The organism is Occultella kanbiaonis (assembly GCF_009708215.1).
Classification (GTDB): Bacteria; Actinomycetota; Actinomycetes; order Actinomycetales; family Beutenbergiaceae; genus Occultella; species Occultella kanbiaonis.
In genome coordinates, this window is sequence record NZ_CP046175.1 from 3,139,374 (window position 1) to 3,197,044 (window position 57,671).

A 57,671-nucleotide genomic window follows, 5' to 3' on the forward strand; every position below is an offset into this window, starting at 1 on the left:
GTGTCCCGGTCGGAGACCACGGCCACCTCGGGAGCGGGTAGGTCGGCGGCCGTCGCCGGTCCGTTCGCGATGGCACCGCCGCCGAGCCACGGCTGGTCGGCGAGGTCGCTGGACGGGGACGGCAACAGCTGCTCGGACCAGGCGGAGCCGGACGGCGACCACGAGGTCCACATCGCCTCACCGGAGTCGGCGTCCAGGGAGTAGGAGAGCATCTCCTGCCGCGGGTCGGTGCGCCCCTCACCGTTGGCCACGAGCCCGCCGACGGTGGCGACGACCGCCACGGCGAGCAGCGCGGCCGGCACCAGGACACGACGGCGCGACGGCGCCTCCCGCTCAGGCCGCACGAGCCCGGCCGCGTCCACCAGCGGGAGCGCAAGCAGCGCCACCACGGCCACGAACACCGCAGCCAACGGCCCGCCGGTGCCCAGCCCCACGTCGAACATGCCGACCACGGCAGGGAAGAACATGACCGCTGCGGGCAGCAGCCCCACCCCGAGCACGACCGCCCTGGCCCGAGCGGGCAGCCCCGCCCCGATCAGGGCGGCGACGGCCGCCGGGAGCACCGCGACCACCAGCACGAACGCGGCACCGGGCAGAACCAGAGCCAGCCCGAGCCCGGCCAGGGACAGGGTGACGAGCGCGCCCAGCCCGAGTTCGCCGTCGGGCATGACGGGCCGCAGCACCGCCCGCACCCCGAGGATCAGGCCCAGCGCGAGCGCGACCACGCCCACCTGGTAGAACAAGGGCAGGTAGGGCTCGCGCACCACGGCGCTCGCCTGGGCCGGGTCCACGGCCAGCGCGGCCTGCCAGAGCCCGACGGCGGCCGTCGCCACGAGCGGCAGGCTCGCCGCAGCCGTGGCTACTCCGAGCGCGACCCGCGGCAGACCCACCTCCCGGCGACGTCGTGCGCACGCCACCGCCGCGAGCGCGAGCAGCACGGTGAGAGCAGCCAGCGGCAGCTCGAGTCCCTCCGGCACGCGCAGCAGACCCCACGGGAGGGACGTGACCACGTCAGCGCCGCCGTCGGGCAGTCGGGTCAGGTCCGCCCCCGCGGCCGCGCGGGCGAAGGCGAGGGTGCCGGCGCCCATCTCCTGCAGGGAGGCGGCGCTGAGGTGCTCGAGATCGTCCAGCGGCGAGTGGTAGTAGGCGCCCGCACCGGTGATGGCGGTGTCGAATCCGGCGATCCCTCCGGCGGCGAACCGGGTCAGGTCGGTGTCGTTGGGCAGGAGCGCGAACAGTGCGTCGGAGAACGAGTCCACCACCGGCCGGGGTGTGTGCGCGAGCAGGTCGAGCAACATCCCGTTCGGCTCGGTGAGGCGCACCGATGCCGGCGACCCACCGGCGCCCCGGGCCTCCAGGTTCACGAGCACCGCGGGTCCCAGCTGCTCCGCCCGGTCGTGGACGAACGCCTCCGCGCCGAGCAGCCCGGGCTCCTCGGCGTCCGTGAGCAGCACCATCACGTCGTTGCGTGGCGCGTCCCCGGCGGTCAGCGCCCGCGCGGACTCCAGGGCGGCGGCGATCCCGAGGCCGTCGTCGGCAGCCCCGGGCGAGCCGGGCACCGAGTCGTAGTGCGCGGCGAGGATGACGGTGCCGGTCGGGTCGGTGCCGGGCAGGGTGGCGACCACGTTGGACACCGTGGCCATCGACGCTGCCGCCGGGTTCTCGTCAAAGGCGCCGACGGACTCGTGCACCTCTGTCTCCCAACCGAGCGGATCGAGTTCGGCGACCAGCTGCGCGCGGGCGTGCGCGTGCGCCGCCGAGCCCGGCGTGCGGGGGTCGGGCCCGAGCTGCTCGAGCAGCGCCACGCCGCGGGCAGCGCTGAACTGCGTGGCGGGGGCATCCGCCGGCGCCGGACCAGCCGGCATCGCGGCGATCGTCGCCACCGTGCCCGCGGCCGCCACCGCGGCGAGCATGATGGCCGCCGTCCTTGTCCTGCGCACTCTGGGTTGCTTCTCCATACCCTGACTCCCGCCGTCGTGACAGCGCCGAAGCGGCGCCGTCGCCACGCTAGGCGGGGTGGGGAGCCAGCGGATCGGCGCAAAGTGCCGAACCGGACTCGGTCATCAGAGGCAGGTGGTTCGCCGCGGCTCAGTCGAAAGTGGCAGGCCGCGCGAGTTTGGACCACGGTGCGGATGGTGACGACGATCAGCCGTGCGGGACACCATGCACCGAGGCCCCGCGCACGTCCTTGCGGTACTGGCCCGGCGATCTCCCGGTCACGCGCTTGAACGCGACGCCCATGTACTCGCTGTGACTGAACCCCAACCGCTCGGCGACCTGGGGCAGTGTCAGGTCCGTGGTCGACAGCAGTTCGGCCACTCGTTCCATCCGAACCCGCGTGATCTCGGCATGGACCGTGCGCCCGAGGATCCGCACGAATCGTTGGTCGAGGGCACGGCGCGACGAGCCCACGTGCCGCAGGACGTCACCCACGCTCACTTCGCCGTGCGCGCGATCCCGGACGAACCGCAGGGCCGCCACCACCTGTGGGTCATCGACCGAGAGGATCTCCGACGACTGTCGCGCCACGATCCGAACCGGTGGGATGAGCCGTAGGCCCGGCTCCAGCGCCTCGCCCGTCATCATCCGGTCGAGCATCGCCGCCGCGAGGTAGCCGGTCCGCGTGGTGTCCGGCTGGATGCTCGACAGCGACGGCGAGGTCAGCGTCGCGATCAGCTCGTCGTTGTCCACGCCGAGCACGGCCACCGCGTCCGGAACCGGGATGTCGGCCAACCTGCAGGCTTCGAGGATCTCCTGCCCGGCGATGTCGTAGCAGCCCAGCACGCCGACTGGCTTCGGCAGGTCCTGGAGCCAGCCGGCCAGCCATTGCCGGTCCCGCGACCGCATCCCCGACCGTTGCATCGCGAACATGTGTGCCTGCCCACCCCGCTCGGCGACATGGTGCACGAACCGCTCCCCGCGCGTCCGCGACCACCCGAACCGCTCGTCGCCGCAGAACGCGAACTCATGCAGCCCTCGTTCGGCGAAGTGCTCCACCGCGATTCGCGCGATGTCGTCGTCGTCGGTCTCGGCGCCCGGCAGCTCCGGCACCAACCTGGCGGCCGAGAGATCCACGGTCGGCAGCCCCAGTTGCCGCACCAGTTCCGCCGTCTCGGTGTTCTCGACCCGGGCGATCAGCCCGTCCCCCTGCCAGCCCTCCAGCCAGGAGAAGTCGGTCTCGTTGCGGCTGTGCTCAGCCAGGTACAGCGACCAGCCGTGGTGCGCCCGCACGTACGTCTGGATCCCGGCGAGCAGCCCACGCGCGTACGCGTTCGACGTCTCGATGAGCAGCGCGACCTGGCGCACCGGATGAGAGCCGGCACTCATGCCAGAACTCGAAGGAACTCGGCTATATATCGCATCGCACCCGCCCGGCCCGCCTCCCTAACATGGAGGCAGACCACAGCGGCAGTCCGCCCAGCAACGACGCCCCCGCCATCCCATGAACCTCCCGACGACTCCGACCGAGTAATTTTTCTCATGGGAGCACATAATCCCATCGGGTGTGCCTCGGCACCAGCACCCGCACCTGTCAGCAACGACGCGAACGGGAACCACATGACCACCACCACGTTGGAAGGCCAACGCCTCACGGCTCCGTCCGAACCACCACGACGGCGCCCGGCCGGTCGACGCGCGATCGCCCCCTACCTCTTCCTGACGCCTTGGCTCATCGGCCTGCTCGCGTTCGTGGTCGGGCCGATGATCGTCTCGCTCTACCTGTCCATGACGGACTACAACTTCCTGCAGGACCCCACGTTCATCGGGTTCGACAACTACGTCCGGATGTTCACCAGCGACCCCCGCTACCTCGCCTCCGTCGGCGTGACAGCGGTCTACGTGCTGGTCTCGGTGCCACTGCAGCTGGCCTTCGCCCTCGGACTGGCGCTCCTGCTCGACCGTGCGATCGCGGGCATCGCGATCTACCGCGCGGTCTTCTACCTGCCCTCGCTGATCGGTTCGAGCGTCGCGGTGGCGGTGCTGTGGCGGACCGTCTTCGGTGCCGACGGCCTGGTCAACTCGGCGCTCGGCCTGCTCGGGATCGAGTCCAGCCGCAGCTGGGTCGGCAATCCCGACACCGCGCTCATGACGATCATCGCCCTCAACGTGTGGACCTTCGGATCGCCGATGATCATCTTCCTCGCCGGACTGCGGCAGATCCCGCGCTCCTACTACGAGGCAGCCGAGGTCGACGGTGCCGGCCCGATCCGGCGGTTCCTCAACATCACCGTCCCGTTGCTGACGCCGATCGTGTTCTTCAACCTGATCCTGCAGACGATCTACGCCTTCCAGGCGTTCGTGCCCGCCTACATCGTCAGCAACGGCTCCGGTGGCCCGGCCGACTCCACGCTCTTCTACACGCTCTACCTCTACCAGCAGGGCTTCACGAGCTTCCAGATGGGCTACGCCTCGGCGATGGCGTGGGTGCTGCTGGTCGTCATCGCGATCGTCACCGGCCTCAACTTCCTGCTCTCCAAATACTGGGTCTTCTACGGGGACGGTGACCGATGAGCGCCGCCGACCTCGCCGACGCCCCGCGGCGCCAGAGCTCGCTCACCCGACGCGTCGCGATGCACGTGCTGCTGATCCTGCTCGCGCTCGGGATGCTGTACCCGCTCCTGTGGATGATCGTCAGCTCGTTGCGGGACAACTCCGCGATCTTCAGCGACGCCTCGCTCACGCTGCGCAACCTCAGCCTCGACAACTACGCCCGCGGCTGGGACGCCCAGCAGAACTCCTTCGCCACCTACTTCGGCAACAGCTTCCTGATCACCGGGCTCGCGATCGTCGCGAACATCGCCGCCTGCTCCCTCACCGCCTACGCCTTCGCCCGCATGACGTTCCGCCTGAAGGCGCTCTTCATGGCGATCCTGCTCGGCACGATCATGCTGCCCGAGCATGTGACGATCGTGCCCCAGTACGTGCTCTTCTCCGAGCTCGGCTGGCTCAACACCTTCCTGCCGCTGACGGTGCCGAAGTTCTTCGCCACCGAGGCCTTCTTCGTCTTCCTCATCGTGCAGTTCATGCGCGGCATCCCCCGCGACATCGACGAGGCGGCCGCGCTCGACGGCTGCGGCCCGTTCCAGACCTACTCGCGCATCATGCTGCCGCTCATCACGCCGGCGTTGGCGACGACGGCGATCTTCTCCTTCATCTGGACCTGGAACGACTTCTTCCGCCCGCTGATCTTCCTCACCGACAACAGCCTCTTCACGGTCCCGCTGGCGGTGCGGCTGTTCGCCGACATCGGCGGTACCGACTGGGGCGCCCTGTTCGCGATGTCGGTGCTCTCGCTGCTGCCGATCTTCATCTTCTTCGTCTTCGGTCAGCGCTACCTGATCCGCGGTATCGCGACGACGGGGCTGAAGTGATGGCGGCGGAGAAGGTGCGCGTGGCCGTCGTCGGCGCCGGAGCGTTCGGTCAGGCGCACCTACGGGCCTACGCCCAGCTAGACCGGGCCGACGTCGTCTGGGTGTGCGACCCCGACGTCGACGCAGCCCGGCGGGCGGCCACCGAGTTCGGCGTCCCGAACGTTGCCACCGACCTGGAGGCCGTGCTGGCCGATGACGGCGTCCATGTGGTCGACCTCGTCACCCCGGTCGCGCTGCACGCACCGCAGGCGACGGCAGCGCTCGAGGCCGGTCGCTCGGTGGTGTGCGAGAAGCCGATGGCGCTCGACCTGCCGGAGGCGCTCGCGCTCGCCGAGGTGGCCGCGTCCTCGCCCGGTGAGCTGCTGGTCAAGTACCACCAGCGCTTCGACCCCGTACACGAGCGGATGCGGGACCTTCTCGCCGAGGGCACCCACGGCACCGGGCTGGTCGCCCACATCGAGATCCTCGGCGACCACCTCGCCGCCCTGCGCTCGCGCGAACACTGGCGGGGCGACCCGCGCCTGACCGGCGGCGGCTGCCTCTTCGAGTCCGGCTCGCACCTCATCGACCTTGCCCACTTCTGGTTCGGTCCGGCCGCACGCGTGACCGCGACCACCCACCAGCTCGCGGCCGCCAACCCGGACAAGGGCGAGGACACCGCCACCCTCGTCGTCCAGTTCGCGAGCGGGGCCGTCATGACCCTGGTCGGGTTCTGGGGGGCTCCGGGATGGGACTGGCGCAAGGAGGTCTTCACCTCCCACCAGGCCCGGCTGTCGGTCGAGACCGGCGCCAGCAACGCACTGCGGCTGCGCGGCCGGGACGGCACCGACCAGGTACTCGCCGTCGAGGAGGACTGGTTCGCCCGTTCCGTGCGCCGCTCGCTCGCTCACGCGCTCGACTGCGCCGCCGGAGACGCTGCACCGCAGGTCACCGTCGACGACGCGCTCGCCTCGATGCGCACCCTCGACGCGGCCTACCGCTCGGCACGAGAGGGGCGGACCGTTGAACTGGCGTGAGGCCACCGTCGCGGACCTGCTCCGGGGGTCCACGAGCGGGCGGCCGGAGACGGCGGCCGCGCGCCCGCAACGGCGCCCCGCCCGGCCCGCCGTCCCCCGCGCCCCGTTCGCCGAACGGTTGCTCGACGGCACCCGAACCGTGGCGCTGCTCGCCGTGGTCAGCGTGATCGTCCTCGCGCTCGCCGTCGGTGTGGTCACGCTGTTGCCCGGTCTCGCCGCCGGGTCACGCCTGCTCGCACAGGATCGGGCCGGTCACCCGGTCCGCCCGCTCCGCGACCCCCTCACGCTCGTGCGACGGACGGCGGCGACCACGTGGCCGATCAGCGTCGCCGTCGCCCTCGGCCTCGTCGCGGTGACGGCCAACCTCCTCTTCCTCGGACAGCAACCGAGCACCCTCGCCGCCGCGCTCGTGGCCGTGAACCTGGCCGTCGTCGCGCTCTGCGGCTGGTGGACCGCCGCCTGCGCCCGTGAACTCGCGGACGATCCCCTGCTCGCCCGATCGGACCTGATCCGGCGTGCCACCGCCCGGGCCCTGGGCTTCGGCCGCTGGCACGTGGCCCTCGCCCTCGCCGTGGTCGCCGGTGCGGGGCTCGTACTCGTCAGCCCGCTCCTCGCCGCCCTGTTCGCCCCGGCGCTCGCTCTGCTCGCCGGCCGGCTCGCCGACCCCACCCCAACCCCACCCGCCCGAGAGGTGACTTCGTGACCATCCCCCTCCGCCTGGCCTTCCTCGGCGTGACCCACCCGCACGCCGCCGCCTGGGCCGATGCCGCCCGCACCGACCCGCGCACGACCATCGCGACCGTCCACGACGCCGACTCCGACGCCGGCCGCACCTTCGCGGCTCGGTACGACGCCGACGCCGTGGCCTCGGTGACCGACGCGCTGCGTGCGGTCGACGCCGTCGTGGTCGACGGGCGCAACGACGAGGCCGTCGGGTACGCGCACGCCGCGATCGACGCCGGTCTGCCGGTCTTCGTCGAGAAGACCGGCGCACGGACCGCCGCCGACCTGGCCGAGGTCGGGGCGCGTGCCCGCGAGGCCGGCCTCGTCAGCCAGATGGGCTATTTCGCCCGATACTCCGACTCCGTCGAGCGCGCCGCGCGGACGCTGGCCGACGGCACCCTCGGAGAGCTCTACCTGGCCCGGTTCCACTCCGCGATCCCCCACCAAGCATGGCGCACGATGGCGCACTGGTTCGCCGACGGCACGAACGTCGTCACGCCGTTCATGGAGGCCGGCTGTCACATGGTCGACGTCGTCCGGCACCTGCTCGGCGAGCCGAGCGACATCCGCGCGACCCGCGTCCGTCGACCCGGCACCCCCAGCCCGGGTGAGGATGCGCTCGCCGCGACGATGCGCATCGGCGGCGCGGTCGTCACCATCGACTTCACCGCCCACGAGGCCGACCCGTGGAACACGGGCTGGGGCGGCGAACTCTTCGGCGACACCGCCACGCTCCGCTTCCACGTCACCCCCGCCCGCACGGCGCTCGGCACCGGGACACACGTCCCGGAGGTGGTCTCCCCGGTGGCGACCGACGACGCCGACGCCATCGCGGCGTGCATGGCCGCCGAGAACGTCGAACTGATGCGACGCGGGATGGCCGCCTTCATCGACGCCGTGCACGGCACCGCCCCGAGCCCGGTCGACGTCGCCGACGGCGCCCGCACGCTCGCCGTCATCGAGGCGGCCCTGGCCTCCTGCGATCTCCCTGGGACCGACCCAGCAGTCCACCCCACGTCCGCCTCAGCCGCCGCTCGATGACCTGATCGCCGGCGGCACAACACCACCACCCCCCGCATCACCCGACCCGGTCGCGACGACGCGACCTTCCGAGAGGAACGACCATGATCAGCAGAAGACTCCTGCTCCAGTCCACCGGTGTTGCGTTCGGCGCCGCCGCGATCGGCGCCACCGCCGCCTGCGGGCAGGGCGGCGGCAACACCGGCCCCGAGGACGACGACGCGCCCAAGGACATGCGCTTCGCCTGGTGGGGGCATGAGGAGATGAACCGCACCACCACCGAGGCGATCGAGCTCTACAACAGCCGGTCGGAGAACGTCACCATCACCGGCGAGAACGCGTCCTGGGATGACTTCTGGGACCGGATGGCGACCCAGATCGCGGGCGACAACGGCCCGGATGCGATGCAGATGTCGAACCAGATGATCGTCGACTACGCCCAGCGTGGTGCGCTGCTCGATCTCGAGGAGTACATCGGCGACGTCATCGACACCAGCACCTGGAACGAGGACCTGCAGTCGTACGGCGTGATCGACGGCATCCGCGCCGGTGTCCCGATCAGCACCGACGGCTTCACGGTGCTGGCCGATCGCGACCGGGTCGAGGAACTCGGGCTGTCGCTGCCCGATGAGGGGTGGACCTGGGACGACCTGGCCGAGCTCGCCCTGGCGATCCGCGAGGCTGGCGGCGGCGACCTGTACGGCATGTCCGACGGGTCCGGGCGCTACGAGCTGCTCGAGCCCTGGGTACGCGGCCGCGGCAAGCGGTTCTTCAACGCCGAGGACAGCCCGGTCACCCTCGGTTTCGAGAAGGAGGACCTCGCCGAGTTCTGGGAGTGGTGGGCCAGCATGCGGGCCGACGGCGGCTGCGTCACCCCCGACATCGAAGCCGAGAACCTCAGTCACGAGACCAGCCCACTCGTCGGGGGCCGCGCACCGCTGTACTTCACCACGACGAGCGAGCTCACCGGTGTCCGGGCGTTGATGGAGTCGTCGATCCAGGCGTTGCCGATGCCCGACACCGCGGGCGGCTCCAAGCCGGCGAACTTCGTGCGGCCGAACCTCTTCATGAGCGCCTGGGCCGGCACCCCCTACCCGACCGAGTGCGCACGGTTCCTCGACTTCTGGATCAACGACCCGGAGGCCGTGGAGGTCATCGGCAACTCCCGCGGCGTGCCCCCGAGCCCCGAGGCAGCCGCCCTCGTCGAGGACGAGCCCGATGCCTCCGGTCTGCGCACGCCCTCGGAGTACCTCGCGCTCATCACCGAGATCGGCTCGCCGATGGACTACCTGACCCCGCGCTCCGGCCGTGACGTCTACCAGCTCCTCGGCCGTGTCGCCGAGGAGGTCCGCTTCGGCCAGACCGACATCCCGACGGCGGTCGACAGCTTCTTCGACCAGGCCGCCTCGACCCTCGCCTGACCTCAGACCCGTACCACCCATCCAGAAGGAGAACCATGCGTTTCAGCAACAAGGTCGCCGTCGTCACCGGTGGCGGCGCCGGCATCGGCCGACAGACCGTCAACATCCTGGCCGCGGAGGGGGCGATCGTCGTCGTCGCGGACTTCGACGCCGAGCGCGCCGAGAAGGCACGTGCGGCGGCACTGGAGCTCGGCGCGCCGGACGCGGCCGCCATCCAGCTCGACATCGCGTCGGAAGAGGACGCGATCGCGTTGGCGGCGCTGTGCCGGGACCGGTTCGGCGGCGTCGACGTGCTCGTCAACAACGCGGCGGCGCGGGTCTACGGCCCGGTGACCGAGGCCACGCTCGAGTCCTGGAAGTTCATCACCGACGTCAACCTGATCGGCCCGGGTCTCACCTGCAAGCACCTCATCCCGCTGATGGAGGGACGCGGCGCGTCGATCGTCAACATCTCCTCGGCGAACGGCGTCGTCGGGCGACCGGGAATGGCGCAGTACGACGCCACCAAGGCGGGCGTGCTCGGCCTCACTCGCTCGCTCGCCTGCGACCACGCCGACCAGGGCATCCGGGTCAACGCCATCCTGCCGGGGCCGACACTGACCGACTTCCACAAGGACCGCGCAGCCGAGGCCGGCCGCGAGATCGACCCGACCATCACCGAGCCCCACGAGGGCGGCCCGGGCGTGCTGCGCCGTCAGGGCCGGCCGGAGGAGATCGCGCACGCGGTCGCCTTCCTCGCGAGCGACCATGCCTCCTACATCACCGGAGCGTGCCTGTCGGTCGACGGCGGCCTGGCTGCGCTGTCCGGCAGGCTCGGATGAGTCACCTCGGTTCGTCGACGGCGGCGCTCGGGGGCATCCCGTGACGGTTCGGGTGGCCCTGGTCGGGCTCGGGTTCGGCGCCGAGTTCATCCCGATCTACCAGGCGCACCCGGACGCCGAGCTCGTCGCGATCTGCCAGCGTGACCAGGGCAAGCTCGACGCGATCGGGGAGGCCTTCGGCGTCGAGCGGCGGTACACCTCCTACGAGGACCTGCTGCGTGACGACGAGATCGACGCCGTCCACCTGAACACGCCGATCCCCCTGCACGCCGATCAGTCGGTGGCCGCGCTCGAGGCCGGCAAGCACGTCGCCTGCACCGTGCCCATGGCGACGTCGGCGGAGGACTGCGCTCGGGTGGTCGCCGCCGCCGACGCGAGCGGGCGGACGTACATGATGATGGAGACGGTCGTCTACTCGCGTGAGTTCCTGCACGTGCAGCGGCTCTATCGCGAGGGCGAGCTCGGGCGCCTGCAGTTCCTGCGCGGGGCGCACCACCAGGACATGACGGGCTGGCCCGACTACTGGGCGGGCCTACCACCGATGCACTACGCCACGCACGCCGTCGGACCGCTGCTGGCCCTGGCCGGCGCACCCGCGGACACCGTGACGTGCGTCGGGTCCGGGCGGATCCCCGAGGAGCTCGCGGCCCGGTACGGGTCACCGTTCGCGGTGGAGAGCGCGCACATCACGGTTCGGGACAGCGACCTCGCCGCCGAGGCCAGCCGGTCACTGTTCGCGACGGCCCGCGAGTACGTGGAGAGCTTCGACGTGTACGGCTCACTCGCGTCGTTCGAGTGGGCGCAGACCGAGGCGAGCGAGCCGGTGCTGTTCCGCGGGGAGGAGGCCTCCGCGCTGACGGTGCCGGACTACGCCCACCTCCTGCCCGACGAGATCCGGGCGTACACCACGCGCGGTGTATACGATGCGGAGAATGCGCACCTCTCGTTCGCGCAGGGCAGCGGGCACGGAGGCTCGCACCCGCACCTCGCCCACGAGTTCGTGCGGAGCCTTGTCGAGGGTCGGGCACCGTCGATCGACGCTCGGACGGCGGCGAACTGGACGTCGGTCGGCCTGCTGGCCCACGAGTCGGCGATGCAGGGCGGCGCAACCCTCGCGCTGCCTCGGTTCTAGGCGGCGAGCACGCCTGCCGTGAGCGCTCGGGGTGGGTCCGGCACCGAGAGGGCGGTCCACCCCGAGCGGCCCCGGCTCGGCGGCGCCGGCCTGCTGCGGCAGCCGGTGCGGCAACAGAGCCTGCGGCACTCCAACCTCGCTCTCGTCGCGTCGCACATCTTCACCGCCGACGAGCCGGTGTCGCGCGCACAGATCGTCGCCGCGAGCGGGCTGACGCGGGCCACCGTGTCACGCCTGGTCGAGGCGCTGCTCGCCGCTGCCGTGGTCGAGGAGCGGGAGGCGCCGCCGTCGCGGGGCGCGGGACGGCCGGTGCGACCGCTCGCTCCGGCCGCCGGCACGCACGTCGCGCTCGGGCTCGAGGTCAATACGACGAGCCTCGGCGGGTGCCTGGTGGATCTGGCCGGGAACGTGGTGGCCGAGCGCGTCGTCGACGGCGACTTCTTCGCCAGCGACCCGACGGCGGTGCTCGCCGACCTCGTGACGCTCGCCGAAGCGCTGCTGACCGGGCCCACGGCGAGCGGGCGACGCCACGTCGGCTCGCACGTGTCACTGCCCGGGGCGGTCGACAAGGGAACGATCGTCGTGGCCCGCAATCTCGGCTGGCACGACGTCGACATCCTCGGCCGGCTGGGCGAGAACTCCCGGCTTGGTGAGCGACCGCTCCGGCTCGGCTCGGTCGGCCCGATGTCGGCGCTCGCCGAGAGCCGCTACCGGGAGACGTCCAGCGGCGGCGGCTCCTTCGCGTGGGTGTCGGGCGACAACAGCATCGGGTCCTCGATCATCGTCGACGGTCAGCTCATCACCGACGTCAAGGGCTGGGACGGGAACGTCGGCTCGATCCCCGTCGGCGGCACGGTCGTGGGTGGACGGCCACTCGAACGGCACCCCCTCGACGACTACGTCGGTCGCCGTGCGCTGCTCCGGCGCGCCGGCCTCCCGACGACGACCACCATCGACGAGCTCGCGGACCTCGCCCACGCCGGGACCGAACCCGCCCTCAACGCGGCGCTGGCCGATGCCGGCGCGGCCCTCGGGGAGGTGGTCGCGACGATGATGACGCTGGTCAGCACCCCGGTCGTCGTGTTCGGCGACACCCTCGCCGCCATCCTGCCGTTCGTCGCCGAGCAGATCGACGTGGCGCTGCGGCAACGACTCCCGGCCGGCCACGTCGTGCGACCCCTGCTCGAGGCGTCGATCACGTCCTCACACGCCGCCATGCGCGGCGGCGCGCTCAGCATCCTCGAAGAGGCGCTCGCCGACGCGGAACGATGGCTGGTCAAGCCTGACGTCCTGAGCGGCTGATCGGCTCGACTCCGCTCGCGACGCCTCCGACGGCGCGACCTCAGCCCTCCGCGCGGATGTCGCCCACGATGACCACACGTATCGCCACACCGTCGACGGTCGCCGGAATCTGCTCGGCGGCCTGCTCGTCGCGCACGTTCACCCGGACGCCGTACCCGGCCGGCGCGCGCTCCAGGCCCACACCGACGACTCCGTCCCGCTCGCCGGCCTCTGCGGCCAGTCGCTCCTTGGCCGCCCGCGCCTCGGCGAGATCGCTCACCGCGGGCTCACACCAGCGTCGCGTCGAGCGCGGCCAGCACCGTCTCGATGGGGTTGAGGTAGGTCAGCCCGGTCCCGCTCGGGCCACCGGTCTCACTGCCCGCGAAGAGCAGCCCGACGGCGCGCACTCCGTCCACGAGGTACACGAGCGACCCGCTGTCGCCACCCTGGGAGAACGGCCCGTCGCCGGTGGACTCCACCTCGATCTGGTCGTCGAACCGCAACTGGCCCAGGCCCTCCCCATACTCGATGACGAGCCCGTCCAGCTCGATCGCGCTCACCCGTCCGTCGGTGACGCCGGTGGTGCGGCCGACCTTCTGGACCGCCTCCTCACCCTCCACGACCGCCGTGCCGGTCAGCGTCCCGGCCGGGTAGGTGGCGTCGAACTCGACGTCCTGGAGCGAGGCGAGCGCCGCGTCCACGGTCGCCGGCTGCCCGGGTGCCAACGGCACCACGGCCGCGAGCGAGCCGATCCGGTCCTGCGGTGACCGACCGCCGTCGGCGGGGCCGGGCTGAACGATGGCGTCGCCGAGTTCCGCGGACGGTGAGCCCGCCAGAACGTGGAAGTTCGAGAGAACGTACGCGACGCCGTCGGGCAGGGTGACGAACGCACCGAGGGTGCCGGCGGTCACCGCGACGTGAGCGATCGAGATCCCCGGCCGCAGCGGGCGCACCCGGCCCGTCTCCCCCATGGTCAGCGCGGTCGGCACGACCGGCCCGACGGACAGCGCCCGCACCCGCCCGACCGCACGCACGTCGGCGTCGGGCCCGAGCTCGGCCGCGAGCCCCTCCGCCCGAGCGACGATCCGCTCGTCACTCTGGTCGTAGCGCACCGCGACACCGAAGCCGGCCGCGGTGCGGGTCGCGATGCCGACGGCGAACGGCCCGAACCCGGGCGTGGCCATGGCGCCGAGCTCGCTGGAGAGCCACTCGCTCACCGAAGCGATGACCTGTCCCTTGACTTCACGTGCCTCGTCGAGATCCATGCGTCCCAGTCTGCGCGCCGGGTCCGACAACCGCCTCCCACGGACGCCCAATCAGGGGCACCCGGTCCCCGTAGGCTGGCCCGATGCCCCTCCTCGGCACGAAGTTGCACGTGCCGTCGCCACGCCGGGAGCTCGTCGCGCGGTCGCGTCTGACCGACCGCCTCCGAACGCCCGACGGCGCGGCGCCGCGGCTCGTGCTCGTCGCCGCACCCGCGGGCTTCGGCAAGACCACGCTGTTGTCCCAATGGCTGGCCGGCGCCGCGTCCACGAGGGTCGCGTGGCTCTCCCTCGACGCGGCCGATGCGGACCCGCGCCGCTTCCTCACCCACCTCCTCGCCGCCGTGCAGCGAACCAGTCCGGAGACCGGGGCCGAGGCGATGGCACTGCTGGACGCCACCGGCGCTACCGTCCCCACCGAGCAGGTCCTCGTCGGCCTCGTCAACGACCTCGACGCCCTGCCCGGCCACACCGTCATCGCCCTCGACGACTACCACGTCATCGACGACGAGCCCGTGCACGAGGCGATGACGTTCCTGCTCGACAACCTCCCGCCGCAGGTCACCCTCGCGATCACGACCCGTTCGGACCCGCCGCTGCCCCTGCCACGCCTGCGCGCCCGCGGCGAACTGCTCGAGCTCCGCTCCGCCGACCTGCGATTCACCGAGACCGAGGCGACCACCTTCCTCACCGACGTGATGGGACTCGACCTCCAGCCGCACCACATCACCGCGCTCGAGGCACGCACCGAGGGCTGGGCCGCCGGACTGCAACTGGCCGCGCTGTCCGCACGCGCCCGGTCCGACGCCGAGGCCGGTGACCTGGACGGCTTCGTCGACGCGTTCGCCGGCAGCCACCGGTTCGTCCTGGACTACCTGATGGAGGAGGTCGTCGACGCCCAGCCCGATCACGTGCGCGCGTTCCTGTTCGACACCTCCGTCCTGGGCGAGCTCACCGGGCCGCTGTGCGACGCCATCACCGGCCGCACCGACGGGCACGCCACCCTCGCAGCCCTCGAGCGCGCCAACCTGTTCGTGATCCCGCTCGACGACGAGAGGCGCTGGTACCGCTATCACCACCTGTTCGGCACCGCCCTCATGGCCCGGCTCACCGCGCATGACCCGGACCGGGTGGCGCGGCTGCACCGGGCGGCGGCGGCCTGGTATGCGGGTCAGGGCAGGCTGGCCGACGGCGTCCCGCACGCTCTCGCGGGCGGCGACCCCGAGCTGGCGGCCGAGTTGGTCGACCTGGCCGTCCCGGGACTGCGGCGCCGACGCGAGGACCGCGCCCTGCGGGACTGGACCCGCGCGCTGCCCGGGGACGCCGCCCGCCGCCGGCCGTTGCTCGCCGCGTCACTGGCCTGGGCGTACCTGTCCGAGGGGAACCTCGCCGGCGTCGAGACGTGGCTGGACGCCGCCGAAGAAGCGATGCGCTCCGACCGCTCGGCCGGCCCGGACGGCGGCGTGCTTCCGGCAGACCTCCTCCGTGACCGTGAGAACGAACTGCAGGCCCTGCCCTCCCTGCTCGCGGTCTACCGGGCCTCCATCGCCCAGGCCAGCGGTGACATCACCAGCACGGTCGCGCACGCCCGGCGCGCCCTCGAACTGGCCGGCGAGGATCACATGTCGCGGGCCGCCGCGGCGGGCTTCCTCGGCATGGCGGCGTGGGCCGCCGGTGACCTCCCGACCGCCGTCGACATCTTCGCCGAGGCGGTCCGCAGCATGCGTGCCGCCGGGAACGTCGCCGACTCCCTCGGCGCCACCGTCGTCCTGGCCGAGCTGTGGTTGGGTCAGGGCCGGCCCGACGAGGCCGAGCGCCTGTACCGCCGCGCCCTCGAGACCGCCGAGCAGCACCCGGGGCTGTCGACCACCGGTGACCTGCACGTCGGCCTGGCGGGTGTGCTCTGCGAGCGGGGTGACCTCGACGGCGCGGCGCGGCACCTCCACACGGCCAGGGACCTCGGCGAGGCAGCATCCCTGCTGGAGAACCGGCACCGCTGGTTCACCGCGAGCGCCGGCGTACGTCGTGCACGTGGCGACTGCGACGGTGCGGTCGACCTGCTCGACGCTGCCGAACCGCTCTTCATGCCGGGCTTCTTCCCCGATGTCCACCCGATCCCGGCGGCTCGCACGCGCATCCGGATCGCGCAGGGCAGGCTGGACGACGCCCGCGCCTGGGCCCGCACGCACCACCTCACAGCCGACGCCGAACCCGCCTACCTGGACGAGTTCGACCAGCTCACCCTGGCCAGGCTCGAGGTCGCCGACGCCCGGCCCGACGGCGGGGCTGCTTCGTTGCGCGACGTCACCGACCGGTTGGGTCGCCTCGCGTCGGCCGCCGAGTCGGCCGGGCGGACCGGCAGCGTCATCGACGCGCTCGTCGTGCGCGCGCTCGCACGGCACGCGGCCGGCGACCTCAACGCCGCGCTCAGCGACCTCGGACGTGCCCTGACGCTCGGCGTGCCGGCCGGGTACCGGCGACTGTTCCTCGACGAGGGCGAGCCGATGCTCGAACTGCTGCGGGCCGCCGTCGCCCGCCCCGACCGGGCCGCACCGGCGCGCGAACTCCTGGACGCCGTCGGGCAGGACGCTGCAAGCGAAGCGGCGCCGGCCGCCGAACCCCGCGACGACCAGCTCAGCGACCGTGAACTCGAGGTGCTGCGCCTGCTCGCGACCGACCTGACCGGCCCCGAGATCGCCCAGCGGCTGTTCGTCTCCGTCAACACCCTGCGCACCCACACGAAGCACATCTTCACCAAGCTCGGCGTGAACACTCGCCGCGCCGCCGTCCGGCGGGCCACCGAACAGGGTCATCTCTAGCCGCACCTCTGCGGCTCGGACGATCACCACCTCGATCACATCGTCTGGTGATGTGCCCTCACCACCTCGCTCCATAGCGTCTGGAACATCGCCGGACTCCCCCGGCCCGGATCACACGGAGCACACCATGACCATCACCAGCACGGGCCTGACCAAGGCCGCCGGCGTCGCGGCAGCGACCGCTGGAGCCATCTTCGTCGCCGTCCAGATCAACCACCCGCCGATGGTCGCCGCCTCGGTGGAGACCACCGAGTGGGTCGTCCGGTCCACGGCCAAGGCGGTGATGTCGGCGCTCGCACTGGCCGGCATCACCGGCATGTATCTGCACACCCGCCGCCGCGCCGGCTGGCTCGGCCTGGTCGGCTACCTGCTCTTCGCCGCCGGATACCTGGCCATGTTCGCCACCGAGGTCATCGCTGCGACCGTTCTGCCGACGGTGGTCGGCGTCCAGCCCGGGTACGTCAACGACGTGCTCGTCTCGGCCGCCGGCGGCACCCCCGCCGGTGACATCGGCGGCCTGCAGACCCTGCTGAACCTCTCCGGCGTCGGGTACCTGCTCGGCGGGCTCACGTTCGGCATCGCGCTGTTCCGCGCCGGCATCCTGGCCCGCTGGGCGACCATCCTGCTCGCCGTCGGCGCTGTCGGCACCGCCGCCCTCGCCGTGCTGCCCGAGGGCTTCAACCGGCCGCTCGCAGTCCCGGTCGGCATCGCGCTGATCGGCCTCGGCGTCTCGCTCTGGCGCTGCGTGGACCGCTCCCCCGCCCCGACGGCCTCCCTCGCCCCGGTCCGTGAGCCTGCGGTCCCATGAACTCCGCAGCAATGACCAGAGCCCGGCCGGTCGGCTCGCCATCCCGGGCGGCCGGCTGGCCGGTCCCGGTCGCCCTCATCGCGCTGAGCGCGATCCCACTCGCCGCCGGCACCCTCCGACTCGTCCAGCTCGCCGGCGGGCCGGAGTCGATCCCGGCCGACGCACGGTTCGCGGCCTCCACCGCGCCATTGGTCGTCCACATCGTCGGCGCCGCCCTGTACGCCCTGGTGGGTGCCTTCCAGTTCGTGCCGAGGCTGCGGCGGGGCCACCTCAGCTGGCACCGGCGCGCCGGCCGCGTGCTGGCGGTAGCCGGCCTGCTGGTCGCCGGGTCCGCGCTGTGGATGACGCTGCTGTACACGGCCAAGCCCGGCACCGGAGACCTCCTGTACGTGTTGCGGCTCGTCTTCGCCAGCGCGATGGCCGCGTTCCTCGTCCTCGGCTTCGCGGCCGTGCGGCGCCGTGACATCCGCGCCCACCGCGCCTGGATGATCCGTGCCTACGCGATCGGTCTGGCTGCCGGCACCCAGGCCTTCACCGAGGGCATCAGCATCGCCGTTCTCGGCGCCGGGGAACTCACGGGTGACCTGGCCAAGGGTGCCGGCTGGGTGATCAACCTCGCTGTGGCGGAGTGGCTCATCCGCAGGCGCGTCCGTCCCGCGCGTCGGTCGCGCCGCGACGGCCACCGCGGACAGGTCGCTCGGGCAGGGGTTCTGACATGAGCGCCGCCGGACCCAGCACCTACGAACTGCACGTCGAGGGCCACCTCGACGATCACTGGTCCAACGTGCTAGGCGGCCTGGCCATCACGCGCCATGGCGACGGCACCAGCACCCTGGCCGGACCGATCGCCGATCAGACCCAACTGCATGCCGTGCTTGCCACGCTGCGCGACATCGGCGCCACCATCCTCTCGCTCGGCCTCACCGAGGCTCGCCCGGAGAATTCCCGGTGACCACCGTGAACCCTTGGTGTTACGTTCCGGCCCATGGGCAGGAGGAACTATCTGATCGAAGGCCTCTCCGGCACCGGCAAGACCTCCGTGTGCGACGAGTTGCAGCGGCGCGGACACCACGCCATCCATGGCGACCGGGAGCTTGCCTACCGGGGAGACCCGGAGACAGGCGAACCGGTGGCGGGCTTCGGACACGAGCACCACATCTGGGACGTCGACAAGGTGAAGGCACTGGTCGCCGACCGGGACCACGCCGCGACCTTCTTCTGCGGCGGCTCCCGGAACTTCTCGAAGTTCATCGACCTGTTCGACGGCGTCTTCGTCCTGCACGTCGACCTCGCCACCCTGAACCGGCGTCTCGACGAGCGCCCGGACCAGGACTGGGGCGGCGGACAGCCGACGGAACGCGATCGTATCGTTCAGTGGCACCAGACGAACGGGGACGTCCCGGCGAACGGCGTGGCCATCGACGCCACCGCGCCGATCACGCAGGTCGTTGACGACATCCTTCGTCGATGCCGGAGGCGAGCCGCTCGGTGAAGTTCACGCGACGCTCGCCCGCGCCGCCGGCACCGCGGCCGTCGTGCGGAAGTCGCGGTTCCATCGCAGCAGCGGGGTGCTCTCCTGATGGACGCTGCCACGGATGACCTCCCCGACCAGGAGGAACTGGTCGTTCACCGGCACCACCGTATGGCTCCGCGCCCACAGCGTCACGAGTGCATCGGGCAGCCAGAGCGGCCCTTCCGGTGAGGACTGCGCCCCCGTCGCAGCGAGCGCATCGAGGCGTTCGGCGTGCGAGGTGCGGGCGGTGAGCACTCGCACCATCGGCAGGTGCTGCGTGCCGAGCACCGACACGGCCCAGGTCGCCCCGCCGGTGATGACCGGAAGGGCGTCCCGGCTCCCGCCGACGGACAGGGCGATGGTGAACGGGTCCACCGAGGCAGTCAGCACCGACGCGGCGACGAAGAACCTGTCGCGGGCGCCGTCGTGGACGGACACGAACGTCACTCCGCTCCCGTAGAGGGCGAAGCTGTCATAGAGCGAGGGCACGTGCTGCTGGGTCACTCCGGCTGCGCGATGACCACTCACCTGGTGACGGCGGCGAACCGGGTCGCCACGTCGGCCCAGTTCGCGATCTCCCAGAAGGCCTTCACGTAGTCCGCGCGCACGTTCCGGTAGTCCAGGTAGTAGGCGTGTTCCCACACGTCCAGCTGCAGCAGCGGCGTCACGCCGAGCGGGGCGTTGCCCTGCTGGTCGAACAACTGGAACACCACGGGCTTCGCGCCCAGGCGATCCCAGGCGAGCACTGCCCATCCGGACCCTTGCACCCCCAGCGCGGTCGCGCTGAAGTGCGCCTTGAACGCCTCGAACGAACCGAAGTGGTCCTCGATCGCCGCGGCGAGTTCACCTTCGGGAGCTCCGCCACCGTCCGGGGAGAGGTTCTGCCAGAACACGCTGTGGTTGAGGTGCCCGCCCAGGTTGAACGCGAGGTCCTTCTCCAGCTTGTTCACGTTCGCGAAGTTTCCCGTGGCCCGGGCCTCCTCGAGTTGCTCCAGGGTGGTGTTCGCGCCGGTGACGTAGGCCTGGTGGTGCTTGGAGTGGTGCAACTCCATCACCTCCGCCGAGATATGCGGGGCGAGCGCGGAGTAGTCGTAGGGCAGCTCGGGCAGCGAGTACGTGGTCATGGACGATCCTTTCGAGTGGTCGTCCCTCGACGGTAGAACCTCAACCGCAGTTGAGATCAAGTCCGGGGATGGACGACCGCGAACGATGCGAACCCGGGCGCCGCGGGGTGCCGCAAAAAGACGATGCGACGATGCGCCGGGGCGGGGAGACTGCAGGAAGAACTCCGCCGGTCGGATCGTCACCCGCGACGATCTGGCTGCGCGCCCACCCACTCCGTTCCACGCATCGTGACCCACATGAGGAGCCCTCAGCATGACGAACGAGAACGAACGCGGCTACGCGATCGCCCATTTGGAGGACGTCGAGGTCGGACCGGACATCCTTGAGTACATGTCGCGCATCGAGTCCACGTTCGCCCCGTTCGGCGGCGACTGGCTCGTCCACGGAACGCTCCCGCAGGTCCTCGAGGGGCCCGTGCCGGGCAACATCGTCATCATCGAGTTCCCGAGCCCTGACGCGGCACATCGCTGGTACGCCTCACCCGCCTATCAGGAGATCGTCGGGCTGCGGGTCGCGCACTCACGTTCCACGCTCGCGGTGCTGACCGGGGTCAAGCCGGGCTACCGCGCCGAGACAACCGTCGCCGCGCTACGGGCGGCCGCGGCGGAGTCCTCCGGCTGACGCCTTCCGGCACGACGTCGACCTCCATTCCTCGAACCGTGCGCATGGTCCGGCCTCCGCCTGCGGTGCTAGCGTGGTCGGGCGCACTTTGGGTGCCACCCGTCCGCGGGAAGGGCCGAGCCCACCCGATCTCCCCCTCGAGTTGACCAACGGTCTCTCTTGCCGAGCAGCGGACGTCGGCGTCACGGAGGGAACCGTCATGACCGACCACGCAACCATCCCCGAGCACATCGACCTCGACCAGGCCCGCAAGCGAGCCCGGGAACTCCTCACCGAACTGCGCCGTCACGAGCCGGCCACCAGGCTCGCCGAGGCCCAGCACCGGATCGCGCAGGGACTCGGGTTCAGCACCTGGCCGGCGCTGGTCCGCGCCACCGAGCGCTTCGCCCCGGCCACGCCGGACAGCCTCGCGTGGCACCGCATCACCCGGGTGTCGATCGTGTGCTTCCGCACCGACCCGGACGCCGAGTCCGGCGCCGTCGTCGCCCTTTACCGGCACGACGGCGGGTGGCTGCTCCCGAGTGACCGTCGCCTTCCCGGGGAGGACGTCTGGGACGACAGCGTGCTGCGGATCCCCCTGGCGCGGATGGGGTTCCGGCGTCAGGGCACCCACCTGCTCGCCGTCGATGCCAGCCGTCGCCACTGTGTGTTCTGGGTGGACGGGGACCCCTACCAGGGTGAGCGCACCCACCGCGGTGACGTGCAGTGGTGGACCGGCGGCGCCGATGCTGCGGCCGAGCTGCTGGAGGCCCAGGGAGACGGCGCGCTGGCCCGGCTCGTGCTGGCAGCGGACGAGGCTCGCCGCACGATCACCTACGACCAGGTGGTCGCCGACACCCGGCGCACCCTGGTCGGCCCCTACCTGCGTGCGGACACCCCGCAGGGCGGGTCCGGCTTCGGCGGCACCGCCCGCGACTGGCACGACGCCCGTGGCGTGCTCGCCGCCGCCCTCGATACCGGTCGGGCTTCGAGCACCTTCCTCGACCTCGCGTGCGCCAACGGGCACCTCGCGGTCAGCATGGTCGGCTGGGCTGCCGACCGGGGCGTCGAGGTCGTCCCGTACGGCGTCGACATCGCCCCCGAACTCGTCGAACGGGCCCGGGACCTCCATCCCGAGCTCGCCGACCACTTCTGGATCGGCGACGCGCTGACGTGGCGACACCCCGACGGCCAGCAGTTCGACCTGGTCCACATGCTGCTCGACGTGATCCCGGACAACCGGCACGCACAACTGATCGACCACCTGCTGGCAGAGGTGGTCGCTCCGGGCGGCCGACTGCTGCTGAGTCAGTACGGTCCGGTACGGCCGGCGCTGGCCCCGGAGGCCGTCGTCGAGCGTCTCGGTCACCGGGTGGCCGGACGGTGCCGCCCGCCGCAGCGGCGCAGCCGTCCTGACCCGGGCCGGGCGAGCGTGTGGCTCGAGCGGACCTGACAGTGCGTGTCCGGCCAGTTCACGTTCGCGAAGGTCCCCGTGGCCCGGGCCTCCTCGAGTCGCTCCAGGGGTGTTCGCGCCGGTGACGTCGGCCTGATGGTGCGTGGAGCACGCGACGCCCGGCACTCAGGCCAGCCGGATCCGCAGCGTCGCCGGACTGCCCGACTCCCTGGCGTCGATATTGATGTTCACGCCCGGTGCCGACGCCGCCCGCACCTGCTGCAGGCCGAACGCAAGCGCCTCGCCGGTTCCGGCGGCAGCGCGGACATACTCGGTGACGTCCACCGTGTAAGCCGTGACCGCCGTGTCGAGGCTGACGGACCCGAGTTGCTCGGTCATCGGTGGTCGGTTGTTCCACGTCAGGGCTCGCTCGCCCCAGTCTGCGCTCGTCCCGAACACGCCGACCGTGGCGGCGGGGGTGCCGTCGGTGACGCGGCCGCTGATCTGCAGCTCGGCTGAGACGAAGTCAGCGGTCTCGGGGCCGGGAAAGCGCAGGTATGCCTCCCGGTGGTAGTCGGCGCTGTTGTCATTCTTCAGGGCGAGGGCGGCGGTGGTTCCGGTGTTCACGTCCGCGAACGACCCGGAGCGCACGAACGTGTCGGCGTCGGTGGCGATCACCTGGAGCCTGGGATCGTTCACCGTGAGTTCCGCGAGCGCCCACCGCAACTGACGCTCGAACTCCACCACGGTCACCACCCGGGTACTTCCGATACCGACGGCGTTCAGCAGGCCATCGGCGCTGACCGATGCGACCTGCGGGTCCAGGGTGAGCCACTCCCAGGTGGCCGCCGCCGGGTCGATGGTCGCGCCCGTGGAGAGGTAGGCGGTCGCGCTCGCCCGGGCGTCACCACCGACGTTCAACTGCCCCGGAGCCTGCAGTTCCACCCGGTCGAACTGCACGGGTGGGTCGGGCAGGGTCATCGGATGACCCGGCACGCCGAACTCCGCGACGCTGTTCCAGGCGTTGGTCGAGTTGCCGTAGCCGGTGTAGCGGACGTACCGGGCCTGCACGCTCGCGAACGTGAACGTCTCCTGTCCGCCCGAAGTACCCGAGACCTGGTCGGCCAGCACGCTCACCCAACCATCGCCGTCGGACACTTCGATACCGAAGAACGACGCCCGGCGATCGCCCTGATACCAAGCGATCTCGACCGCACTCACGGCGACCACTTCTCCGAGGTCCAGGCGGATCCACTCACCGGTCCCCTGTGACGACCAGCGCGTGTTCAGGTCACCGTCGAGCACGTTGACCGGGAGATTGCCGTCGTGGCCGCTGGCCACCACCGCCTCGCCGGGGCGCAGATCGGAGACCGGCGCCTCCATCCGGACCGTATAGGTTCGCTCCTCCCGGCCCGCACCGACGCGCAACACGGCCGTGCCGGGCACGGCGTCAGGCTGGGTCAGGCGCAGCGGCCCCCGGACCGAGCCGGACACGGCCGGCAGCGGCGCGCCCTCGGGTACCACCACCTTGTAGTCGAACACGTCGGGACGGAACTCCGGCAAGGGTGCATCGTCCACGCTCAGCCCGGTCAACCGCCAACCGGGCTGACCCAGGCGCCACTCGGCCAGCGGACTCGGAGTGAGGGCGTCGGGCGCCTGCTCGCTTGGGTGGAGGGGTGAGATCTGGACCGTGAACCGGCCGCCCGTGACGCCTTCGGCGCGGATCGCCAGCTTCGACGCACCCACGTTGGCGTTCTGCTCGGGCGGTTGAGGTGAGGTCCAGAGCGGCAGAGCGGGCATCTGTACGAACCGCTCCGTTCCGGCGCCCACAAGGCGAAGCAGCAGGCGTGCGTCGCCGGTCGCGAGTTCCGCCGAACGTGCGTCGGCGGCGATCTGGATCGTCGCCGTCGTGTGCAGGAACCACCACACGTCCGTGGCGCCCACGCAGCTGAACTCGTCCTGCACGATCACCTGCCGGCGCTGGTCGAGCACGCGGACACCCCGCTGCCACGAGGTCAGCGCCGGGGTCGCCTGGCTGAGGTCGAGCACTGTGATCGCCTCTTCAGCGATCGCCTCGTGACGAACCACGTGCGCTTCGGCCCGTTCAGCCTGCCCACCCTGGAGCGAGGGGCCGGCGAGCAGGGTGTTCTGGCCCTCGGTGCGCTTGCGGTAGTACTCCCAGCGCTGCCCGCCCACACCGGCGGCGAAGTACCCCGGGAGGTTGTAGTCGTCGGCGCCGAGGTCGAGGGCCCAGCGGGTGCCGAGCGCATCGAGCACGAACGTGCCCAGGTCGAGGTCCGAGTGGTTGGTCGCGTTCGCGCCTCCCTTGACGGCCACGAACGGCGCCGCCGGATCGGACCAGGAAGCACGCGAGGCCACCACCTCGACGCCCTCGTAATAGTGGTCCAATGCCCGGTCGCGCCAGCGCGCGGCGCCGGGCTCGGAGTGCGCCGGATCGAACCAGATCACGTCCGTGACCTCGGCGTTGAGGTCGGCACGCACAGCCGCCCAGTCGCTCAGCGCCGGCTGGTCGAACTGCGCGGCGAGCCAGAAGAACTCCGTGCTGCGCGGCGCGGACGCGGCACTGTCGTAGTAGTTGAACGCCAAGCCCGAGCCACCCGTGAGATCGATCGGGAAGTAGCCGGTCTCGGCGAGCCCGGGCTTGTTCTCCAGGTCTCCCGCAGCCCCGCTCGCGCTGATCAGGCTGGCCAGGTACTTGACCAGGTACCCGGTGCCGTAGGACCAGTACCCCGTGCCCTCCGGGTAGCCACCGTCCGGCGCGTACTCGTCGGCGGCCTTGGGCACGCTGGCCAGCCCCTTGGCGATCAGATCGCCGGCGATCTCGGGGTACTCCTGAGCAACGGCGAGCGAGCCCATGGTCAGGCCGCCGTTGCAGACCGCGTTCCAGTTGTGCGCGGCCTTCGTCCAGAACGCGCCGCTGGCGTACTCCTGTTGCCCCGGTTCCAGGCCCTTCGTCGCGATGGTCGCGGCAAGCAGTTCACGGCGCTCCGGCGTCCAGTAGTCGTGGAGCCAGTCGTAGCCGATGGCGAAGGCATGCGTCATCCCGGCCGTGTCAAGGAAGTGTGACGGGTTCCAGTCGGGCCAGGCAGCAGCGCCCTCCAGTTCGGCCCAGAGCCGCTCGGCATAGGCGTCGTCGCCGGTGAGCTGGTAGGTCAGGGCGAGCACGTACGAGCGCAGGATCACCGGGGCGTGCGTCATACGTTTCCCGTCGGGGATCTCGTAGGCCTGCACCGGCATGCCCAGCAGGACGTCCGCCTGCGCGATGATGCTCTCCGCCCAGGTGGCCACCCGGGGCACGCTGGCGACCTTCTCGGTGATCGCTGCGAAGTCCGTGAGGAGCAGGCGGGGGTGGGTGGTGATGACGTCGTCGATCAGTTCCGCCGGCGTGGCCTGGGCTGCGGCGTCGGGCAACGCGCCCCGCGGGGCGACCAGCCCGAGTGCCACACCGATCCCGACGGCGGCCGACCCCAACAGGAAGCCTCGCCTCGGCACGTGCCGGGACGCGAGTGCGCCGAGTTCGGTGCGGGCGTCGAGGGTGTCTGCGGCGCCACGACCGTGTTCGGCCAGGTGTGAGTTCATGCCGTTGCTCCTTTGCTGACGGACGTGCTGGTGCGATCGAACCACCGCACCGAGCGAGATCGGGAGGGTCAAACATTTCCGAACATTCGCCGGACCGTTAAGGTCTGCGGGATGACCCCGCAGGCACGGCGACGGCGGCCCTGACGTGGTGCGAGCCGCTCGCCACGACCGGTTATTGCGACTGCTGCGCACGGAGGGCGTGATCGCCGTGGCGCGAGCGGCCGCGGCCTTCGACGTCACCGAGATGACGATCCGGCGCGACCTCGCCGAGATGGCAGAGGCCGGGTTGCTGGAGCGGGTCCACGGCGGGGCCGTGCTACCGGCGCCCGCGGGCGGTCGCACGCCACGACCGCGCCCGGCCCTTCGGATCGGGTTCCTCACCCCGAATGTCACCTACTACTACGGCACGGTGATCAAGGGCGCGGAGGCCGCGGCGTCATCGCTGGGTTACCGGTTGATCTACGGAGCGCATTTCTCCCGCACCACGACCGAACTACGGCGCCTGGACCAACTCGGACAGCTCGACGTGGATGGCCTGATCGTGACGCCCGGGCACGAGAGTGAGGCGAAGCTGGCCACCTATCAGCGCTTGGACGAGATCAGCACACCACTGGTGGTGTGTGAGCGTCCGCTCTCCTTCCCCGATCTGCGGGTGGAACGTGACCGGGTCTCCTCCGACCACGCGTACGGCGCGCTGCTCGGCTTCCAGCATCTGGCCGCGCTGGGTCACCACCGGGTCACCTGGGCGTCGGTCCCGACCGCGACGTCGACGGCCCTTGAGCAGGGCGTCGTCCGTGCGCGAGCGACCGTCAGCCTGGACCTCCAGGACCTCGGCTGCGCGCTCCCCTGGGCTCCGGGGAAACGGCAGGGAGCGGCGATCGGCCGCCTTCTGGACGCGATCGAGCAGCACGACAGCACGGCCCTGTTCATCCACTCCGACGTGCAGGCCCTGACCGTGCTCGACGCGCTGCGCGCGCGGGGCTGGCGGGTGCCCGAGGACCTGACGCTGCTCACCTACGACGACGAGCTCGCCGCCGACGCCATCGTCCCGATCAGCGCAATCAGCCCGGCCAAGCACGAACTCGGCGCGCGAGCCGTGGAACTCCTGCACCGCCGCATCGAGGACCGTTCGCACACCGCGCCGATCGAGCAGGCGACGCTGCTTCCGCGGTTGCACGTGCGTGCCACGTCCGGACCCCCGCGAGCCCATCGACGTGGCTGGCTGCACTAGCACCCGCCATCGCACACACACGCTGGGCGGCCCCGCTCAGAAGCTCGTCGGGAGCCACTCCGGGTTGCGCTCGTCCACATGGAACCGGGCGTAGTAGTCGCCCACCTCCTCGAAGTGACGTTCGTACTTGTCCATCTTCTCGGGATCCAGTTCCACGCCGAGGCCGGGCCCGGTGGGGACCGCGATCGCGCCGTCGACGTAGGGCAGTTTGCCTCCGGCGATGATGTCATCGGTGAGGTAGTGGTAGTGCGCATCCCCGGCCGTCGTCATCTCCGGGATGGTCGAAGCCGTGTGCAGCATCGCCGCCAGTTCCACGCCGAACTCGACCCCGGAGTGCATGGCCACCCCGAGCCCGAACGTGCGGCACACGGCGGCAAGGTCCTTCACGCCGCGGGGGCCCTGCCAGTAGTGGATGTCGGTGAGCACGATGTCCACGGCGTCCATCCGGATGGCCGGGCCGAGGTCGTCGAACTTCGCCGGGTACATGTTCGTCGCCACCGGGATACGCACCTGCGCCCGCACCGCGGCGTTGCCCGTCAGCCCCCAGGCCGGGTCCTCGAACCACTCCGGAGCGACCGTCTCCAACCGCCGCCCGATCCGCACCGCGGTGGGCACCGACCACCCGCCGTTGGGATCGATGCGGAGCCGGTAGGAGGGGCCGAACCGGTCCCGGCAGAGCTCGAGCACGCGCGCCTCCTCCGCCGGGTCCAGCACCCCGGCCTTCAGCTTCATCGCGCTCACCCCGAGCGTCTCGGTCAACTCCTCGCACTGATCGGCCATGTCCTCGGCCGTGGTGTCGTCACCGCCTCCGGGCCGGTCGTATCGCCAGAACAGGTACGCGATGAACGGGATCCGCTCGCGCACCCGGCCGCCGAGCAGGTCGGAGAGGGGACGGCCGAGCGCCTTGCCCTGGATGTCCAGGCAGGCCATCTCGATGGCCGCGTAGAGCCGGTCGTTGGAGAGGTAGTAGATGGCCTTCAGGGTCCTCAGCTTCAGCAGCTCGAGCCGGAACGGGTCCGCGCCGATGATCCGAGGTCGCAGCCGCTCGAACGCGCCGCGCTGGTCGCCGCCGCCCACCTCCCCAAGGCCGACGAGGCCCTCGTCGGTGATGAGTTCCAGGATCGTGCGGATGAAGTAGCCGGGGTGCACTCCCGTGTTGTGACGCAACTTCGCGTTGGTGGGGATGGCCACCGTGCGCACCCTCAAGTCCACGATCTTCATCGATCCACACTCCCACGTGTTGCATCATTTGGAACTTACTTGCGTTCCTCACAACGAATGTTACCTTGTGGTGCATCCACCACAACAACGACGACGAGGTCATCACGATGAACCCCTACGAGTACGCCCTGCCCGTTCCCGAGCTGATCGAGCGCTATCGCAGGACGTACTCGGGCGCCGTGTACGACATCCTCGACGAGATGGGCTATCCCCACCAGGCTCTGGCCACCGAGCTGAAGCCGGTGAAGGACCGCTGGGTCATCGCCGGACCGGCGTTCACCCTCAAGGGCATCCCGGACCCCACCGGCGACCCGAGCCTGCGCGAGCGGCGCATCCACATGTTCGAGGCCATGAGGGCCGCCGGGGTGCCGATCGTGGACGTGCGCGACACCAGCTTCGACAACCAGGCCGCCCACTACGGCGAGATGAACGCCACGGTCGGGGCCGCCAACGGCGTGGTGGGCGCCGTGGTCGACGGCGGATCGCGCGACACCCGGTTCCTGGTGGACCGGGACTTCCCGGTGTTCTGCCGCTACCTCACCCCGGTGGAGGCAGTGAAGCGCTGGAGCTACTACGACTGGCAGATCACGGTGGGCCTGCGCGGCGCGCTCACGTCCGTGGTGCCGGTCTCGCCCGGCGACTTCATCCTCGGCGACCTCGACGGTGTGGTGGTGATCCCGAATGCCCTCACGGTGGAGGTGCTCGAGCGCACCGAGGAGCTGGTGCAACGCGAGGACGAGGTGCGGGCCGAGTTCCTGGCGAGCCCCGACCCGGTGGCGGTCTACCGCAAGCACGGCCGGCTCTGAACCCATGCCGACCTCGCTGGCGGGACGCACCGCGCTGGTCACCGGATCCACCAGTGGCATCGGGGCGGCGATCGCGGCCGCCCTGGCCGGGGCCGGCGCCTTGGTCATCGGGCACGGCCTGCAAGGCCCGACGGCGGAGGCCGGCCCGGGCGGGTCCGGCACCGTTGGCCCGGGTGCTGTCGTCGCACCGGCGCCGCTCACCGAGGACCTCGCGGTCGAGGGCGCCGGCGCCTCGCTGGCCGAGCACGCACTGCGTCTGGGGCCGGTGGACATCGTGGTGCACGCGGCCTCGGTCCAGGTCCGCGCCCCCTGGACCAAGATCACCCCGGCGGACGCACGCCGCCAGCTCCAGGTGAACCTGCTCTCCGCTGTCGAGCTCCTGCAGGTGCTCGTGCCGCCGATGGCCGAGCGAGGGTGGGGCCGGATCCTCGCGATCGGGAGCGTGCAGCGGCGTGCACCGCACCCGGAGATGGCGATCTACGCCGCGACCAAAGCAGCCCAGCACAACCTCGTGCTCGGCCTCGCGACCCAGCTGGCGCCGTCGGGCATCACGGTCAACACGCTCTCGCCGGGAGTGATCGAGACACCGCGGAACACCCAGGCGCTGGCGGACCCCGACTACCGCGCGCAGGTCCTCGCGCAGATCCCGGCCGGCCGGATCGGAGCGCCGGCGGACCTGGTCGGTGCCGCGCTGCTGCTGTGCTCCGACGAGGCCGGCTACCTCACCGGCCAGGACCTCGTGGTGGACGGCGGGATGACGTCGTGAGCGGGTCAGGCGACGAGCGCCTCGGACACCTCACCCGCCACCCGGGCCACCGCCGTTCCGAGGTCGTCCACCCGCGGGTCGACCCGGTAGGACGGACCGGAGATCGTGATCGCGGCGATCGGCTCGCCGCGCACGTCGGTGATGGCGGCAGCGAGGCGGGTCACGTCGTCGCGGCGGTCCACGGCCGCCCACCCCCGGATCCCGGCCTGGCGCACGTCCGCGCGCATCTCGTCCAGGTCCAGGGCAGCGTGACTGACGGCCGCGCTCGTGCGCATCTGCTCCAGCAGCCGGTCCCGGTCCCGCTCGCTCATCGTGGCCAGGATGGCGCGACCCATCGCGGTGCGCTGCAGCGGCGTCCGGGTTCCGATGACGGACTGGACCGTCACGGACTGCCCGGAGTCCTCCTGCGCCACGTAGACCACGTGCACGCCCTCGCGCACCGCGAGGTGCACGGTCTCGCCGGTGGCGTCGCGCAGACCCGCCAGGTGCGGGCGAGCCAGGTCGACGAGGTGGTCATGGGTGGCCTGGTAGGCCTGGGCCAGCCACAGGCAGCGGGACCCGAGCACGTAGCGGCGGTCGCGCACCCGCTGCTGCACGTAGCCGAGCTCGCGCATCGTGGCGAGCAACCGGGACGCGGTGCTCTTGTCGGTGCCGGCCTGGGCAGCCACTTCGGTGACGCTGATCCCGTCGCCGGCGGCGGCCACCATCTCCAGGACGGACAGGCCGCGCACCAACGTGCTGGCTGCCCCGGGCGGCGAGGCGCTCGCCTCGTCGGGCTTGGGTGCTGCTGGCATGACACTCCTTGCCTTGGTGCCGCATCGTGCCGGCGCCGTTCCGAGGTGTTCCGGACCCTACCGAATGGCGCTCGGGTTGCCGTAATCACATGTTCGTTGCACTAATCACAACCCTACCGGATAAGGGATTGCGGGAAGCGCTTATCAGGGCGCACCCGACGGGCACCCGTTCCACGGTCGGGAGGACATGGGTCGCCACGACCGACCGCGGTTCTCAACTGCCGACGTCGGACGTCGACTCCGTCCGCGTCGACTGGCGAGTCACGAGGCGGGGCGAGGCCAAGTACTCACGGATCGGTGCGCCGTCGGCTAGCGCCAGCCTCCCTGTGCGACCACGGACCCGGTGACATCGCGGCGGTACCGGCCGGGTGATCGACCGGTGTGCTTCTTGAACGCCGCGCCCATGTACTCGGCGTGTGGGAAGCCCAGGTGCTCGGAGATGCGGGTCATGGTCCAGTCGGTGGAGCCGAGGAGTTCGGCCACCTGGTTCATCCGTACCCGCCGGATCTCGGAGTGCACCGTCCTGCCGAGGTGCTTGAGGAAACGCAGGTCGAGAGCCCGGCGGGACAGGCCCACCTCGCGCAGCACCTCCGTCACCGTGACGTGTTGCCCGGCGTGGTCGCGTATGAACCGCAGGGCATGCGCCACGGTCACGTCGTCCACCGAGAGCAGGTCCGAGGATTGCCGCACCACCACTCGCACCGGGGGGATCAGCCGCAGACCGGGCTCGACGACCTCGCCGGACATCATCCGGTCGAGGAGTTCCGCCGCGAGGTAGCCGGTCCGTCGGGTATTCGGTTCGATGCTGGACAACGCCGGCGAGGAGAGGGTGCCGAGCAGCTCGTCGTTGTCGACGCCGATCACGGCCACCTCGTCCGGCACGGCCAGGTCGGCGATCTTGCAGGCCTCAAGCACCTCCTGACCCGCGATGTCGTATGCGGCGAGCACTCCGACCGGCTTCGGCAGGCCAGTCAGCCATCGGACCAGTCGGTCACGGTCGGTGGCCTTCTTGCCGGTCGGCCGGAGCCGGAACTCCTGCGCCGGCGTTCCGTAGGCTCGGGCGTGCTCGGCGAATCCCACCGCCCGCTTGACGGACCACCCATAGCGAGGGTCACCGCAGAAGGCGAAGTTCCGGATCCCCCGCTCGGCGAAGTGCTCGACCGCCCACCGGGCGATCTGGTCGTCGTCCGTCTCCGCTCCGGGCAGCTCCGGCACCAGTCGCCCGGCACTCAGGTCCACCGCGGGCAGACCCAGGCGTCGGACGAAGGCTGCCGCCTCCGGGCTCTCGATCCTCGCCAGCACGCCGTCCCCGGCCCATCCCTCCAGCCAGGAGAAGTCGGTCTCGAGCCGCGAGTGCTCCACCAGATACAGCGACCAGCCGCGGTGTGCGGCAACGTACTCACGCACCCCGTGCAGAAGGCCGCGCGCGTACCCGTTGGAGGTCTCCACCAGCAGGGCCACGTGCCTCGTCCGCTCCGATCCAAGCACGTAAATATTCTATGGAGTCCTTCTAAATTACGCATGGTTATCGACTGCGCGGATTCCTACGGTTGCAGCAGGAGGTCAACGATGACGACAAGCGTTCGCATAGCCATCGCCGGTCTCGGCTTCGGAGCCGAGTTCATTCCCATCTACCAGGCACACCCGGACACGGAACTCGTAGCCGTCTGCCAGCGCAGCGAGGATGCCCTGCGGCGGACCGCCGACCACTTCGGCATAGCCGGCCGGTACACGAGCTTCGACGCGATGCTCGAGAACCCGGATATCGACGCGGTGCACATCAACACCCCGATCCCCGATCACGCAGCCCAGTCGATCGCCGCACTGCGCGCGGGCAAGCACGTCGCCTGCACCGTGCCAATGGCGACCACCGTGGAGGAGTGCCAGGCCATCGTCCGGGCTGCCCAGGAGAGCGGGCGGAACTACATGATGACGGAGACGGTCGTGTACTCCCGCGAGTTCCTGTACGCCAAGCAGCTCCTCGACGACGGCACGCTCGGCCGGATCCAGTTCCTGCGCGGGGCACACCACCAGGAGATGGCCGGGTGGCCCGGGTACTGGGAGGGACTGCCGCCGATGCACTACGCGACCCACGCCGTCAGCCCGCTGCTCGCGATCGCCGGCACGCTCGCCGAGAGCGTGGTGTGTCAGGGGTCCGGCCGGATCTCGGAAGACCTGACGGCGAAGTACGGCTCGCCGTTCGCGGTCGAGTCGGCGCTGCTGACCTTGCGCGACTCCCCCGTCGCCGCCGAGGTGGCGCGGTCGTTGTTCGAGACCGCCCGAGAGTACGTGGAGAGCTTCACCGTCTTCGGGGAGCACGCCACCTTCGAGTGGGAACAGACCCAAGGAGTGGGTCACGTGCTGCACGTGGGTGAGCGCCCCGAGCGGGTGGAGGTCCCGGACTTCGCCCACCTGTTGCCCGCCGAGATCGCACCGTTCACCACGCGCGGCGTCTACGACGACGACAACCAGCACCTGTCATTCGTCCAGGGCAGCGGGCACGGTGGCTCCCACCCGCACCTGGCCCATGAGTTCGTGCGAAGCATCGTCGAGGGTCGCCCCAGCGCGATCGACGCCCCCACCGCGGCCAACTGGACCTCCGTCGGCATCTGCGCCCACGAGTCCGCCATGACCGGCGGGACGCGGATCCAGATCCCGGACTTCGCGGCGGTGCGGATATGAGCACCGGACCACGGGTGTCCGTCGCCACGATCTGCTTCGACGGATTCGGGGACGAGAACTTCGAGCCCACCTTCGCTCACGTTCCCGCCCTCGGGATCCGCGAGATCGAGTTCAACGCGTGGTACCCGCGCAACCTCACGCCCGCCGGCCTGGACTCGATGCGGCAGCGTTGCGAGCAGAGTGGGCTACGGCCCGCCACGCTGCAGGTGTCACCCTTCGCGCCCGGTCCCGACAGTGCCGACCTGACCAGAGAGGCCTCCCGGTGGCTGTGGCTCCTCGACGCCGCGGAGCGCCTCGGGGTCGGCGTGATCAAGGCCACCGGCTCGGCTCGAGGCACCCGCGGGGGCCTCGGCGCGGTGATCGACCTGCTGCGCGTCATCGCCCCGATAGCGGCCGGGCGCGGGCTGACGATCGCGGTGGAGAACCACGCCAACAACGTCCTCGAACATCCCGAGGACTACGACGAACTGTTCTCCGCGATCGACTCCCCCGCGGTCGGCATGTGCCTCGACACCGGGCACTTCGCCGCCTCGGGGCACGATCCGGTGGCGATCGCCACGCAGTACGCCGGCCGGCTGGCCCACCTCGACCTCAAGGACTGCGCCGGCCCGCGCCACGGCGAACCAGAGTTTGTCCGTTTCGGTCACGGCATCGTCGACTTCGACGCCACCCTCTCGACAGCCGTATCGAACGGATACACGGGGTACCTCGTCATCGAGCTGCCCCTCATCGACCGCTCAACGATGGCGGCCGACCTCCGCGCGGGAGCCGAACTGGCCCTTCGCCACGCCCCCGATTCCCCATCCCCCCTCCCGTTCTAAGGAGTTCCCCCATGTCGCATGTTGGCAACGACGCCATCGGCCGTCTCCACCGACTCTCCCGATCCGCCCGCCTGCCCGTCGCGATCGCCGGTGTCGCCGCACTCTCGCTCATGGCCGCGTGCAGCGGCGGCGACGCCGACCCACCCGCAGCTGAAGATGTGCCCTCCGAAGGTCCCATCGCGATCACCTGGTACGGCTCGGACGCACGCAACGCAGCGGTCCAGCAGGTGGTCGACAACTGGTCCGCGGAGAACCCGGACGTCCAGATCGAGACCCAGCCCACCACCTTCGACTCCTACTGGGACCGTGTCTCGGTTCAGGCCGCCGCGGACAACATCGCGTGCGTCGCAGCCATGCAGTCGCGCTACCAGGCTCGATATGAGGACCGCGGCAACCTCCTGCCGCTGGACGGTCTCATCGAGGACGGCACCATCGACGTCTCCGGCATCCCCGAGGCCGTGCTGGAGAGCCACCGCGCGGCCGATGGTCACATCTACGTGATCCCGTACGGCATCTGGTTCGAAGGAGCCACCCTGAACGCGCCACGACTGGCCGAGTTCGGGCAGACCGCACCGGACCCGTCCGGATCCTGGGCCGACTACGTGGACTGGGCCATCGAGGCACAGCCCAGCATGCCCGAGGGCACCTGGGCGATCGCGGACCGGGGCGACCAGATCACGCAGTTCCAGGCATACGCCCTCGGTGAGGGAGAAACCCTCTTCGGCGACGGCGAGGTGGGATTCTCCGAGGAGACCCTCACCACGTGGTTCGACCTGTGGACCCGGGCCGTCGAGGGGGGCGCAGCGCCGCCGCCGGACGTGAACGCCGAGTACGCCGGGGTACCGACGACGCAGTCCCTCATGGCCGTGGGCAGCGTGCTCGTGAGCAGCACCGGTGACAACAACATCTCCGATGTCCAGATCGCTCTGGACCAGAACGGGCTGGGCACGGTCAGCATCGTGGCCTCACCCACGGATGGAGTACCTCAGGTCGTCGGAGCGAACGGCTGGGCCATCTCCGCGAACTGCCAGAACGTGGCTGCCTCGGCGGACTTCATCTCGTCGTTCATCAACACCCCGGAGAACGCCCTGATCCTGGAGACCCAAACGGGTCTGCCCCCGGTCACGTCCGTGCTCGAGAGCCTGCAGGATGACCCGGATGTCTCGCAGGCGATCAAGGACCGGATCGCGCTCTACTTCGACCTGCTCGACCAGGGCGCCACCGTGGACATCTGGCCGGACGGCGCGCAGGCGCTGGTCACGCAGATCGCTACGAGCTACCAGGAGGTCGCGTTCGGCCAGACCAGCTCGCAGGCGGCCGCGGCTGACTTCATCGCACAGGCGAACGCCGCACTCTCCGGGTTCTGACCCCGACGAAGCAGTACCTCGGGTGGGGCCTCGAACCGAGGCCCCACCCGGACCAGGAAGGATCAACGATGATCGACACCCATGGGCACGCCGCGGCAGAGTCCGCGCGGTCCGAGACCTCGGGCGCGTCCGGTCGGCCACGCCGCCGGGATCGTCCACCCCGCTCCGCGTGGACCGAGTCGCAGCGGACCACGGCAGCCGGCTATGCGTTCCTCACCCCGTGGCTGATCGGCTTCTTCGGCGTCACCCTGTTGCCGATGCTGGCCTCGCTGGTGCTGTCCTTCACCAACTTCTCCGGGTCGTTCCGAACGGTCCAGTGGATCGGCTTCGAGAACTACCGCCTGATGTTCACGGTCGACCCCGCCTACTGGCAGTCCGTGCGGGTGACATTCACCTACGTGCTCGTGTCCGTTCCGATCATGCTGATCTTCGCTCTGACCGTCGCGACGCTGCTCAACAAGGGCATCGCCATGCTGGGGCTCTACCGGACAATCTTCTACGTGCCCTCCCTGCTCGGCACCAGCGTCGCGATCGCCGTCCTCTGGCGCTTCATCTGGGGCGAGACCGGGCTGCTGAACAACGTGCTCGACCTGTTCGGCATCGTCGGTCGCAGCTGGATCGGCCACCCGGACACCGCGCTGCTGACCATCATGGTCCTGAACGTGTGGACGTTCGGCTCCCCGATGATCATCTTCCTCGCCGGGCTGCGTCAGGTGCCCGCGGAACTCTACGAGGCGGCAGCACTCGACGGTGCCGGGCGCCGCAAAAGGTTCTGGCACATCACGCTGCCGTCCATCTCACCGGTGATCCTGTTCAACGGGATCCTCGCGGTGATCGGCGGCTTCCAGGCCTTCACCCAGGTGTATGTGGTGAGTGGCGGAACCGGCGGGCCGGCAGGCTCAACGCTCTTCTACACCCTCCTGCTCTATCAACGAGCGTTCGGTGAGCTGCGCTTCGGCTACGCCTCGGCGATGGCGTGGGTGCTGCTCCTGATCATCGGTGCCGCCACCGCGGCAGTGTTCGCGAGCGGACGCTACTGGGTCTACTACGGAGACGAACGATGACCACCACCGCACTCGTCCGTCGTCGGCACCGGACCGTGCCCTACATCGCGCGACGCACGTTCATCCACGTCGGCCTGGTCTCGGCGGCCTTCGTGATGGTCTATCCCTTGCTCTGGATGACCGCGACCGCGTTCCGCCCCTCCGAACAGGCTCTGATCGAGGACTCCCTCTGGGTCCCACAACCCACCGTGGAGAACTTCGTCCAGGGCTGGAACGCCGTCGGGCAGAGCGGGTTCGGGGTGTTCTTCCTCAACTCCTTCATCGTGGCGGGACTGGCGGTGATCGGGAACGTGCTCTCGTGCGCCCTGGCCGCCTACGCCTTCGCCCGGCTGCCGTTCCGGGGACGCAAGTTCTGGTTCGGACTGATGATCGGCACGATCATGTTGCCGATCCATGTGCTGCTGATCCCCCAGTACCTGCTCTTCAACGCCCTCGGTTGGGTGGACACGTTCCTACCTCTGATCGTGCCGAAGTTCCTGGCGACGGAGGCGTTCTTCGTGTTCCTCCTGGTGCAGTTCTTCCGGCTCATCCCGCGCGAGATCACCGAGGCCGGCCGGATCGACGGCTGCGGACACCCACGGATCTTCATACGGCTGATCCTGCCCCTGTCGGTGCCCGCGCTGACCACCGCGGCGGCGTTCTCGTTCATCTGGTCCTGGAACGACTTCCTCCACCCGCTCATCTATCTGACCAGCCAGTCCAACTACACCGTGCCGATCGCGCTGTCCCTGTTCGTGGACTCCTCGGGCACGTCCAACTACGGGGCACTGTTCGCCATGTCGCTGCTCTCGCTGCTCCCTGTGATCGGCTTCTTCCTCGCCTTCCAGAAACTCCTCCTCGACGGAATCTCAACGACGGGACTCAAATGACCAGCCCAACCCCACAACGATTCGACGGTCGCACCGTGGCGGTGACCGGCGCCGCCTCCGGAATCGGACGGGCCACCGCGATCCGCCTCGCCGCCGAGGGCGCCCAGGTGGTGCTCCTGGACCGCAACCTCGACGGCCTCGGGGCCACCGAGCAGGCCGTCCGGGAGGCCGGCGGGCTGGTGCGGTCGTACGAGTTGGACCTCGCCTCCGAGGCATCGGTGTCCCGCACGACGCAGGCGCTGGCCGCCGAACACCCGCACCTCCATGGCCTCATCGGATGCGCCGGCGTGGTGCACATCGACGGTGTCCAGGAGAACCCGTTCCTCGAACGTGGTCTCGCCGGATGGGACCTGCTGTTCAGCGTGAACGTGCGTGGCATGGCTCAGTTGGTGCACGAGCTGGTAGGCCCACTGGTGGCCGCCCGCGGCGTGGTCGTCACGGTCTCCTCGGAGGCCGCCTACCGCTCCCGGGCCGGCCGCTGGATCTACGACGCGACGAAGGCGGCCCTGGTCTCGGTGACCCGCTCGATGGCGGCAGCACTGGCACCCGAGGGGGTGCGGGTCGTAGGGGTCGCGCCGGGCGGCACGATCACCGAGATGCACCTGCTCGACCACGCCGACCCCGAGGCGATGCGAAGCCGGATGCGCGCGGCCGGCGGCTCCAACCTGCTCGGACGCCTCGCCGAGCCGGAGGAGATCGCGGCCGCGATCTCCTTCCTCGCCAGTGACGACGCTAGTTTCATCACCGGCACCACGATCGCCGTCGACGGCGGAGGGGCGGGTAGCCGATGAGCGCCACGTACGCCCTCATCGGCCTGGGCAACGTGGGCTCGGATCTCACCACGGCCGCCGTTGCGGCCGGCCTCGACCTGCACGTGTATGACATCGACCCCGAAGCACGCGAGCGCGCCGGCCGCGCGGGCGCCGTGGTCCACGAATCGGCGGCGGCCGCGGTCGACGGCGCTGCCACGTTGGTCCTGTCACTGCCCAACGCCGAGGTGGTCGAGGCGGTCCTCGCCGACGGCGCCCTCGACGCGCTCCGCCCCGGCGGGACGCTCATCGACATGTCCACGAACCTGCCGGCGAACGCCGTCGCGCTCGCGGCCACCGGCCGCGAGCGCGGCCTGACGGTACTCGACGCCCCTGTGAGCTACGGACCGGAGGGGCTCGTCGCCTTCGTCGGCGGCCCACCAGCAGACGTGACCGCCCAGCAGGAGTGGCTGGACGCCGTCGTGACCCAATGGACCCATGTTGGCGCGCACGGCCAGGGCCAGTACGCGAAGCTCGTCCAGAACATCCTCAGCGGCGTGCAGATGGGCGTGATCGCGGAGGTGCTCGGGTTCGCCAGCAGGGCGGGTACCGACCTCGACGCGTTGGCAACGGCGCTGCGCCCGACCGGCGCGCACTCCCGCATGCTCGAGCGCACCATGCCGGCGATGCGGGCGCGCACGTACGGGTCGGCGGGGACGATGGCCCTGCACGCCAAGGACATGGGCTACGCCTTGCGAGCGGCCGAGACGATCGATGCTCGGATGCCGTTCACGCAGACACTCCTGACGGTGTTCCGCGAAACGTTGGCCGCCGGGGACCCGCGCTGGGGTCAGACGGCACTGATCGAGTGGTTCCTCGAGCAGGGCCAAGTCGCGACGGACGGAGACCCACGATGAGCGCGGACCCGATCGGTGTCGGCATCGTCGGCATGGGCAACAGCGGCTGGTTCTACCACGCCGAGGGCACCCTGGAGCACAGCCCGGACTACACCATCGCGGCGGTGAGCGCGCGGACCACCGAGCGCACCGACGCGGCCGCACGACGGTTCGCCGCCCGCGGTCACTCCACCTGGCGATCGTTGATCGACGACCCGGCCGTCCAGCTCGTCGTGGTTGCGACACCACACCACCTGCACGAGCCGATCGCGGTGGCGGCTCTGGGGGCCGGCAAGGACGTCGTGGTGGAGAAGCCGATGGCGGTCACGGCCGCCGAGACAAGCCGGATGATCGCCGCCGCCAACCGCGCTGGAAGACTCCTGACGGTCTTCCAGAACCGTCGCTGGGAGCCGACCTTTCAGCTGATCCGCGAACTGGTGGCCGCCGGGGAGATCGGCGAGGTCTGGCGGGTCGAGGAACGCCGGATGCACGCCGGCAAGTACACCGTCTCCGGCGACCGGGCGCATGCCGGAACGGCGCTCGCGCAATGGGCGCACACCACGGCCGGTGGTGGCGGGGTGGGCTACCTGATCGCGCCGCACCTGATCGACCACCAGGTGGTGCTGCACGGCTCGCGGCCGGAGTCCGTCGCGGCCCTCACCCACACCTACCCCGGCGACGAGGTGGAGCACTACCTCGACCTCCGCCTACGGTTCCCGGGAGCGCGTGACGCACGGATCGAGATCTTCCGTGAGAACGCGGTCGACCTTCCGAAGTGGGCCGTGTACGGAACCCGCGGCACGATCATCTGCCCGGACTTCGAGACTCTGCGTCTCGACCGGTCCGACGGGACCACCCGGCGGGAGACCGGGCTGAGACCGTTGCAGGCGTGTGACGAGTTCTACGAAGCGCTCGCCGTCGCGCTGCGGGACGGTGGGCCGCCGCCGGTGGACCCGGTCGAGGCGGCCGTGGTCGTGGACGTGCTCGAGGCAGCACACCGGTCAGCGGCAGCGGGCGGCGCCGTCATGGAACTCGAATAGGCGCGGCCGCCCCGAATCGTGGCACCCACGCGGTATCGGCGTGGCGACGGCCGAGGCGACTGGTTACCGTGAGTCCCATGCGCACACGAACGATCGGGAACGCAGCCGTGGGATCGGACGAGGTCGGAGCGATCGGGCTGGGGCTGATGACCTTCGACCAGACCGGCCCGCAACCGCGCGCTCAGCTGGCCGAGACCGTCAGGGCTGCCCTCGACGCCGGGGTCACCCTCTTCGACACGGCGGACGCCTACGGACCGGGCGAGCTGCTCGGCGCCGACTGCCAGGGCGAGAACGAGAAGTCGATCGCATCGCTGCTCGACGAGCTCGGCGTACGTGACCAGGTCCGGCTGGCCACCAAAGGTGGGTGCGTGCGCACCGAGGGCGGCGGTTGGTCACGGGACAGCTCCCCCGAGCACCTGCACGAGGCCGTCGACGCCAGCCTGCGGCGGCTCGGGGTCGACCAGCTCTGGCTGTGGCAGCACCACCGACCGGACGAGACCCGCGAGTACGAGGAGACGATCGGCGTCCTTCGCGAGATCGCCGATTCGGGCAAGGTCCGCGCGGTGGGTCTCTCGAACGTCAACCCGCAACAGATCAGGGCCGCGCACGCCGTGCTCGGCGATCACCTCGTCAGCGTCCAGAACCAGTTCTCCCCCGCGTTCCGCTCCAGCCAACCCGAGATCGACGTGTGCGACGAGCTCGACCTCGCGTTCCTGCCATGGAGCCCGCTCGGCGGCCTCGGGAGCGCGAAGGACCTCGCGGAGAAGCACCCGGCGTTCGCGCAGGTAGCCGCCGAGCGTGGGGTGAGCCCGCAGCAGGTCGCCCTGGCCTGGGAACTGGCGCAGGCGCCGGGCGTCATTCCGATCCCCGGTGCCAAGCGGCCCACGTCCATCGTTGACTCGGCCGCCGCAGCGGACCTCGACCTCACGCCGGAGGAACTCGCACTGCTCAACGGTGAGTGACCCGAACGCCGTCGCCCCTGCTACTTCTTGGTTTCCGTCGGCCAGCGACGGCGCTTCCGGCCCGGCCTCGGCGGATCACCCGGCGTCCAGGCGGAGCAGGGCACGGCGGTATCTCTCATCCTCCCGGGTCGCGATCCGCCGGACCTCGGATGACGGGAGTGCCACCGCGTCGCGCCCGGCCGCCTGCAGCAGCCGTGCCATCTTCACGACCATGAGCGTGACGTCCAGAGCCGCCTGCGCCGTCAGGGCATGTGCGACCATCCCGTGCCCCGCCAACAGCCAGACGTTCGAACGGCCGGCACCCGCCCGGACCAGACGTAACGCCTGCTTCGCGAGCTCCAGCCCGGGATCGTGGTAATCGAGAAGAACTGATCGCGTCCCGCACATCACCACGTGATCGGGGATCATGCGCTGCCGGGCCAGCTCCTCCCCACGTCCGGCCGCCATCAGGGCGAGCACCGGCGTCGGATGGGTATGCAGGACGACCCCAGCACCGAGCTCCGCGCCGAGAACCGCATGCAGGCCGGCCTCCACGGACGGACGTGCGGCGCCTTGGTTCGCTGGGTCGACCAAGACGTCCTTCCAGTCGGCGTCGCTCGCACACTGCTCGATCCCGGCGACCAGGCGGCTGCGGCTGACCTCGACGAAATCGGATGGCTGGAGTTCGCTCAGGCGTGTGCCGCTCGCCGTGATGTGGAACCGATCGTCAGCCGTCTGCACCGAGATGTTGCCTTCGGCCGCGACGACGAGGTCGCCGGCCGGCGTGGCGGCGGCTCTGGCCGTCTCCGCCGCCAGCGCCAACTCATCGGCGTCGGCGGCCGTCGCATGGGTCACCATCCCGCCGGACTGCCGACGCGGACGTGTTCCCGGGCGAGCGCCGAGCCGGACCGCCGGTACACATCCAGTGGCATGTCGGGCACGCCAAGCCGTTGCCGTGCCTGGAGGACGAGCGGCCGGCCGTCGGTCTGGTAGGCGTCGTCGATGATCTGGTTGCACCCGACCACATCGCCGTCGGCCTGGGCACGTTCCAGCTCGTCGAGATCGACCAGGAGTGCCTTGGCGAAGGCCAGTTGGACCGCATCGATGCTGCGCAACATGGCGCAAATCTTGTCCTCGACCATCGCGCACTGGTCGATCTTGTAGAGGATCTCGCGAGCCGCACCAGAGACAACGGGGTCCGGGTCCTCCTCGGCCTTGATCAGCTCCAGACAGATCAGGAAGAGTTCGTGCGGGTTGACCGCACCGACGAACAGGTCGTCGTCACCGTACTTCTTGCTGTTCAGGTCGAACCCGCCGAGCCGCCCGCGGCTGAGCAGGGTCGCGACGATGTGTTCGATGTTGGTCCCCAGCGGGTGGTGCCCGATGTCCACCAGCACGCGCGCCCGAGGACCGAGCGATTCGCACAGGAGCAGCGACTGTCCCCAGTCGGCGATGTCGGTGTGGTAGAAGGCCGGTTCGAAGAACTTGTACTCAAGCAGCAGGGACATGTCACTCGGCAGCTGCCCGTAGATCTCGGCCAGTCCTTCCTCGAGCCACCGGCGCCGGCGCCGGAAGTCCCCCTGCCCCGGATAGTTGGTGCCGTCGGCCAACCAGAGTGAGATCTCGTGCGATCCCGTGGATTGAGCGATGGCGATGCAGTCGGCGACATGTGCGACCGCCTGGGCGCGCACGGACGCATCGACATGGGTGAGGGAGCCGAGCCTGTAGTTGTCGTCCTGGAACAGGTTCGGACTGATCGAGCCGATTCGCACACCTCGCTCTTGTGCGTACGTGGCGAGCGCGGCGTAGTCGTCAACGGCATCCCATGGGATGTGCAGGGCCACGGTCGGTGTGACACCGGTCAGTCGGTGAACCTCGGCGGCGTCGTCGATCTTCTCCCAGACGTCTCTGGCTGTTCCAGGCGTGTCGAAGACCTTGAAGCGGGTGCCGGTGCTGACGTACCCCCACGACTGCGTCTCAATGGCCAGCCTGACGACTCTGTCGACGACTTCCTGCGGGTCCCGGGTCATGCGGTGTCCTCTCGTTGGTTCGACTGCTGGTCGGGTTCGTATCGGTGAACGGTCTGGGTACGGCTGACAAGTTCCCGGCATGCTCCGGTGTCCCGGACGCTGCCCAGGGCGCGCGCCTGAAGAAGGGCGTTTCCCAGCAGGGATGCCTCTACCGGTCCGGCGAGAACGGTCCGCCCGGCGGCGGTTGCCAGAGCCCGTCCGAGGATCGGCAGGGCAGCACCACCGCCCACGAGCTGGATGACCGCGCCTCGGGGCCCGAGCATGGCCTCGAGGTCCTGGATCGCTCGCACGAACGTCAGAACCAGGCTGTCGATGATGGCCCGCACCATCTCTGCACGATTCGTCGGGATGCGGCCGGAGCGCTCACGGATCAGCTCGGCGATGAGGGTCGGCATGTCGTCGGGTGCGAACAGGCGCGGATCCTCACTGTCGAACACGACCTGGCCCGCCGGCAGGGCGTCGGCAGCTTCGAGCAACGCGTCCGCGGGCGTGTCGGTCCATCCGCGTAGGCACTGGTTCAGCAGCCACAGCCCGGCTGCGTTGCGGTGGATCGTGCTGACTCCGTCAACACCGAGTTCGTTGACGAATTCGGTGCCGAGCGCGCTCTCCGTGGTGAGGCGCTCGGCCGACTCGACCCCGACGAGGGCCCAGGTTCCGCACGAGATATAGATGAAGTCGTCACTCCTGGCTGGAATCGCCACGATGGCGGATGCGGTGTCATGCCCGGCGACCGTCATGAGCGGCGTCCGGCCGGCCACGCCGAGCCCGTCACACACCCGTGGCAGCAGCTCTCCACGGACGGTGCCGCACGGCTGTACCTCCGGCATCGCGCTCCGGCGGACGCCCACGTCGGCCAACAGTTCCGAGGACCAGCTCAGAGTCTGGACATCGAACAGCTGAGTGGTGCTCGCCCACGAACAGTCGGTCGCTGCGTGGCCGGTCAGGCGATACGCAACAAGATCGCCGATGGACAGCAGTTGGGTTGTCCTGCTGAGGGTCCCCTTCGACTCGGTGAGCAACTGGGCCGCGGTGCTGAAGTCATGGGGCATCAGCCCGGTGATTGCCCTCGTCCTGCGCTCGTCGAAGGCACGGCTCACTCCCCTTGTTCGCGTGTCCCGGTAGCGGAACGGGGCGTCGATGAGGGAGCCATCTCGCTCGAGCAGCCCATAGTCGGCCCCCCAAGCGTCGATGCCGACGCTGTCGATCGGCCCGTGGTCAGCGACCTGCCGGGCCGCGTCGAGCGTGAGCGTCATCAGTTTCTCGAAGTCCCACCGCGCACCGCGGCCGTCCGAGGTCGGCGTTGCGAACCTGACCAGGTCCAGCACCCTCAACTCGGACTCATCGACCTGGACACGAGCGACGCGACCGCTCGTTGCGCCCAGGTCGATCGCCATCGCGTGCATTCGCTCCTCCTTGAACCGCTCCAATCGACCTGCCAAGCGAACCTAGGTGCGGGAAAGGGTCGCCGTCAAGAGCCCGTGCGACCGCGAGCCAGCATGGGACGAAACGCTTCGGTCCCCGTCGTGCAGTGCCTTGACAGCGCCTGCGGAACCTGACACCGTCCAAGGGTTGAATCGCTCCAACGCTCGGATTCGAACGTCCCCACAACGGAGAGTGGACAATGCGACACATCAGCACACCGGAGACCCCCGCCCCACCCACACCTGAAAGTCCAGGCGCCGCCGTCGTGACCCGACGCACTGCCCTACGCGCCGGCGCCGCGCTCGGCGCCACGGTCGGCGTCCTTGGTACGGCCCAGGCGGCACATGCCAACGGTCAGGCGGGTGGGCATCGACGTCTGCCGCTCGCCCGGGGCGGGCGAACCTCCTACAGCGTCTACCTCGGAGCCGAGGAGAGTCCCGTCGCGCGTCAGGCGGCGCAGGAACTGGTCGACTACCTCGGCGAGATCACCGGCGCATCGTTCCCGCTCGTCGTGGCGCCCGAACCGCCGCAGTCCGGGCAACTCATCGTCGTCGGTCGCCACAACCCCGTGGCCGTTGCCGCGGACCTGCCCCTCGCGGACCTCTCCGATGACGGCTTCTGCCTGCGCACGGTAGACACGGTCCCCGCGGCGAACGACAGCGCCAGCATCCTCATCGCCGGCGCCAGCGACCGAGGCACGCTCTACGGCGTCTACTGGTTCCTGGATCGCCTGTGCGGCGTGCGATGGTTCAGCCCCGAGTACACGGTCGTTCCGCGCCGGCGCGTGCTGACGCTGCGGCAGTCGGACGTGAACGCCGTCAAGGTGCCGCGGTTCCGGTTCCGAGAGGTTTTCGCCGCGGATGGTGCGGACCAGGCGTTCCGGCACCACAACCTGCTGAACGGCAACAGTCACCACCTGCGCGAGCAGCCCTGTCCGCCAGAGCTCGATACCTGGTCCGACTTCTGGCCGTACGAGGCCCACAACTTCCACCAGATCGTGTCCGACCAGAGCCTGTGGCACGGCGGTCAGCTCCTGGCGATGGAGCAGGCGACCCGTGATCAGGCCAGCGCCGAACTGATCCAGCGGATCGACGCGAAGATCGAGGAGGGCCGCGACCCGTCGTTCGGGTTCAGCCAGATGGACTGGTCCTGGCAGCCGGACGCGGACAGCGCCGCGTTCGCCGAAGCGCATGGCGGGGCCCTGTCCGCACCGATCATCGACATGCTGAACGAGGTCGCGGACGAGGTCGGTCAGGTGGTCCCGGACGCCCGCCTGGCCACCCTCGCGTACCAGTTCACGTTCCGCCCACCGACCGGCCTAGCCGTTAGCGACCGGGTGCTCATCACCGCAGCACCGATCTGGGCCGACTTCGCTCATCCCCTGTTCGGCGACGGGAACCCCGAGACCGCGGCCGACCTGGACGGGTGGACCCGACTCACCGACCAGATCGTCGTCTGGACCTACAACACAAACTTCGAGAACTATCTGCTGCCGTTCCCGAACTGGTGGACGATGTGCGAGTCACTGAAGCAACTGGCCGAGCGATCGGTCCAGGGGTACTTCGGTCAGGCGGCATGGGACAACGGCGGCGGCGCCGAGACCGCGGAACTGCGTGCCTGGGTGCTCGCCCGGCTGCTCTGGGACCCCGAGCTCGAACCCGATGCGCTCATCAGGGAGTTCGTCGACAACTACTACGGCGCCGGCGGCGCGCAGGTGTATGAGTACCTGGAGCTGCTGGCCGACTCGGTCACCTCGACCGGAGCCGAACTGCCCTGCTACATCTCGTCGGTCGCGCCCGCGTACCTGCCCTTCGACACGGTGCGACAGGCAGACCTGCTTCTCGACCGCGCGGAGCGGAACGTCCGCCGTGACGAAACCCTGCTCACCCATGTCCGGATCCTGCGGATGGGCCTCGACATGGTCATCCTCCTACGCCGCAACGAGCTCACCGGCGCCGCAGCGGAGCACAACGTGCCTTGGGACCTGGAGATCGATCGTCGGATCGCCCGGTTCAACGGCGCACTCGACGCCTCGGGAATGACGGCCTTCCGGGAGATCCTCGCCGGCGCCGCGTTGGGCGACGTCGACTGGCTTCGCCGATTGGTCAGCATCACTCCCAGCCCGGCGGAGCCGCCCGCCGAGGTCGCGGACCTGCCCGCGAGCGACTGGGTCGACTATCAGGAGCTGGACTTCACGCTCTATCCCTTGAACGCCGACGTCGTCGAGGACGCTACCGCCTCGAGCGGATACGCGGCCCGGATGACCGGCGGTTCGATCGACTGGGGGATCCAACTCGAACTGAGCCTGCTTCCGCCGGACATCGACTGGACGGTTTATGTTGTGGTCCGTGCCGACACCCAGTCCGAGGATCCGACAGCTCGCGCGATGTCGATCGGCGTCCACCCGCCGTTCGGCAACTACATCGATCTGCGCGTCGGAGACTTCTCGGACGGCGCCTTCCACACGATCGAGCTACCCGGTACCTACCGGAGCGACAGTGCGGAGGTCGTCTGGGTCCAACCCCCTGGCTCGGCCGCCATCTCCCACCTGTACGTCGACCGAATCTTCGCAGTCAGGGCGTAACACTTCGTGGTGAACATCGAAGACGTGGCACGCCTGGCCGCCGTCGGCCGCTCGACGGTCAGCAACGTCATGAACCGGCCGCACATCGTCGCCCCAGCGACGCGCCAGCGCGTCCTCGATGCCATGGAGAACCTGGGATTCGTGCCGAACGAGTCCGCCCGCGTCCTCGCGGGCGGACCCGGTCGGTTCGTCGGCGTGGTCGTCCACGACGCCTCGAACCCGTTCTTCGGGGAGATCATCCGCACCGTCGAGGACGCAGCCCTCAACCTTCGGTACATCGTCTCCACCACGAACACCGGGGCGGACCCGGTGCGCGAATCGACGGCCGTGGAGCTGCTCATCCAGCAACGCGCCTCGGGGGTGCTGATCACGCCCTCTGCCCTGCCGGCGGATGCCTTGGGTCGCCTGCGTCGCATCGGCACGAAGGTCGTGGTGCTCGACGCGCCCGGAGAGTCGGGCATCTGTTCGGTGGCCATGGATGACACGGCCGGCGGCCGGCTGGCGGGTCAGCACTTCCTCGACTACGGCTACCGGAGCTTCGCGTTCGTCGGCACCCCGGCACGCACGACGCAGCACGCAGCGCGCCTGGCCGGCTTCCGGGCGGCCCTCGAGGAGAGCCCGTTGGGTCGCCGCCTCGACGTCCAGGTGATCGAGGTCGCGCACGAGGACATCGTGAGTGGCCGGCAGGCGGCGGAGCGGCTCCGGCCCCGGGACTCCCCCGTCGCCGTGCTCTGCGGCAACGACCTGATCGCCATGGGTCTGTCCTTCGCCCTGCAGGAACGCGGCTCGGTCGTACCGCAGGATGTGGCGATCTGCGGTTACGACGACATCGACATGGTGCGCTACCTCGGCGTTCCCCTCACCACCGTGCGCCAGCCCGTGCGCGAGATGGCAAGGACTGCCCTCGACCTTCTGGTCGAGGAGATGAGGAGCCCCGAGCACGAGCACCAGGCCGTGCTGTTCGCCCCGGAGCTCATGATCCGAGCCTCGACCGCCCGCCAGTAGCCGCCGCACGCTGTTCCAGGGTTGCCGTCCTGAAGACCCGCGGACCGCTCCCCCCGCCCGCATCACCGAAGGAGACGATCATTCCTGACTGCATGCCTCCCGATCAGCACGGTGCCTGGATCACGTCGGCAGCGTGGCAACAGGACCCGGACGGTCCGCTGCCCGTGCTCGCCCGCGCCTTCCAGGTGGCGGGCCAGCCCTCCGACGCCACGCTGAGCATCGCCGGCCTCGGAGTCTATTGCGCACGCATCGCGGGCAGGAGGGTCACTTCGGCACTCCTCGAACCGGGCTACACCGACTACCGCATCCGCACCGAATGGGTCGCCCATGACGTGACCGAGCTGCTGACCGCCGGGCGGAACGTGCTGAGCATCGACCTCGGCCCCGGTTGCTACCGCTCGATGCCGGCCGGGGACCGCTGGACCAAGATCCACACCGACTTCGGCGACCTCGGCGCCTGCGCGGTCCTGGAGTGGCACGACGCGACCGGCACCCACCACCTGGCCACCGACCTGACCTGGCACGCGACCCTCGGACCGGTGCGCCGCGCGAACTGGGTCGGCGGCGAGGACTACGACGCCCACCACCTCGCCGACCTGACCACGGTGGAGAACTGGCCGAACGCCGTCGGGGCCAGGATGCCGAGCGGGCTGGCGCTGACCCGCAAGCAGATTCCGCCGCTGGAGCGGGTCGAGGAACTGCCCACCGTCGCGCTGACCGAACCCGCGCCCGGTGTCTATGTCGCCGACTTCGGCGTCAATTTCGCTGGGTGGGTCGAACTCGACCTGCCGGCCCGCACGAGCATCACACTGCGTCCCGCGGAACTACTGAACCCGGACGGCTCCATCGATCCGCGAACCCAGGGCTGGGGGCCCGTCTATCACCGGGTCAGCACGGCCGAGTCCCCGCTGACCTGGCATCCGCAGTACATGTATAACGGGCTGCGCTACCTGGAGATCGAAGGGCTGGACCAAGCACCGGCGCCCGATTCCGTGCGTGGCACGGTGATCGCCGCGGCGGCCGAGCCTGCCGGTGAGTTCCACTGTTCCGACGAGCGGCTCAACTCGACCCACCGGATCATCAAGCGTGCCGTGACGTCCAACATGTACTCGATGTTCACGGACTGTCCGCAGCGCGAGAAGCTCGGCTACCTGGAGCAGCTGCACCTGGCCTTCGACACGCTCCACTGGAACTATGACGTCGGCGCCCTCCTCGAGAACACGCTGCAGATCGCTCGGGAGGCCCAGGCGGAGTCGGGTCACCTCGGGCTGTACGTACCGGAATGGGACCCGTTCCCCGATCCGTGGCGCGGTGACGTCAACTTCGGTGCGGCGCTCGTATTCGTGCCCTGGCAGCTCTACCGGGCCTATGGTGACGACAAGATCCTCCGCGCCACCTATTCGGCCTCGGTCCGCTGGGTGGAGCACGTCCTCGCCTGCAGAACCGACGGCGTGATCGAGTACGGCCTGGGTGATTGGGACGGCCGCGAGCCACGGCACGTGCCGCTGGTGGCCACCGCTACCCTCGCTCGGGCCTGCACAGTTCTCGCGGCGACGGCGGCGATCATCGGCGACGACGCGGACCGGGCCCGGTGGGAGGCCCAGGCCGACGAGCTCCGGGCGCTCCTCGCCGCCCGCTTCGTCACGCCGGACGGGACTGTCGGGGACGGGACCGTTGCCGAGCTGGCGGTCGCGCTCCAGACCGGAGTGGTTCCCGAGCCCCGCGTCTTCGCCGCCCGTGAGGCGCTCGCGCAACGCATCGTTGCGGACGACTTGCGGCTGGACGCTGGGGAGGTTGCGATGGCCGCACTGCTCGAGGTGCTGGCCGACGCCGGCCGGCATGACCTGATTCACGCCATCACCGTCCAGGATCGCCATCCGGGCTACGGCTATCAGCTGCGCCACGGCGCCACCTCTCTCACCGAGACGTGGGACGGGCCTACGTTCGGGTTCAGCCAGAACCACTTCATGAACGGCGTCATCGACCACTGGTTCTTCGCGCACCTGGTCGGCATCCAGCAGTCGGCGCGCTCAGTGGGCTACCGCGAGCTGGCGATCCGGCCGCAACCGGTGCCTGGAGTGACCTCGGCCGAGGCGTCGCATTGGACGCCGGCCGGCGAGATCTCGGTCGCCTGGACGCTGGACGGCGCCCAGTTCACCATGACGGTCAGGACGCCTCCGCAGGTGCGCGCCACCGTCGAACTTCCCGACGGTACCTCGACCGTTCTCGAAGGGTCGCTGAACACCGTCGGCTGCACTGTGGACGGGCACGAGCACGCGGTGACCTAATCCTGCGGCTCACCGCGGAGCCGTCGTCTCGATGCCCGAGGGCGGATCTCCGTCGGGTGAGCGGCGGGGTCGGTGGTGACGCCCTATCATCAGCCGGATGGCCACGCTCAAAGAGATCGCACGCCGGGCTGGGGTCTCGGCCTCTGCGGTCTCCGCCGTGGTCAACGGGACAACACACACCCGAGTGAGCGCTGGGACTCGTGCGCGTATCGAGGCGGTGATCGCCGAGGTCGGGTACGTGCCCAACGATGCGGCGCGGGCGCTACGGCGGCAGCGGGCGGGCACCATCGCGGTGGTCGTCGAAGGGCTCGAGAACCCGGTCTACAAGGAGTTACTCCTCGGCATCTACGAGGCGGCCGAAGCTCGCGGTTGGGCCGTGGTGCTCGGCGACGCGGCCTGGATGCGCTCCGGCAGCCACTTCCTCGCTCGTCTACTCGGCCAGGGATCGATCGACGCGATCCTGCTGCGCCATGAGGGCCTGATCGACGGGGAAGTGCTGGGCCACCTGCGCGCACACCCGACGCCCGTGGTGCTGCTGGAACAGCAGTCCGACCCGCACTACCCCTGGGTCGCCGTCGATGATCTGCTGGCCGGCCGGATGGCGACCGAGTTCCTGCTTCAGGCTGGTCACACCGACGTGCGATTCGTGGGCGGCCGCGACGAGAGCCAGACCTCCTCCGCACGGTACGAGGGCTATGTCACGGCGATGAAGCAGGCCCGGCGGCGACCTCGGGCGGGCCTTTTCACCGGGTTCGGTATCGAGGCGGGCACGCTCGGCTTCGGTGCGATCCGATCCGGTGGCACATTCCCCACCGGTGTCGTCGTCAACAACGTGATGTCCGCGGCCGGTCTGTTGGCGGCGGCGGCGGACGACGGGGTCGATGTGCCGAGCCAACTATCCGTGGTGGGCATCCACGACGCCGAGATCGCCGACATCGTGAGGCCGCGGCTGACGACCGTGCGGTTGCCGATGCGCGCGCTCGGCGCCCATGCGGTCGAGCAGGTCGCGGCGCTGCTTGAGGGCGTGCCCACGGCCCTCGGCGTCACCACCGAGGAGCGGCCCAAGCTCATCGTCCGCGCATCCACCGCGCCGCCCTCGCGCTGACCGGCCGAACCCTCGACCGCGCCCAGTTCGAAGCACACCGTTCGCCGCAGGCCTTGACCCGCGACAGCGCTGTCGCCTACGTTGACGCAACGACACGTCATGGTTGACGAAGGGGCTCCGCAGCCCGTCGCATATCGGAAGGATCACCGTTGACCTCCACCTACAGCCGAACGGACCGACGAAGTGCCTCCTCAAGGACCGCGTCCCGTCGGTTCCACGCGATGGCCGCGGGCGCAGTCGCGCTGGCTCTCGTCGTGACGGGCCTACCGTCGGTGCCGGTCGCCGCGGATGAGATGTCGGATCTAGGCGGACTGCTCGACCTTGCCCGCCCGGAGCTCGCGCCGGTGGCGGCACGCCTCGCCGCCGGGGATGAGGCAGGGGCTGCCGATGAGCTCCAGGCGCACTTTGCGAACCGCACCGGCATCGAGCTTCCGGTCTCAGGGTCGGGAATCGGCGACGCAACCGCCGACGAACTCGCGGCGGGGACCTTCCGGTTCGGTGCCGAGACCCGAGACTTCTACAACGACGCGGAGCAGCGGATCGACGTCGACTGGCAGGACCCCTGGGGTGGGACCGCGGAAGCCCCGGGCGGCGCGCAGGTCCTGATGAGCGATCTCTCGTTCATGGGGAAGCTGACGCGCGCCTACCAGAACGAGGATGACCCGCAGCTCCGGGCGACGTATGCGGCCGCCTGGATGGACATCTCACTGGACTTCTTCGCCGACAATCCGACCTGGGCGACCAACCGGAACCTCTCGGGCGCGAAGCGGCTGTCACAACTCGTCGCGGCATTCGCGGTGTTCCGGGCGGAGCCGACCATCGAGGCGAGCGATCTCACCGCGTACCTCATTGGTGTGCACGCCACGACGGATCATCTCGTGGGCGCTCTGCAGCGCCACGTCGGAAACAACTGGTACCTGTCGATGGCCCGCTCCATCTACCTGACGGCGATCTATCTTCCCGAATTCTCGGCATCGTATTCGTGGGAGTGGTTCGCCGTACGCTCCGTCGAGCGGTTCATGCGTGCCTACATCAAGGGCGACGGCGTATACCGGGAACCGGCATTCAACTACCAGGCGTACGTCGCGGACCTGCTCAACACCCTGCTCGAGGTGGCGCATGCCAACGGGCGAACGCTTCCAGATCCGATCCCGCGGTGGTCGGACTGGATCGCGGACTCCTTGTTCGCGACCCGGCAACCGAATCTCGAGCCCGCCCTGATCGGTGACTCCCCGAACATCGACGCCGGTATCGGCACGATCCGCAGGGCCGCCGAGCGCAACTCCTGGTCCGACTTCGCTTGGGTCGCCTCCGGTCGGACCGAGGGGACCGTCCCGACGCTGCCATCCACGCTGTTCCCGATCAGCTTCGCAGTACAGCGCTCCGGCTGGGACGCCGACGCCCAGTACATGCTGATCAACAACCAGAACTCCAGCTACACCGCCTCGCACCGGCATCCGGATGACCTCAGCCTGGTGATGGCGGCGTACGGTCGCCCGCTGATCGTCGATCCAGGAGTCGGCGACTACAGCCCGACACCAACGAACCAATGGATGCGATACACGACCGAGGCGCACAACACGGTCGAGGTCGACGGCGCCCCGCAAGCCCCCGGCGTCACCCGCAGGATGTCCCTGTGGCGCACGAACGAAGGCCTCGACATCTATCAGGGTGAGGCGTTCGGCTACCAGCCGGTCGTCCACGATCGGGTCGTCTACTTCGTCAAGCCCGGGTTCTGGGTGGTCTCCGACTCCCTGACCGGGGACACCGCCGCGCACGACTATCGGCAGTTGTGGCACTTCCCCGGTGACCCGGTCACGGTCGACCCGAGCACGAACGTCGCCACGATCGGCTTCGACACCGTGCCGGGTGCCGAGCCTGTTACCGGCGTGCAACTCGTGCCGGTGACGCCCGAGGGCGTCGAACTCGCCCCGACCGTGCACGACGACGGCGCCGTGCGCGTGGGTGAGGACGTGCTCACGGACGTCGACTTCCTCTCCTACGACTGGTCCACCAGCGGCGCCACCGGGCTCGACACAGTCGTGGTCCCCGGTGCAGCCGGTCCGGCGCCCACGACGACGGCGACCCGCATCGAGCTGCCCGGCGTGACCCACTCGACGGCTACCGCCATGCAGATCGACCTACCGGACGCCGTCGGGCGCTTCTACCTCTCACGCGAGGATGTGCCGTCGCAGCGGGTCTTCGGTGAGGCCGAGACCGACGCCGAGACGGCCTATCTCGAGCGCTCCCAGGACGGCGGGCTCACCCGGTACTCGCTGACCCGGGGATCCCAGTTGCTCGACGACGGAGAGCCGGTTCTCAGCGCCTCGGGGGTGGTCTCCGACGTGAGCGTGGACCTCGTCGGCGCCACCGCGGAGATCTCGATCGGCGACCCGTTCACCGGCACGATCACGATCAACGCCCCGGACGCGAACGTGGTGATGGTCAATGGCAGCCCGGCCGCGTTCACCCGGAGTGGCGACCAGGTCACCGTCACCACCGAGGAGACCTCAGCCCTGAACCCGGTCCTGACGGAGGAGTTCGCCGACACCAGTCTCGACAGCACCGTCTATGCCTTCGACGGCTCGCTCGAGGGCTGGACGCCGGTGCTGGGCGACTGGGCGGCGCAGTCCGGCGCGCTGACACAGTCCTCGACTGCGGACATGCAGTCCTTCGCGGCCCAGCAGGGCGTCCCGAATGACGCGATCATCACGGCCGAGATCACCCCAGGGACGAGTGGTCAGCGAACCACCCGGACCGGTTTCACCTTCCGCTACCACGACGCCAGCAACTACTACCGGGCGAATGTCCTCACCTCATCGGCCGGCGTGACCCTCCAGCTCGTCAAGGTCTACAACGGGACATCCACAACGCTCGCGGAGTCCGACCTGCCGCTCGGTTCCGCAGACCCGTACACGATGACCGTGTCCGCCATCGGACGCCACCTGGTCGCCACCGTCGGCGACACGTCGATCGCCGCGACCGATTCCCAGCTCCCGACGGGCGGCGCCGCCGCCTACACCCACCGGCGGGCCGCCACCTTCGACAACATCACGATCAGCGAAGGGCTCGATCAAGCCAACTGGCAGGGACTCGCGGGCGAGGTGTCCGTGAACTCCGGCCAGTTGAACCTCACGCCCGTCGATGGCTGGGCGCACGTGCTGGCCGCCTCGACGCTGCCCCCGCGCTTCTCACTGCAATGCGACTACGCCGCGACGGCCACCGTCACGATCAATGGCGTCGGAAACGCGGGCATCTCGCTGAGAGACACGTCCGATACCTACGGCTACCGGATCCACATCGGCAGAACGAGCAGTGGATCCCGGTACGTCGGCATCGTTCGCGAGGCGCAGAGGTCCGGTCCGGTCACGCTCGCGTCGGTTCCCCTGACCGATCCCTTGACCGGGCCGGTCCGACTGGGGGCAACGATCCAGGGTGATCACATCGTCGCGACCCTGAACGGGGTCGAGATCGCGGAAGCTCGGGACACCGTGGTCCGCAGCGGTGGGGTCGGCTTGTACGCCTCCACCGCGAGCACCTTCGAGAACCTCACCGTCGAACAGTCCTGCGACTCCGAGGTTTCCGATGCCGTGCCGGCGCCGCCGGCTTGGGACCAACGGACGCCGTACACAGTGGGCGACCTGGTCGCTTACAGCGACAGCACATGGGTGGCGTCCTGGTGGACGCAGAACCAGGTGCCGGGCGACGCGTACGGCCCATGGCAGGAGGTTGCGACGACGAGCGACGGCACCGCGCTCTGGACGCCGACGAGGATCTTCATCGCCGGCGATGTGGTGGAACACCAAGGGCACCGCTACGAGGCGACGTGGTGGACGCGCAACCAGGTGCCCGGGACCCCCAACGGACCGTGGCGACTTCTGGAGTGACGACCCCCAGTCTCTTGACGAGATGCGCGACCTCGCCTACATCGAGCCCGCCCAGGCGAAGCAGGTCGTCGAGTGGACCGGTGGCGCCCGCGCACGACGACTACCGGCCGTCCGGGATCGATGCGCGCCGATGGTCCCAGGATGCGACCGTGCAGCACTGACTGGAGCAGCACCGCCGCGGGCGGGCTCCGTCCACAGCCTGCCCGCTCGACCGCATTGTCCACAGATCTGTGCCACCCGGTGGAATGCGGGGCTCCAGAGGCGCGACGCTCGCTCCATGGCAACGGTTCATGACGTCGGCACGATCGATAGAACGGAGCCGGGGTGGCTGCGTACGGCCTGGGCGGAGGTCATGGCGAATAAGCGCTGGCCCGGTCCGGCGCACAACGGAGCCGAACGCGGCTTCCTGCTGGGCGACGACATCCCGGAGACCCTGGAGCCGTACATCAACGCCAGGTGGGATCCGGAGTTCGAGGAGCTCGGTACACGCATCCTCGCTTTCTCGCGGCTGGACGCCCCGGCGGCAGAGTCGCTGCTCGCCGCGCTTCCGAAGCCGGCTCTCAAACTCGATCTGAGCGGCTACGCGCCACCGGCGGCCATCGTGTTGCGGGTGGTCGCCGACCACCCCGGGACGGTCCTCGCCGGTGGGTGGCTCCTGAGCCCGGAGCTCCCCGGGGAAGCGATCCAGGTGCGCGAACTCACCATCCTCGACCCGACCCTGGTGGACATGGCGCCCGATGTCACGCCCGCCGAGCTGCCGGCGTGGATCGAGGAACTCCCTGCGGACGACTACGCGGCCTACCTCGACGCCCGAGCAGACTGCCTGGAGCATGGCATCACGAGGCAGGCGTGGATCCTGGCCGTCGGCCGCTACGGCGTCACGGGGGCGCGTCGCTTTCCGTACATGCGCATCGTCACCGACGACGAGACCGGCACCCGCGGGGTCTGGTTCGGATGGTGAACCGCGACGCCGACGGCTGGCTCGGCGGGGACGGGTGGCCGCCGGATCCACTGCTGGAGAAGGGGTTGTCGGCGGCAGACCTCGACGACTGGCACGAGCTCACCGCCTACGATTCGCAGCGGCCGTACTATTCAGCAGACGGCGTCGACCGTGACGAGGCAGCCCGGATTCTGAGTGCTATCCCGGAAATGACCCTGTCGCAGAGATGGAACTACTCCCCTACTCTCGGGACGCTGCTGCGAAGCATCGCTAAGCACCCCCAGGTGAGGGGAAACTCGCCGGCACCGCGCGGCGAACCGAGCGAGCACTTCGGGCTCAGCGGGGTGCTCATCGACGACCCCGAACTGCTCGGCTTCACACCCGACATCGCGGTCGGCCCGGTGCCGCCCTGGGTCGCCGACCTGGATCCCGAGCTTCAATCTGAGTACTACCACCACCGGGCATCCTGCTTGTCGAGCAGCTTGTACCGGCAGCGCTGGTACGCGGCCCGGCACCGGTACGACCTCCGCGACGCCGGGCGGGGACCCGACGAGATCGACGTCGTTCGTGGACCACACGGACCGGTGCTGCACCTGTGGTGGGATTGACGCAGCCGGGCGATGCCGGTGCTCGTCGGGAGTCAGGAGTGGTCGACCCCGTTCGCCGCCGCGGGCAGGCTCGCCGGGGGTGACGACACCCAGATCGCCTCGGCGACCTCGTTCCCGACGTTGGTGATCTGGTGCGGTATCGAGGAGCGGAAGTCCAGGCTGTCGCCCTCCGCCAACTCGAAGGTGCTCTCCCCGAGGGTGAACAGGAACGTGCCACGGATGACGATGAAGATCTCCCGGACGTCACCGTGGGTGTAGTCCGGACCGCCAACGGTGCCGCCCGGTGGGTACTCGGTAGAGGTCACTTCGACGTCCAGCAGCGGCGGCGGGGTGATCGCGAACGTGCGGACCCCGTCGCCGTGCAGTATCGAGGGCCGCTCCCGCCGGCGCAGGACCTTGCCGGAGGCCGCCGGCTCCTCGAAGAGGTCGATCAGTTTGATGGACAGCGCGTCGGCGAGGCTGCGCAGCACGGCGAAGGCGGCGTTCGCCGTCCCGCTCTCGATCTGGTGGATGTAGCTCGAGCTCCTGCCGGTCGCCGCGGCCAGGTCCCTGATCGACATGCCTCGGCTCTTGCGGAAGGTGCGGACCCGACGGCCGAGGTTCTCCCGCTCGGTCGCGGTGCGTTCTTCACCCTTGCTCACCTGCCGCC

General features: G+C 70.0%; 49 protein-coding genes (1 of these 49 only partly in view). 35 read left to right on the forward strand and 14 right to left on the reverse strand.

The window, feature by feature from the left end; all coding sequences use genetic code 11:
- Positions 1-1,958, reverse strand: partial view of a M28 family peptidase gene (locus tag GKS42_RS14475; RefSeq protein WP_154794463.1) — the 5' portion only. The gene continues 358 nt to the left of window position 1, outside the view; the window shows 1,958 of its 2,316 coding nt (coding positions 1-1,958); it begins with the start codon at positions 1,956-1,958; its stop codon lies off the left edge, out of view.
- 187 nt (positions 1,959-2,145) lie between these two features.
- The gene (locus GKS42_RS14480) at positions 2,146-3,327 is read right to left on the reverse strand and encodes a XylR family transcriptional regulator (protein WP_154794464.1); all 1,182 of its coding nucleotides are present in this window, start codon (positions 3,325-3,327) and stop codon (positions 2,146-2,148) included.
- Positions 3,328-3,558: 231 nt separating this feature from the next.
- On the opposite strand from GKS42_RS14480, the gene GKS42_RS14485 reads away from it, so the two are divergent.
- The 9 genes from GKS42_RS14485 to GKS42_RS14525 all read left to right on the forward strand — a co-directional run bounded on the left by GKS42_RS14485 (position 3,559) and on the right by GKS42_RS14525 (position 12,807).
- The gene (locus GKS42_RS14485; protein WP_154794465.1) at positions 3,559-4,512 is read left to right on the forward strand and encodes a carbohydrate ABC transporter permease; all 954 of its coding nucleotides are present in this window, start codon (positions 3,559-3,561) and stop codon (positions 4,510-4,512) included.
- On the forward strand, positions 4,509-5,372 hold the full coding sequence (locus tag GKS42_RS14490) for a carbohydrate ABC transporter permease (RefSeq protein ID WP_154794466.1): 864 nt from the start codon (positions 4,509-4,511) through the stop codon (positions 5,370-5,372). The genes GKS42_RS14485 and GKS42_RS14490 overlap by 4 nt, the downstream gene beginning before the upstream one ends.
- Complete coding sequence (locus GKS42_RS14495; RefSeq protein ID WP_154794467.1) at positions 5,372-6,388, forward strand: Gfo/Idh/MocA family protein; 1,017 nt, start codon at positions 5,372-5,374, stop codon at positions 6,386-6,388. Before GKS42_RS14490 ends, GKS42_RS14495 begins: the two co-directional genes overlap by 1 nt.
- The gene (locus tag GKS42_RS14500) at positions 6,375-7,091 is read left to right on the forward strand and encodes a hypothetical protein (RefSeq protein ID WP_154794468.1); all 717 of its coding nucleotides are present in this window, start codon (positions 6,375-6,377) and stop codon (positions 7,089-7,091) included. Before GKS42_RS14495 ends, GKS42_RS14500 begins: the two co-directional genes overlap by 14 nt.
- On the forward strand, positions 7,088-8,152 hold the full coding sequence (locus tag GKS42_RS14505; RefSeq protein WP_154794469.1) for a Gfo/Idh/MocA family protein: 1,065 nt from the start codon (positions 7,088-7,090) through the stop codon (positions 8,150-8,152). The genes GKS42_RS14500 and GKS42_RS14505 overlap by 4 nt, the downstream gene beginning before the upstream one ends.
- Before the next feature lie 83 nt (positions 8,153-8,235).
- Positions 8,236-9,552, forward strand: a complete 1,317-nt coding sequence (locus GKS42_RS14510; RefSeq protein WP_154794470.1) for an ABC transporter substrate-binding protein — start codon at positions 8,236-8,238, stop codon at positions 9,550-9,552.
- Between the two features lie 35 nt (positions 9,553-9,587).
- A complete protein-coding gene (locus GKS42_RS14515; RefSeq protein WP_154794471.1) occupies positions 9,588-10,373 on the forward strand; it encodes an SDR family NAD(P)-dependent oxidoreductase in 786 nt (261 codons plus the stop codon).
- 40 nt (positions 10,374-10,413) lie between these two features.
- Positions 10,414-11,505: a Gfo/Idh/MocA family protein gene (locus GKS42_RS14520; RefSeq protein WP_210769189.1), complete on the forward strand. Its 1,092-nt coding sequence runs from the start codon at positions 10,414-10,416 to the stop codon at positions 11,503-11,505.
- 18 nt (positions 11,506-11,523) lie between these two features.
- On the forward strand, positions 11,524-12,807 hold the full coding sequence (locus GKS42_RS14525) for an ROK family protein (protein WP_154794473.1): 1,284 nt from the start codon (positions 11,524-11,526) through the stop codon (positions 12,805-12,807).
- 40 nt (positions 12,808-12,847) lie between these two features.
- Here GKS42_RS14525 and GKS42_RS14530 read toward each other — a convergent pair whose 3' ends face one another.
- Both GKS42_RS14530 and GKS42_RS14535 read right to left on the reverse strand, forming a co-directional pair.
- Complete coding sequence (locus tag GKS42_RS14530; RefSeq protein WP_154794474.1) at positions 12,848-13,066, reverse strand: hypothetical protein; 219 nt, start codon at positions 13,064-13,066, stop codon at positions 12,848-12,850.
- Between the two features lie 7 nt (positions 13,067-13,073).
- Positions 13,074-14,051 carry a chymotrypsin family serine protease gene (locus GKS42_RS14535; protein ID WP_154794475.1) on the reverse strand — a complete coding sequence of 326 codons (978 nt, stop codon included), beginning with the start codon at positions 14,049-14,051 and terminating at the stop codon, positions 13,074-13,076.
- Between the two features lie 83 nt (positions 14,052-14,134).
- Here GKS42_RS14535 and GKS42_RS14540 point away from each other — a divergent pair, with 83 nt between their 5' ends.
- The 5 genes from GKS42_RS14540 to GKS42_RS14560 all read left to right on the forward strand — a co-directional run bounded on the left by GKS42_RS14540 (position 14,135) and on the right by GKS42_RS14560 (position 19,167).
- Positions 14,135-16,867, forward strand: coding sequence for a winged helix-turn-helix domain-containing protein (locus tag GKS42_RS14540; protein ID WP_154794476.1), 2,733 nt, complete (start codon positions 14,135-14,137; stop codon positions 16,865-16,867).
- A 127-nt stretch (positions 16,868-16,994) separates the two neighbouring features.
- On the forward strand, positions 16,995-17,675 hold the full coding sequence (locus GKS42_RS14545; RefSeq protein WP_154794477.1) for a hypothetical protein: 681 nt from the start codon (positions 16,995-16,997) through the stop codon (positions 17,673-17,675).
- The gene (locus GKS42_RS14550) at positions 17,672-18,394 is read left to right on the forward strand and encodes a DUF2306 domain-containing protein (RefSeq protein ID WP_154794478.1); all 723 of its coding nucleotides are present in this window, start codon (positions 17,672-17,674) and stop codon (positions 18,392-18,394) included. The genes GKS42_RS14545 and GKS42_RS14550 overlap by 4 nt, the downstream gene beginning before the upstream one ends.
- Positions 18,391-18,627, forward strand: a complete 237-nt coding sequence (locus GKS42_RS14555) for a hypothetical protein (protein WP_154794479.1) — start codon at positions 18,391-18,393, stop codon at positions 18,625-18,627. Before GKS42_RS14550 ends, GKS42_RS14555 begins: the two co-directional genes overlap by 4 nt.
- A gap of 33 nt (positions 18,628-18,660) precedes the next feature.
- Positions 18,661-19,167 (forward strand): AAA family ATPase, encoded by a 507-nt coding sequence (locus tag GKS42_RS14560; protein WP_154794480.1) that lies wholly within the window; start codon positions 18,661-18,663, stop codon positions 19,165-19,167.
- 3 nt (positions 19,168-19,170) lie between these two features.
- Here the strand turns inward: GKS42_RS14560 and GKS42_RS14565 are convergent, their stop codons facing one another.
- Complete coding sequence (locus GKS42_RS14565; RefSeq protein ID WP_154794481.1) at positions 19,171-19,692, reverse strand: flavin reductase family protein; 522 nt, start codon at positions 19,690-19,692, stop codon at positions 19,171-19,173.
- A 20-nt stretch (positions 19,693-19,712) separates the two neighbouring features.
- Positions 19,713-20,312: a superoxide dismutase gene (locus GKS42_RS14570; protein WP_154794482.1), complete on the reverse strand. Its 600-nt coding sequence runs from the start codon at positions 20,310-20,312 to the stop codon at positions 19,713-19,715.
- A gap of 253 nt (positions 20,313-20,565) precedes the next feature.
- Here GKS42_RS14570 and GKS42_RS14575 point away from each other — a divergent pair, with 253 nt between their 5' ends.
- Entirely contained in the window at positions 20,566-20,934 is a 369-nt protein-coding gene (locus GKS42_RS14575) for a DUF1330 domain-containing protein (RefSeq protein ID WP_154794483.1), read from the forward strand.
- 199 nt (positions 20,935-21,133) lie between these two features.
- Positions 21,134-22,366, forward strand: a complete 1,233-nt coding sequence (locus GKS42_RS14580) for a class I SAM-dependent methyltransferase (RefSeq protein ID WP_154794484.1) — start codon at positions 21,134-21,136, stop codon at positions 22,364-22,366.
- A gap of 126 nt (positions 22,367-22,492) precedes the next feature.
- Here GKS42_RS14580 and GKS42_RS14585 read toward each other — a convergent pair whose 3' ends face one another.
- Positions 22,493-25,906, reverse strand: coding sequence for a CBM96 family carbohydrate-binding protein (locus GKS42_RS14585; RefSeq protein ID WP_154794485.1), 3,414 nt, complete (start codon positions 25,904-25,906; stop codon positions 22,493-22,495).
- 145 nt (positions 25,907-26,051) lie between these two features.
- Between GKS42_RS14585 and GKS42_RS14590 the strand changes: the two genes are divergently transcribed.
- A complete protein-coding gene (locus tag GKS42_RS14590; protein WP_154794486.1) occupies positions 26,052-27,137 on the forward strand; it encodes a LacI family DNA-binding transcriptional regulator in 1,086 nt (361 codons plus the stop codon).
- Between the two features lie 36 nt (positions 27,138-27,173).
- On the opposite strand, the gene GKS42_RS14595 is transcribed toward GKS42_RS14590, so the two are convergent.
- Entirely contained in the window at positions 27,174-28,358 is a 1,185-nt protein-coding gene (locus tag GKS42_RS14595; RefSeq protein WP_154794487.1) for an enolase C-terminal domain-like protein, read from the reverse strand.
- A gap of 107 nt (positions 28,359-28,465) precedes the next feature.
- Between GKS42_RS14595 and GKS42_RS14600 the strand changes: the two genes are divergently transcribed.
- On the forward strand, positions 28,466-29,164 hold the full coding sequence (locus GKS42_RS14600) for an RraA family protein (RefSeq protein ID WP_154794488.1): 699 nt from the start codon (positions 28,466-28,468) through the stop codon (positions 29,162-29,164).
- 4 nt (positions 29,165-29,168) lie between these two features.
- Positions 29,169-29,930 carry an SDR family NAD(P)-dependent oxidoreductase gene (locus tag GKS42_RS14605; protein WP_154794489.1) on the forward strand — a complete coding sequence of 254 codons (762 nt, stop codon included), beginning with the start codon at positions 29,169-29,171 and terminating at the stop codon, positions 29,928-29,930.
- Between the two features lie 5 nt (positions 29,931-29,935).
- Here GKS42_RS14605 and GKS42_RS14610 read toward each other — a convergent pair whose 3' ends face one another.
- Together GKS42_RS14610 and GKS42_RS14615 are read right to left on the reverse strand one after the other, a co-directional pair.
- Positions 29,936-30,724 carry an IclR family transcriptional regulator gene (locus tag GKS42_RS14610; protein WP_154794490.1) on the reverse strand — a complete coding sequence of 263 codons (789 nt, stop codon included), beginning with the start codon at positions 30,722-30,724 and terminating at the stop codon, positions 29,936-29,938.
- Positions 30,725-31,033: 309 nt separating this feature from the next.
- Positions 31,034-32,212, reverse strand: a complete 1,179-nt coding sequence (locus tag GKS42_RS14615; RefSeq protein ID WP_154794491.1) for a XylR family transcriptional regulator — start codon at positions 32,210-32,212, stop codon at positions 31,034-31,036.
- A gap of 81 nt (positions 32,213-32,293) precedes the next feature.
- On the opposite strand from GKS42_RS14615, the gene GKS42_RS14620 reads away from it, so the two are divergent.
- The 9 genes from GKS42_RS14620 (at position 32,294) to GKS42_RS14660 (ending at position 41,174) form a co-directional block, all read left to right on the forward strand.
- Positions 32,294-33,406: a Gfo/Idh/MocA family protein gene (locus GKS42_RS14620; RefSeq protein WP_154794492.1), complete on the forward strand. Its 1,113-nt coding sequence runs from the start codon at positions 32,294-32,296 to the stop codon at positions 33,404-33,406.
- The gene (locus GKS42_RS14625) at positions 33,403-34,227 is read left to right on the forward strand and encodes a sugar phosphate isomerase/epimerase family protein (RefSeq protein WP_154794493.1); all 825 of its coding nucleotides are present in this window, start codon (positions 33,403-33,405) and stop codon (positions 34,225-34,227) included. Before GKS42_RS14620 ends, GKS42_RS14625 begins: the two co-directional genes overlap by 4 nt.
- Before the next feature lie 11 nt (positions 34,228-34,238).
- Positions 34,239-35,594, forward strand: a complete 1,356-nt coding sequence (locus GKS42_RS14630; protein WP_154794494.1) for an ABC transporter substrate-binding protein — start codon at positions 34,239-34,241, stop codon at positions 35,592-35,594.
- Between the two features lie 68 nt (positions 35,595-35,662).
- Positions 35,663-36,658 carry a carbohydrate ABC transporter permease gene (locus tag GKS42_RS14635; RefSeq protein ID WP_154794495.1) on the forward strand — a complete coding sequence of 332 codons (996 nt, stop codon included), beginning with the start codon at positions 35,663-35,665 and terminating at the stop codon, positions 36,656-36,658.
- Positions 36,655-37,527, forward strand: coding sequence for a carbohydrate ABC transporter permease (locus GKS42_RS14640; RefSeq protein WP_154794496.1), 873 nt, complete (start codon positions 36,655-36,657; stop codon positions 37,525-37,527). The genes GKS42_RS14635 and GKS42_RS14640 overlap by 4 nt, the downstream gene beginning before the upstream one ends.
- Before the next feature lie 35 nt (positions 37,528-37,562).
- A complete protein-coding gene (locus tag GKS42_RS14645; protein WP_168217842.1) occupies positions 37,563-38,318 on the forward strand; it encodes an SDR family NAD(P)-dependent oxidoreductase in 756 nt (251 codons plus the stop codon).
- A complete protein-coding gene (locus tag GKS42_RS14650) occupies positions 38,315-39,193 on the forward strand; it encodes an NAD(P)-dependent oxidoreductase (protein ID WP_154794498.1) in 879 nt (292 codons plus the stop codon). Before GKS42_RS14645 ends, GKS42_RS14650 begins: the two co-directional genes overlap by 4 nt.
- Entirely contained in the window at positions 39,190-40,212 is a 1,023-nt protein-coding gene (locus GKS42_RS14655; RefSeq protein WP_154794499.1) for a Gfo/Idh/MocA family protein, read from the forward strand. The genes GKS42_RS14650 and GKS42_RS14655 overlap by 4 nt, the downstream gene beginning before the upstream one ends.
- Before the next feature lie 77 nt (positions 40,213-40,289).
- A complete protein-coding gene (locus tag GKS42_RS14660; RefSeq protein ID WP_154794500.1) occupies positions 40,290-41,174 on the forward strand; it encodes an aldo/keto reductase in 885 nt (294 codons plus the stop codon).
- Positions 41,175-41,249: 75 nt separating this feature from the next.
- Here the strand turns inward: GKS42_RS14660 and GKS42_RS14665 are convergent, their stop codons facing one another.
- The 3 genes from GKS42_RS14665 to GKS42_RS14675 are packed head-to-tail and all read right to left on the reverse strand — an operon-like array spanning position 41,250 to position 44,586.
- On the reverse strand, positions 41,250-41,975 hold the full coding sequence (locus tag GKS42_RS14665; protein WP_168217843.1) for a class II aldolase/adducin family protein: 726 nt from the start codon (positions 41,973-41,975) through the stop codon (positions 41,250-41,252).
- A gap of 29 nt (positions 41,976-42,004) precedes the next feature.
- The gene (rhaI, locus tag GKS42_RS14670; RefSeq protein ID WP_154794502.1) at positions 42,005-43,183 is read right to left on the reverse strand and encodes an L-rhamnose isomerase; all 1,179 of its coding nucleotides are present in this window, start codon (positions 43,181-43,183) and stop codon (positions 42,005-42,007) included.
- Entirely contained in the window at positions 43,180-44,586 is a 1,407-nt protein-coding gene (locus GKS42_RS14675) for a rhamnulokinase (protein WP_154794503.1), read from the reverse strand. Before GKS42_RS14675 ends, rhaI begins: the two co-directional genes overlap by 4 nt.
- A 284-nt stretch (positions 44,587-44,870) precedes the next feature.
- Here GKS42_RS14675 and GKS42_RS14680 point away from each other — a divergent pair, with 284 nt between their 5' ends.
- The 7 genes from GKS42_RS14680 (at position 44,871) to GKS42_RS14710 (ending at position 57,022) form a co-directional block, all read left to right on the forward strand.
- A complete protein-coding gene (locus tag GKS42_RS14680; protein WP_168217844.1) occupies positions 44,871-47,189 on the forward strand; it encodes a DUF4838 domain-containing protein in 2,319 nt (772 codons plus the stop codon).
- A gap of 9 nt (positions 47,190-47,198) precedes the next feature.
- Positions 47,199-48,194 (forward strand): LacI family DNA-binding transcriptional regulator, encoded by a 996-nt coding sequence (locus GKS42_RS14685; RefSeq protein ID WP_168217845.1) that lies wholly within the window; start codon positions 47,199-47,201, stop codon positions 48,192-48,194.
- A 92-nt stretch (positions 48,195-48,286) separates the two neighbouring features.
- Positions 48,287-50,482: an alpha-L-rhamnosidase gene (locus tag GKS42_RS14690; protein WP_154794506.1), complete on the forward strand. Its 2,196-nt coding sequence runs from the start codon at positions 48,287-48,289 to the stop codon at positions 50,480-50,482.
- 97 nt (positions 50,483-50,579) lie between these two features.
- A complete protein-coding gene (locus GKS42_RS14695; RefSeq protein ID WP_154794507.1) occupies positions 50,580-51,587 on the forward strand; it encodes a LacI family DNA-binding transcriptional regulator in 1,008 nt (335 codons plus the stop codon).
- A 221-nt stretch (positions 51,588-51,808) separates the two neighbouring features.
- Complete coding sequence (locus GKS42_RS14700) at positions 51,809-55,474, forward strand: heparinase II/III domain-containing protein (protein ID WP_154794508.1); 3,666 nt, start codon at positions 51,809-51,811, stop codon at positions 55,472-55,474.
- Positions 55,475-55,751: 277 nt separating this feature from the next.
- On the forward strand, positions 55,752-56,435 hold the full coding sequence (locus GKS42_RS14705) for a hypothetical protein (RefSeq protein ID WP_154794509.1): 684 nt from the start codon (positions 55,752-55,754) through the stop codon (positions 56,433-56,435).
- Positions 56,436-56,698: 263 nt separating this feature from the next.
- Positions 56,699-57,022 (forward strand): hypothetical protein, encoded by a 324-nt coding sequence (locus tag GKS42_RS14710; RefSeq protein WP_154794510.1) that lies wholly within the window; start codon positions 56,699-56,701, stop codon positions 57,020-57,022.
- A 32-nt stretch (positions 57,023-57,054) separates the two neighbouring features.
- Here GKS42_RS14710 and GKS42_RS14715 read toward each other — a convergent pair whose 3' ends face one another.
- A complete protein-coding gene (locus GKS42_RS14715; RefSeq protein ID WP_154794511.1) occupies positions 57,055-57,663 on the reverse strand; it encodes a helix-turn-helix domain-containing protein in 609 nt (202 codons plus the stop codon).
- Positions 57,664-57,671 lie beyond the last annotated feature (8 nt).

Coding starts and splice junctions, on each gene's coding strand:
- GKS42_RS14480 (WP_154794464.1), bottom strand. CDS start 3,327: ATGAGTGCCGGCTCTCATCCGGTGCGCCAGGTCGCGCTGCTCATCGAG.
- GKS42_RS14485 (WP_154794465.1), top strand. CDS start 3,559: ATGACCACCACCACGTTGGAAGGCCAACGCCTCACGGCTCCGTCCGAA.
- GKS42_RS14490 (WP_154794466.1), top strand. CDS start 4,509: ATGAGCGCCGCCGACCTCGCCGACGCCCCGCGGCGCCAGAGCTCGCTC.
- GKS42_RS14495 (WP_154794467.1), top strand. CDS start 5,372: ATGGCGGCGGAGAAGGTGCGCGTGGCCGTCGTCGGCGCCGGAGCGTTC.
- GKS42_RS14510 (WP_154794470.1), top strand. CDS start 8,236: ATGATCAGCAGAAGACTCCTGCTCCAGTCCACCGGTGTTGCGTTCGGC.
- GKS42_RS14515 (WP_154794471.1), top strand. CDS start 9,588: ATGCGTTTCAGCAACAAGGTCGCCGTCGTCACCGGTGGCGGCGCCGGC.
- GKS42_RS14535 (WP_154794475.1), bottom strand. CDS start 14,051: ATGGATCTCGACGAGGCACGTGAAGTCAAGGGACAGGTCATCGCTTCG.
- GKS42_RS14540 (WP_154794476.1), top strand. CDS start 14,135: ATGCCCCTCCTCGGCACGAAGTTGCACGTGCCGTCGCCACGCCGGGAG.
- GKS42_RS14545 (WP_154794477.1), top strand. CDS start 16,995: ATGACCATCACCAGCACGGGCCTGACCAAGGCCGCCGGCGTCGCGGCA.
- GKS42_RS14550 (WP_154794478.1), top strand. CDS start 17,672: ATGAACTCCGCAGCAATGACCAGAGCCCGGCCGGTCGGCTCGCCATCC.
- GKS42_RS14555 (WP_154794479.1), top strand. CDS start 18,391: ATGAGCGCCGCCGGACCCAGCACCTACGAACTGCACGTCGAGGGCCAC.
- GKS42_RS14560 (WP_154794480.1), top strand. CDS start 18,661: ATGGGCAGGAGGAACTATCTGATCGAAGGCCTCTCCGGCACCGGCAAG.
- GKS42_RS14570 (WP_154794482.1), bottom strand. CDS start 20,312: ATGACCACGTACTCGCTGCCCGAGCTGCCCTACGACTACTCCGCGCTC.
- GKS42_RS14575 (WP_154794483.1), top strand. CDS start 20,566: ATGACGAACGAGAACGAACGCGGCTACGCGATCGCCCATTTGGAGGAC.
- GKS42_RS14580 (WP_154794484.1), top strand. CDS start 21,134: ATGACCGACCACGCAACCATCCCCGAGCACATCGACCTCGACCAGGCC.
- GKS42_RS14585 (WP_154794485.1), bottom strand. CDS start 25,906: ATGAACTCACACCTGGCCGAACACGGTCGTGGCGCCGCAGACACCCTC.
- GKS42_RS14595 (WP_154794487.1), bottom strand. CDS start 28,358: ATGAAGATCGTGGACTTGAGGGTGCGCACGGTGGCCATCCCCACCAAC.
- GKS42_RS14600 (WP_154794488.1), top strand. CDS start 28,466: ATGAACCCCTACGAGTACGCCCTGCCCGTTCCCGAGCTGATCGAGCGC.
- GKS42_RS14605 (WP_154794489.1), top strand. CDS start 29,169: ATGCCGACCTCGCTGGCGGGACGCACCGCGCTGGTCACCGGATCCACC.
- GKS42_RS14610 (WP_154794490.1), bottom strand. CDS start 30,724: ATGCCAGCAGCACCCAAGCCCGACGAGGCGAGCGCCTCGCCGCCCGGG.
- GKS42_RS14620 (WP_154794492.1), top strand. CDS start 32,294: ATGACGACAAGCGTTCGCATAGCCATCGCCGGTCTCGGCTTCGGAGCC.
- GKS42_RS14625 (WP_154794493.1), top strand. CDS start 33,403: ATGAGCACCGGACCACGGGTGTCCGTCGCCACGATCTGCTTCGACGGA.
- GKS42_RS14630 (WP_154794494.1), top strand. CDS start 34,239: ATGTCGCATGTTGGCAACGACGCCATCGGCCGTCTCCACCGACTCTCC.
- GKS42_RS14635 (WP_154794495.1), top strand. CDS start 35,663: ATGATCGACACCCATGGGCACGCCGCGGCAGAGTCCGCGCGGTCCGAG.
- GKS42_RS14640 (WP_154794496.1), top strand. CDS start 36,655: ATGACCACCACCGCACTCGTCCGTCGTCGGCACCGGACCGTGCCCTAC.
- GKS42_RS14650 (WP_154794498.1), top strand. CDS start 38,315: ATGAGCGCCACGTACGCCCTCATCGGCCTGGGCAACGTGGGCTCGGAT.
- GKS42_RS14655 (WP_154794499.1), top strand. CDS start 39,190: ATGAGCGCGGACCCGATCGGTGTCGGCATCGTCGGCATGGGCAACAGC.
- GKS42_RS14660 (WP_154794500.1), top strand. CDS start 40,290: ATGCGCACACGAACGATCGGGAACGCAGCCGTGGGATCGGACGAGGTC.
- rhaI (WP_154794502.1), bottom strand. CDS start 43,183: ATGACCCGGGACCCGCAGGAAGTCGTCGACAGAGTCGTCAGGCTGGCC.
- GKS42_RS14675 (WP_154794503.1), bottom strand. CDS start 44,586: ATGCACGCGATGGCGATCGACCTGGGCGCAACGAGCGGTCGCGTCGCT.
- GKS42_RS14690 (WP_154794506.1), top strand. CDS start 48,287: ATGCCTCCCGATCAGCACGGTGCCTGGATCACGTCGGCAGCGTGGCAA.
- GKS42_RS14695 (WP_154794507.1), top strand. CDS start 50,580: ATGGCCACGCTCAAAGAGATCGCACGCCGGGCTGGGGTCTCGGCCTCT.
- GKS42_RS14700 (WP_154794508.1), top strand. CDS start 51,809: ATGGCCGCGGGCGCAGTCGCGCTGGCTCTCGTCGTGACGGGCCTACCG.
- GKS42_RS14705 (WP_154794509.1), top strand. CDS start 55,752: ATGGCAACGGTTCATGACGTCGGCACGATCGATAGAACGGAGCCGGGG.